Source organism: Sphingomonas sp. (assembly GCF_036388435.1).
Taxonomy (GTDB): Bacteria; Pseudomonadota; Alphaproteobacteria; order Sphingomonadales; family Sphingomonadaceae; genus Sphingomonas.
The window spans coordinates 1-53,507 of sequence record NZ_DASVRV010000045.1 but is presented as its reverse complement, the minus strand read 5'-3'; the positions used below and the strand labels follow the sequence as shown (position 1 = coordinate 53,507).

General features: G+C 69.6%; 51 protein-coding genes and 1 tRNA gene. 19 read left to right on the top strand and 33 right to left on the bottom strand.

Annotated features, from left to right (window positions below):
• The 3 genes from VF592_RS09805 to VF592_RS09795 all read right to left on the bottom strand — a co-directional run.
• The coding region (locus tag VF592_RS09805; RefSeq protein ID WP_331005442.1) for an RNA polymerase sigma factor region1.1 domain-containing protein at positions 1 to 1,375 on the bottom strand (1,375 nt) is incomplete at its 3' end.
• A complete protein-coding gene (gene dnaG, locus VF592_RS09800; protein WP_331005441.1) occupies positions 1,375 to 3,240 on the bottom strand; it encodes a DNA primase in 1,866 nt (621 codons plus the stop codon). The genes VF592_RS09805 and dnaG, both read right to left, overlap by 1 nt.
• Position 3,241: 1 nt before the next feature.
• A complete protein-coding gene (locus VF592_RS09795; RefSeq protein WP_331005440.1) occupies positions 3,242 to 3,694 on the bottom strand; it encodes a GatB/YqeY domain-containing protein in 453 nt (150 codons plus the stop codon).
• A 95-nt stretch (positions 3,695 to 3,789) separates the two neighbouring features.
• Here VF592_RS09795 and carA point away from each other — a divergent pair, with 95 nt between their 5' ends.
• Positions 3,790 to 4,962 (top strand): glutamine-hydrolyzing carbamoyl-phosphate synthase small subunit, encoded by a 1,173-nt coding sequence (carA, locus tag VF592_RS09790; RefSeq protein ID WP_331005439.1) that lies wholly within the window; start codon positions 3,790 to 3,792, stop codon positions 4,960 to 4,962.
• A 423-nt stretch (positions 4,963 to 5,385) separates the two neighbouring features.
• Here carA and VF592_RS09785 read toward each other — a convergent pair whose 3' ends face one another.
• Entirely contained in the window at positions 5,386 to 6,762 is a 1,377-nt protein-coding gene (locus VF592_RS09785) for a calcium-binding protein (RefSeq protein ID WP_331005438.1), read from the bottom strand.
• A gap of 224 nt (positions 6,763 to 6,986) precedes the next feature.
• On the opposite strand from VF592_RS09785, the gene carB reads away from it, so the two are divergent.
• The 3 genes from carB to VF592_RS09770 all read left to right on the top strand — a co-directional run bounded on the left by carB (position 6,987) and on the right by VF592_RS09770 (position 11,542).
• Positions 6,987 to 10,349, top strand: a complete 3,363-nt coding sequence (gene carB, locus VF592_RS09780) for a carbamoyl-phosphate synthase large subunit (protein ID WP_331005437.1) — start codon at positions 6,987 to 6,989, stop codon at positions 10,347 to 10,349.
• Positions 10,350 to 10,419: 70 nt separating this feature from the next.
• Positions 10,420 to 10,896 (top strand): transcription elongation factor GreA, encoded by a 477-nt coding sequence (gene greA / locus VF592_RS09775; RefSeq protein WP_331005436.1) that lies wholly within the window; start codon positions 10,420 to 10,422, stop codon positions 10,894 to 10,896.
• 76 nt (positions 10,897 to 10,972) lie between these two features.
• A complete protein-coding gene (locus VF592_RS09770; RefSeq protein ID WP_331005446.1) occupies positions 10,973 to 11,542 on the top strand; it encodes a rhomboid family intramembrane serine protease in 570 nt (189 codons plus the stop codon).
• Positions 11,543 to 11,590: 48 nt separating this feature from the next.
• Here the strand turns inward: VF592_RS09770 and VF592_RS09765 are convergent, their stop codons facing one another.
• The 5 genes from VF592_RS09765 to VF592_RS09745 form a co-directional block, all read right to left on the bottom strand.
• The gene (locus tag VF592_RS09765; RefSeq protein ID WP_331005435.1) at positions 11,591 to 11,818 is read right to left on the bottom strand and encodes a DUF4170 domain-containing protein; all 228 of its coding nucleotides are present in this window, start codon (positions 11,816 to 11,818) and stop codon (positions 11,591 to 11,593) included.
• An 80-nt stretch (positions 11,819 to 11,898) separates the two neighbouring features.
• Positions 11,899 to 12,423, bottom strand: coding sequence for a hypothetical protein (locus VF592_RS09760; protein ID WP_331005434.1), 525 nt, complete (start codon positions 12,421 to 12,423; stop codon positions 11,899 to 11,901).
• Complete coding sequence (locus VF592_RS09755) at positions 12,420 to 12,965, bottom strand: hypothetical protein (RefSeq protein WP_331005433.1); 546 nt, start codon at positions 12,963 to 12,965, stop codon at positions 12,420 to 12,422. The genes VF592_RS09760 and VF592_RS09755 overlap by 4 nt, the downstream gene beginning before the upstream one ends.
• Entirely contained in the window at positions 12,962 to 13,348 is a 387-nt protein-coding gene (locus tag VF592_RS09750; protein WP_331005432.1) for a phage holin family protein, read from the bottom strand. Before VF592_RS09750 ends, VF592_RS09755 begins: the two co-directional genes overlap by 4 nt.
• On the bottom strand, positions 13,348 to 13,827 hold the full coding sequence (locus tag VF592_RS09745; RefSeq protein ID WP_331005431.1) for a hypothetical protein: 480 nt from the start codon (positions 13,825 to 13,827) through the stop codon (positions 13,348 to 13,350). The genes VF592_RS09750 and VF592_RS09745 overlap by 1 nt, the downstream gene beginning before the upstream one ends.
• Before the next feature lie 129 nt (positions 13,828 to 13,956).
• On the opposite strand from VF592_RS09745, the gene eno reads away from it, so the two are divergent.
• Together eno and VF592_RS09735 are read left to right on the top strand one after the other, a co-directional pair.
• Positions 13,957 to 15,234, top strand: a complete 1,278-nt coding sequence (eno, locus tag VF592_RS09740) for a phosphopyruvate hydratase (protein ID WP_331005430.1) — start codon at positions 13,957 to 13,959, stop codon at positions 15,232 to 15,234.
• Positions 15,235 to 15,328: 94 nt separating this feature from the next.
• Positions 15,329 to 15,586 (top strand): FtsB family cell division protein, encoded by a 258-nt coding sequence (locus VF592_RS09735; protein WP_331005445.1) that lies wholly within the window; start codon positions 15,329 to 15,331, stop codon positions 15,584 to 15,586.
• A gap of 140 nt (positions 15,587 to 15,726) precedes the next feature.
• Here the strand turns inward: VF592_RS09735 and VF592_RS09730 are convergent, their stop codons facing one another.
• The gene (locus tag VF592_RS09730) at positions 15,727 to 16,554 is read right to left on the bottom strand and encodes an alpha/beta hydrolase (RefSeq protein ID WP_331005429.1); all 828 of its coding nucleotides are present in this window, start codon (positions 16,552 to 16,554) and stop codon (positions 15,727 to 15,729) included.
• 144 nt (positions 16,555 to 16,698) lie between these two features.
• Positions 16,699 to 18,810, bottom strand: a complete 2,112-nt coding sequence (locus VF592_RS09725) for a prolyl oligopeptidase family serine peptidase (protein ID WP_331005428.1) — start codon at positions 18,808 to 18,810, stop codon at positions 16,699 to 16,701.
• 178 nt (positions 18,811 to 18,988) lie between these two features.
• On the opposite strand from VF592_RS09725, the gene VF592_RS09720 reads away from it, so the two are divergent.
• Positions 18,989 to 19,330, top strand: a complete 342-nt coding sequence (locus VF592_RS09720; protein ID WP_331005427.1) for a hypothetical protein — start codon at positions 18,989 to 18,991, stop codon at positions 19,328 to 19,330.
• 126 nt (positions 19,331 to 19,456) lie between these two features.
• Here the strand turns inward: VF592_RS09720 and VF592_RS09715 are convergent, their stop codons facing one another.
• Positions 19,457 to 20,005, bottom strand: a complete 549-nt coding sequence (locus tag VF592_RS09715; protein ID WP_331005426.1) for a glycine zipper 2TM domain-containing protein — start codon at positions 20,003 to 20,005, stop codon at positions 19,457 to 19,459.
• Between the two features lie 327 nt (positions 20,006 to 20,332).
• Complete coding sequence (locus tag VF592_RS09710) at positions 20,333 to 22,624, bottom strand: ATP-dependent helicase (RefSeq protein ID WP_331005425.1); 2,292 nt, start codon at positions 22,622 to 22,624, stop codon at positions 20,333 to 20,335.
• 106 nt (positions 22,625 to 22,730) lie between these two features.
• On the opposite strand from VF592_RS09710, the gene VF592_RS09705 reads away from it, so the two are divergent.
• Positions 22,731 to 24,365 (top strand): inorganic phosphate transporter, encoded by a 1,635-nt coding sequence (locus VF592_RS09705; RefSeq protein WP_331005424.1) that lies wholly within the window; start codon positions 22,731 to 22,733, stop codon positions 24,363 to 24,365.
• Here the strand turns inward: VF592_RS09705 and rsmD are convergent.
• Positions 24,362 to 24,901, bottom strand: a complete 540-nt coding sequence (rsmD, locus tag VF592_RS09700) for a 16S rRNA (guanine(966)-N(2))-methyltransferase RsmD (RefSeq protein ID WP_331005423.1) — start codon at positions 24,899 to 24,901, stop codon at positions 24,362 to 24,364. The two genes, VF592_RS09705 and rsmD, sit on opposite strands and share 4 nt — an antisense overlap.
• A 2-nt stretch (positions 24,902 to 24,903) precedes the next feature.
• Complete coding sequence (locus tag VF592_RS09695; RefSeq protein WP_331005422.1) at positions 24,904 to 26,367, bottom strand: pseudouridine synthase; 1,464 nt, start codon at positions 26,365 to 26,367, stop codon at positions 24,904 to 24,906.
• 115 nt (positions 26,368 to 26,482) lie between these two features.
• Between VF592_RS09695 and VF592_RS09690 the strand changes: the two genes are divergently transcribed.
• A complete protein-coding gene (locus tag VF592_RS09690; RefSeq protein WP_331005421.1) occupies positions 26,483 to 26,911 on the top strand; it encodes a response regulator in 429 nt (142 codons plus the stop codon).
• A gap of 27 nt (positions 26,912 to 26,938) precedes the next feature.
• Here VF592_RS09690 and VF592_RS09685 read toward each other — a convergent pair whose 3' ends face one another.
• Entirely contained in the window at positions 26,939 to 28,078 is a 1,140-nt protein-coding gene (locus VF592_RS09685) for an aromatic ring-hydroxylating oxygenase subunit alpha (protein ID WP_331005420.1), read from the bottom strand.
• Positions 28,079 to 28,138: 60 nt separating this feature from the next.
• Between VF592_RS09685 and VF592_RS09680 the strand changes: the two genes are divergently transcribed.
• Positions 28,139 to 29,515 (top strand): AmpG family muropeptide MFS transporter, encoded by a 1,377-nt coding sequence (locus tag VF592_RS09680; protein WP_331005419.1) that lies wholly within the window; start codon positions 28,139 to 28,141, stop codon positions 29,513 to 29,515.
• On the opposite strand, the gene VF592_RS09675 is transcribed toward VF592_RS09680, so the two are convergent.
• From VF592_RS09675 to VF592_RS09615, 13 genes are all read right to left on the bottom strand, one after another.
• Positions 29,467 to 30,780, bottom strand: a complete 1,314-nt coding sequence (locus tag VF592_RS09675) for a bifunctional folylpolyglutamate synthase/dihydrofolate synthase (RefSeq protein ID WP_331005444.1) — start codon at positions 30,778 to 30,780, stop codon at positions 29,467 to 29,469. The two genes, VF592_RS09680 and VF592_RS09675, sit on opposite strands and share 49 nt — an antisense overlap.
• Positions 30,781 to 30,782: 2 nt before the next feature.
• Positions 30,783 to 31,637, bottom strand: a complete 855-nt coding sequence (accD, locus tag VF592_RS09670) for an acetyl-CoA carboxylase, carboxyltransferase subunit beta (protein ID WP_331005418.1) — start codon at positions 31,635 to 31,637, stop codon at positions 30,783 to 30,785.
• Positions 31,634 to 32,431 carry a tryptophan synthase subunit alpha gene (gene trpA / locus VF592_RS09665; RefSeq protein ID WP_331005417.1) on the bottom strand — a complete coding sequence of 266 codons (798 nt, stop codon included), beginning with the start codon at positions 32,429 to 32,431 and terminating at the stop codon, positions 31,634 to 31,636. Before trpA ends, accD begins: the two co-directional genes overlap by 4 nt.
• A complete protein-coding gene (gene trpB, locus VF592_RS09660) occupies positions 32,428 to 33,657 on the bottom strand; it encodes a tryptophan synthase subunit beta (protein ID WP_331005416.1) in 1,230 nt (409 codons plus the stop codon). The genes trpA and trpB overlap by 4 nt, the downstream gene beginning before the upstream one ends.
• Before the next feature lie 68 nt (positions 33,658 to 33,725).
• Positions 33,726 to 34,364, bottom strand: a complete 639-nt coding sequence (locus VF592_RS09655) for a phosphoribosylanthranilate isomerase (protein ID WP_331005415.1) — start codon at positions 34,362 to 34,364, stop codon at positions 33,726 to 33,728.
• A 126-nt stretch (positions 34,365 to 34,490) separates the two neighbouring features.
• Positions 34,491 to 35,165, bottom strand: a complete 675-nt coding sequence (gene pyrF / locus VF592_RS09650; protein WP_331005414.1) for an orotidine-5'-phosphate decarboxylase — start codon at positions 35,163 to 35,165, stop codon at positions 34,491 to 34,493.
• Positions 35,162 to 35,449 (bottom strand): hypothetical protein, encoded by a 288-nt coding sequence (locus VF592_RS09645; RefSeq protein WP_331005413.1) that lies wholly within the window; start codon positions 35,447 to 35,449, stop codon positions 35,162 to 35,164. Before VF592_RS09645 ends, pyrF begins: the two co-directional genes overlap by 4 nt.
• A gap of 63 nt (positions 35,450 to 35,512) precedes the next feature.
• Positions 35,513 to 37,783, bottom strand: a complete 2,271-nt coding sequence (locus tag VF592_RS09640) for a patatin-like protein (protein ID WP_331005412.1) — start codon at positions 37,781 to 37,783, stop codon at positions 35,513 to 35,515.
• Positions 37,783 to 38,493, bottom strand: a complete 711-nt coding sequence (locus VF592_RS09635; RefSeq protein ID WP_331005411.1) for an endonuclease/exonuclease/phosphatase family protein — start codon at positions 38,491 to 38,493, stop codon at positions 37,783 to 37,785. Before VF592_RS09635 ends, VF592_RS09640 begins: the two co-directional genes overlap by 1 nt.
• Before the next feature lie 24 nt (positions 38,494 to 38,517).
• Positions 38,518 to 38,593 (bottom strand) — tRNA-Thr (locus VF592_RS09630).
• Positions 38,594 to 38,610: 17 nt separating this feature from the next.
• Entirely contained in the window at positions 38,611 to 39,453 is an 843-nt protein-coding gene (locus VF592_RS09625; RefSeq protein ID WP_331005410.1) for a hypothetical protein, read from the bottom strand.
• Between the two features lie 8 nt (positions 39,454 to 39,461).
• Positions 39,462 to 40,826: a serine hydrolase gene (locus tag VF592_RS09620; protein ID WP_331005409.1), complete on the bottom strand. Its 1,365-nt coding sequence runs from the start codon at positions 40,824 to 40,826 to the stop codon at positions 39,462 to 39,464.
• Positions 40,810 to 42,120: a replication-associated recombination protein A gene (locus VF592_RS09615; RefSeq protein ID WP_331005408.1), complete on the bottom strand. Its 1,311-nt coding sequence runs from the start codon at positions 42,118 to 42,120 to the stop codon at positions 40,810 to 40,812. The genes VF592_RS09620 and VF592_RS09615 overlap by 17 nt, the downstream gene beginning before the upstream one ends.
• A gap of 120 nt (positions 42,121 to 42,240) precedes the next feature.
• On the opposite strand from VF592_RS09615, the gene VF592_RS09610 reads away from it, so the two are divergent.
• Positions 42,241 to 42,858 (top strand): PadR family transcriptional regulator, encoded by a 618-nt coding sequence (locus VF592_RS09610; RefSeq protein ID WP_331005407.1) that lies wholly within the window; start codon positions 42,241 to 42,243, stop codon positions 42,856 to 42,858.
• 121 nt (positions 42,859 to 42,979) lie between these two features.
• Here the strand turns inward: VF592_RS09610 and VF592_RS09605 are convergent, their stop codons facing one another.
• On the bottom strand, positions 42,980 to 44,125 hold the full coding sequence (locus VF592_RS09605) for a glycosyltransferase family 1 protein (RefSeq protein WP_331005406.1): 1,146 nt from the start codon (positions 44,123 to 44,125) through the stop codon (positions 42,980 to 42,982).
• 109 nt (positions 44,126 to 44,234) lie between these two features.
• Between VF592_RS09605 and radA the strand changes: the two genes are divergently transcribed.
• The 5 genes from radA to VF592_RS09580 all read left to right on the top strand — a co-directional run bounded on the left by radA (position 44,235) and on the right by VF592_RS09580 (position 48,873).
• Complete coding sequence (radA, locus tag VF592_RS09600; RefSeq protein WP_331005405.1) at positions 44,235 to 45,635, top strand: DNA repair protein RadA; 1,401 nt, start codon at positions 44,235 to 44,237, stop codon at positions 45,633 to 45,635.
• Positions 45,636 to 45,798: 163 nt separating this feature from the next.
• Entirely contained in the window at positions 45,799 to 46,365 is a 567-nt protein-coding gene (locus tag VF592_RS09595) for a CvpA family protein (RefSeq protein ID WP_331005404.1), read from the top strand.
• Entirely contained in the window at positions 46,362 to 46,787 is a 426-nt protein-coding gene (locus VF592_RS09590; RefSeq protein WP_331005403.1) for an iron-sulfur cluster assembly scaffold protein, read from the top strand. The genes VF592_RS09595 and VF592_RS09590 overlap by 4 nt, the downstream gene beginning before the upstream one ends.
• On the top strand, positions 46,787 to 48,547 hold the full coding sequence (locus VF592_RS09585; RefSeq protein ID WP_331005402.1) for a cation:proton antiporter: 1,761 nt from the start codon (positions 46,787 to 46,789) through the stop codon (positions 48,545 to 48,547). Before VF592_RS09590 ends, VF592_RS09585 begins: the two co-directional genes overlap by 1 nt.
• Entirely contained in the window at positions 48,547 to 48,873 is a 327-nt protein-coding gene (locus VF592_RS09580; protein WP_331005443.1) for a DUF423 domain-containing protein, read from the top strand. The genes VF592_RS09585 and VF592_RS09580 overlap by 1 nt, the downstream gene beginning before the upstream one ends.
• Here VF592_RS09580 and VF592_RS09575 read toward each other — a convergent pair.
• The 3 genes from VF592_RS09575 to VF592_RS09565 are packed head-to-tail and all read right to left on the bottom strand — an operon-like array spanning position 48,870 to position 50,649.
• The gene (locus VF592_RS09575) at positions 48,870 to 49,010 is read right to left on the bottom strand and encodes a DUF2256 domain-containing protein (protein WP_331005401.1); all 141 of its coding nucleotides are present in this window, start codon (positions 49,008 to 49,010) and stop codon (positions 48,870 to 48,872) included. The genes VF592_RS09580 and VF592_RS09575 overlap by 4 nt on opposite strands.
• Entirely contained in the window at positions 49,010 to 50,104 is a 1,095-nt protein-coding gene (gene aroB / locus VF592_RS09570; protein ID WP_331005400.1) for a 3-dehydroquinate synthase, read from the bottom strand. The genes VF592_RS09575 and aroB overlap by 1 nt, the downstream gene beginning before the upstream one ends.
• Entirely contained in the window at positions 50,101 to 50,649 is a 549-nt protein-coding gene (locus VF592_RS09565; protein ID WP_331005399.1) for a shikimate kinase, read from the bottom strand. Before VF592_RS09565 ends, aroB begins: the two co-directional genes overlap by 4 nt.
• Positions 50,650 to 50,733: 84 nt before the next feature.
• On the opposite strand from VF592_RS09565, the gene VF592_RS09560 reads away from it, so the two are divergent.
• From VF592_RS09560 to VF592_RS09550, 3 genes are all read left to right on the top strand, one after another.
• Entirely contained in the window at positions 50,734 to 50,868 is a 135-nt protein-coding gene (locus tag VF592_RS09560; protein ID WP_331005398.1) for a hypothetical protein, read from the top strand.
• Positions 50,852 to 52,663, top strand: coding sequence for a hypothetical protein (locus VF592_RS09555; RefSeq protein ID WP_331005397.1), 1,812 nt, complete (start codon positions 50,852 to 50,854; stop codon positions 52,661 to 52,663). Before VF592_RS09560 ends, VF592_RS09555 begins: the two co-directional genes overlap by 17 nt.
• Positions 52,664 to 52,736: 73 nt before the next feature.
• The coding region (locus VF592_RS09550) for a tyrosine-type recombinase/integrase (RefSeq protein ID WP_414714201.1) at positions 52,737 to 53,507 on the top strand (771 nt) is incomplete at its 3' end.

Here is a 53,507-nt window from a genome sequence, read left to right as displayed (position 1 = left end):
TGGCGATCGAAATGACGAGGCGCAGATTGGCCTCGACCATCTCCTTCTTGGCGATCCGCGCTTCGCGCTCGCCCTTCTGGACCATGTTGGTGATCCGGCGGAATTCCTGCAGCGACATGCCCGTCTGCTGCGCGATGTCGGCGATCTCGGTGCGGATCCGCGCGACCGCCTCGCCCTCGTTGGTCGCGAACGCGGTCCATTTCTTGTCGAGCTTGCCCAGGCCGGCGATCCACTGCTCGTCCATCTCATGGCCGATATAGCGGTCGAGGAAATCCTTGCGCGGGACCTTGTGACGTTCCGCCAGGCGCAGCATCTGCCCACCCAGCGCGGTCAGGCGCCGGTTATAGGCGTAGAGCTGGTCGACCAGATATTCGATCTTGGCGTTGTGGAACTGGACAGACTCGACCTCGGCGGTCAGCTCCTCGCGCAGCTTCTGATATTTGCGCTCGTCGGCGGCGGACAGCCCGGCGCCGCCGCCCATCGCGTCGAGGCGATTGGCCTGGAGCTTGCCGAACTTCTTGTAGAGCGCGGTGATCTGCGCGAACTTCTCGAGCGCCTGGGGCTTGAGCGTCTCCTCCATCTGCGCGAGGCTGAGGGTATTGTCCTCCTCCTCGTCGTCGGACGGCCGGGGCGCGCGACGTTCCGTGAGGTCATCCTCTTCGTCGGCGACGGGCGCCTCCTCGACCTCGGCTTCCTCCTTAAAGGCGGGGCCGGCGGTCTTGGCGCTGATCTCGCCATCCGCGTCCTCGGCGTCGTCGGCCAGCGCCTCGGGCGCGGGGTCCTTGGACAGCATGGCGTCGAGATCGATGATCTCGCGCAGCTGCATGGTGCCTTCGTTGAGCGCGGTGGACCAGTCGATGATCGCGTTGAAGGTGATCGGGCTCTCGCCCAGCCCCATGATCATTGTGTCGCGGCCGGCCTCGATCCGCTTGGCGATGGCGATCTCGCCCTCGCGGCTCAGCAGCTCGACCGCTCCCATCTCGCGCAGGTACATGCGGACGGGGTCGTCGGTGCGGTCGACGGTTTCCTTCTTCTTGACCTCGGCGACGGGCGCGGTGCCGTCGCCCTCGGCGTCGGCGGGCTCGGGCGTGTCGTCGTCGTCGTCGCCGCGCGCCTCGGGCTCGCCTTCCTCGCCGGCTTCCTCGTTCTCGACGATGTTGATGCCCATCTCGCTGAGCGCGGAGGTCATGTCCTCGATCTGGTCGGACGACATCTCGCCCTGGGGCAGCGCCTCGTTCAGCTGGTCATAGGTGATGTAGCCGCGCTTCTTGGCGCGGGCGATCACCTTCTTGATGCCCGCATCGTTCAGATCGATCAGCGGCGCGTCGCCCCCGTCGCTCGTCTCGGGCGCGTCCGCCATGTTCGCCTTCGCCATTAATCGCCCTCAGTACCAAAGTGCCGGGCGTCTTCGTTGGCTTGACATAGATTTGCAAGCCTCCGTTCCAACGCCGCTTTTTCCTTCACGAGCGCCACTTGTCGTTCGAACGCCTCGTCGGTGAAACGGGCCTGCATCGCGGTGGTCGCCTCGGCGAGCGCGCCGTCGACCTCGGGCTGCGCGACCAGAATCGCGATCGCCTCGTCGAGATCGGCATGAGCGCGCGCCGCGTCTCCTCCGGACTGGGTGAACGAATAGGGCGTCGTGTCGGCTCTCAGCAGGTCGGTGGCGACCGCCTCGAAGCCGGATTTCGCCAATATGGTCACGAGCCGCGCGCTATCAAGCGTCTGGTCTTCGACCGCGAGGTCCACCACCGCCTCGAACAAGCGGCCGAGCGCGCCGTCCGCCATGCGGAGCGATTTCAATATCTCGTAATGATGCGCGATCTCGGCCGGGTGGCGGATCAATCCGGCGAGCACCGCCTTGGCGAGCACGCGGTCGATGCCCGCCGCGTTCACCGCCTTGGCGTCGGCGGACACGGGAAGGATCGGTGCCTTCCACGGGCCCTTGCGGGGCTCGAACGACCGGGTGAACGGCCTGCGCGGGGCGGGGGCGAAATGGGCGTCGAAGCGGCGGCGGAACTCGGCCTGATATTCGCCGCGGACGCCGGGATCGGCGATGCCGGCGGCGAGGTCGCCCAGGCGCCGCTTGAGCCCGGCGCGCTGCTCGGGCGTGTCGAGCGGCTCGGCGGCGAGTTCGGCGGTCCAGAGGCGGTCGACGAGCGGTTCGGCCTCGGCGAGCAACGCTTCCAGCGCGGCCGGGCCCCGCGCGCGGACGAGGTCGTCGGGGTCCTGGCCCTGGGGCAGGGTGACGAAGCGGAGCGACCGCCCGGGGGCGAGCAGCGGCACGGCGCGATGGGCGGCGCGCAGGGCTGCCTTCTGGCCGGCGCCGTCGCCGTCGAAACAGAGCGTCGGCACGGGCACCATGCGCCATAGCCGCTCCAGCTGCGGCTCGGTGAGCGCGGTGCCGAGCGGGGCGACGACCTCCGCGATCCCCGCCTGGGCGAGCGCGATCACGTCCATATAGCCCTCGACCACGATGACGCGGTTGGCCTTGCGCGCGGGCGCGGCCGCGCGGTCGAGATTGTAGAGCGTGCGGCCCTTGTCGAAGAGCGGGGTGTCGGGGGAGTTGAGATATTTGGGCTCGCCCTCGCCGATGATGCGCGCGCCCCAGGCGATCACCCGGCCGCGCGGATCGCGGATCGGAATGGTCAGCCGGCCGCGGAACCGGTCATAGGGCTCCTTGCCCTCGACCTGGATCAGCAGGCCCGTCTCGACGAGCGGGCCGTCGCCGAACGCCTTGAGGGCGGTGCGCAGGCGGTTGCGGGCGTCGGGCGCGAAACCCAGGTCGAAGGTGCGCGCGGTCGCCGCCGCGATGCCGCGTTTGCGGAGCAGCGCCTGCGCCGCCGCGCCGTCGAGCCCGGCGAGCTGCGCCGCGAACCAGTCGTTCGCCGCCTGCGTCACATCGTGCAGGCCCTTGGCGCGTTCCGCCTTCTCCGCCGAGCGGCGGTCCTGCTCGGGCATGTCGAGCCCGGCGGCGGCGGCCAGTTCCTTGACCGCGTCGATGAAGGGCAGGCCGCGTTGATCGCACAGCCACTTGATCGCGTCACCATGCGCCGAGCAGCCGAAGCAGTGGTAGAAGCCCTTGTCGTCGTTGACGTAGAAGCTGGGCGTCTTCTCGTTGTGGAACGGGCAGCAGCCGCGCATCTCGCGGCCCGCGCGGGTTAGCTTCACCGTCTTCGCCACCAGGACGGACAGCGAGGTGCGCGCGCGGAGCTCGTCGAGAAAGGCGGGGGTGAGCGTCACGTCAGGCGAGCGCCGCCTTCACCAGCCCGCTCGCCTTGGCCATGTCGAGCTCGCTCGCGTGGCGGGCCTTCAGCTCGGCCATGATGCGACCCATGTCCTTCATGCCCGTGGCGCCGAGCTCGGACTTGATGCGGTCGATCGCGGCGCGGGTGGTCGCCTCGTCCATCTGGGCCGGCAGGAAGCGTTCGATCACCGCGACCTCGGCGGCCTCGGCCTCCGCGAGTTCGGGGCGGCCGCCTTGTTCGTACATCGCGATCGATTCGCGGCGCTGCTTGACCATCTTCTGGAGCACCTCGACGACGAGCGCGTCGTCCTCGACGGCGGCCGAGCTGGTTCGGGCCTCGATGTCGCGGTTCTTGATCGCGGCCTGGATCAGCGAGATGGCATTCCGGGCGGGTTTGTCGCCGGCCTTCATGGCGGCGAGCTGGGCGGCTTTGATGTCGTCTCGAATCATGGAAAGCGCCTTAACAGATTGACGGGGATGGGGGGTGTCTTTAGCGAGCGCCGCTTAGCGACATCGTTGTCCGACCTCCAGGAGTGCCCGCCTTCATGGCCGACGCCAAGCCCCTTGCCGCGCCCGCCGGAGCCACGGGCTGCCTCGTCCTCGCATCGGGCGACGTGCTATGGGGGCGCGGATTCGGGGCGGAGGGGGAGGCGGTCGGCGAAGTGTGCTTCCACACCGCGATGACCGGTTACCAGGAGGTCATGACCGATCCCAGCTTCGCCGGGGAGATCATCACCTTCACCTTTCCGCATATCGGCAATGTCGGCGCCAATCCCGACGATCTGGAGGCCGACGACCCGCACGCGCTGGGGGTGATCGTGCGCGAGGACGTGACCGCGCCGTCCAATTTCCGCTCGAGCGAGCGGCTGGACGAATGGATGCGGCGCCATGCCCGGATCGGGCTGTCGGGAGTCGACACGCGCGCGCTGACGCGGCGGATCAGGGGCGGAGGGGCGCCCAATGGCGTGATCGCGCACCGGGCGGACGGACGCTTCGACGTCGACGCGCTGATCGCCCGTGCGCGGGGCTGGCCGGGGCTGGAGGGAATGGACTTGGCGCGCGAGGTGTCGACCGCCACCCATTATGGCTGGGAGGGCGGGGTCTGGCGCCTGGGGTTCGGGTATGACGCCGGTGCCGAGGCGAGCCAAGGCCCGAAACCGCACGTCGTCGCGATCGATTATGGCAGCAAACGCAATATTTTCCGAAACCTCGTTCGCGCTGGGGCGAAGGTATCAGTGGTGCCTGCGACCGCAACCGCGGCGCAGGTGATGGCGCTGGAGCCCGACGGAATCTTCCTGTCCAACGGGCCGGGCGATCCGGCCGCGACCGCCGACTATGCCGTGCCGGTGATCCGTGAACTGCTTGACACGGGCCTGCCGCTGTTCGGCATCTGCCTGGGGCATCAGTTGCTGGGCCTCGCCGTCGGGGCGCGGACGACCAAGATGTTCCAGGGGCATCGCGGCGCCAACCACCCGGTCCGGCGGCTGGCGGACGGCGCGGTGGAGATCACCAGCATGAACCATGGCTTTGCCGTCGAGCGCGAGTCACTGCCCGCGAACGTGCGCGAGACGCATGTGTCGCTGTTCGACGGGTCGAACGCGGGGCTGGAGCTGACCGACAAGCCGGCGTTCAGCGTGCAATATCATCCGGAAGCGAGCCCGGGACCGCAGGATAGTTTGTATCTGTTCGAGCGGTTTGTGGGGTCTCTGACCCAATGAGGAGCACGCGATTTCTGCTCGGGATATTGATAAATCTCAGCGCCTCCGCCGGCGCGACGACATACGGATCCAGCTACGACAGTCGCATCTGGTTGTCGAAGAAGTGCGCCGCTGAAACGATGACAGACCTTAGACATGGCAAGGCGACTGTTAAAGCCATCCAGAACGGGCGCGGCTTCGATCTCATCACCATTGCCGACCATGACATTGATCCGGACTGGTTTGTGAAGATTCTGCTCTCTGACCCGTGCGTGATTGCTCGTAGGACCAAGTCTACCCACGAAGCGGATTACCCAGGATGATATGCGGGTATGTCGCTGTTTGAACGTCATCGATCATTGGCGCGGTATTCGCGACTGTGATGCGGAGCCCTCGCCTAGAGCGCGCACCCGCCGGCCCGAAGGCCGGCGGGTGATCCGTCGTTCAGAGCAGGAAGTCGCTTTCCTGCGGGGCGGGTACGCCCACCAGCGTGATGAAGAAGTCGGACCGGCCGTTGCCGCTCGAATCGACGCCGACGACGGTGTCCGTGCCGCGCCGGAAAATCTCCAGGTCCGCGAACTCGATGTCGTAGGAGCGCAGGTCGATACTGTCCGTACCCGACACGAAGTCGAGGATGCGGTCGTTGCCTGGGCGATCCTGGAACAGGAACACGTCGGCACCGCCGCCGCCGATGAACGAGTCGTTGCCCAGCCCACCGTCGATGCGATCATTGCCCGCACCGCCGACCAGGAAGTCGTTGACCGTGGAGCCGGTGATGCGGTCGTTGCCCGCGCCCGCGTTGACATAATAGCTGAGCGACCGATCGCTGAAGTCGAACGTGTCGTTGCCCAAGCCGCCGAGCGTCGCGACCTGGAATTGGTCGCCGCGCTCCACGCCGCTGACGAGATCGCGGACGTCGAAGGTCAGTCCTGCCCCCGCCACGAAGGTGACGATCTCGTCGTCGAACCGGCCGACATTGCCGGTCGCCATGCCGGACGCGTCCTCCGCCTGGACGCGAACCGCGAGGCTGCCGTCCTGACCCCTCAGCGTGCCTGCGTCGAGCGAGCGTCCGTTGCCGACTTCGGCGCTGGTGAAGGTCAGGCGCACCTGGGTCACGCCCGCCGCCGCCGAGACGTTCACCACATCGCGTCCGCCGCCCAGATCGGTCTGGTCGGCGCCGTCGGTCGACACGTTGAAGATCGCCACATCGTTGCCGCCGCCGCCGAAGATGATGTCGGTACCCGCGCCGCCGATGAAGCTGTCCGCGCCGTTGCCGCCGCTCAGGCGATCGTCGCCTGCGCCGCCGACGAGAAAGTCGTCACCCGCGCCGCCGGTGACGATGTCGTTGCCCATGCCGGCGTTGATGTAGGTGTTGCGTACCGACTGGCCTTCATTGAACAGGTCGTTAGCCGACGTGCCGAGACGGACGATTTCGAAATTCTGCCCGCGGCCCACGCCGCTGACGAGATCGCGGACGTCGAAGCGGATATCGCCGGTCGCGATGAAGCTTATACCCTCGTCGTCGAAGCGGTTGACCGGGCCGGTCAGGCTGTCGCTGGAGCCGTTCTCGGCCTGAAGGCGGACGGCGAGCCCGCCATCCTGGTTCGCCATGGTGTTGCTGTCGTTGGCGCTGCCGTTGCCGACCTGCGCGCTGGTGAAGGTAAGCCGGACCTGCGTCACGTCCGCATCGCCGCCGACCTCGACCACGTCGTCGCCGCCGCCCAGATTCACCGAAACCGGTTCATTCTGGGACACGTCGAATCGAAGGAAATCGCCACGACGCTCGCTACCGTCCACGCTCGAATTGAATACCTGGGGCATAAACCACTCCTAAATCGTTGAAAGCACCGCGAAATCGGTCATCCCATTTTCACGAGGTCGAGCGCATCATCCCCGATCCGGTGGAGTTACGGTCGACACCCTACTAAGGATGCACGCACCGCGGCCGATCTTAACGAAATCTCAATACCCGCCGAACCGCGGTTCAACTTGCGACCTGCTTCGACCTGCTCGATCTAACCTTTTTTCCGTTTCAGGAAGTCTCGATGCCCAGACGTACCGACATCCAATCCATCCTCATCATCGGCGCGGGACCGATCGTGATCGGACAGGCGGCCGAATTCGACTATTCGGGAACGCAGGCGGCCAAGGCACTGAAGGCCGAGGGCTATCGCATCGTGCTGGTCAATTCGAATCCCGCGACGATCATGACCGATCCCGAATTGTCGGACGCGACCTATATCGAGCCGATGACGCCCGCGGTGGTCGCCAAGATCATCGAGCGCGAGCGGGCGCTGCATCCGGACGAGGTGATGGCGGTGCTGCCGACCATGGGGGGGCAGACCGCGCTCAATATCGCGCTGGCGCTGTTCGCCGACGGTACGCTGGCGCGGCACGGCGTGGAGATGATCGGCGCGGACGCGGAGGCGATCGACAAGGCGGAGGACCGGCTGAAATTCCGCCAGGCGATGGACCGGATCGGGCTGGAGTCCGCGCGCTCGGCGATCGCGCATTCGGTCGAGGAGGCGCTGGCCGGGCTGGAACGGACGGGGTTGCCCGCGATCATCCGGCCGAGCTTCACCATGGGCGGCACGGGCGGAGGCGTCGCCTATAACCGCGAGGAGTTCATCGCCATCGTGCGGTCCGGGCTCGACGCGTCGCCGACGACCGAGGTGCTGATCGAGGAGTCGCTGCTCGGGTGGAAGGAATATGAGATGGAGGTGGTCCGCGACCGCGCGGACAACGCCATCATCGTATGCTCGATCGAAAATATCGATCCGATGGGGGTGCATACGGGCGATTCGATCACGGTCGCGCCCGCGCTGACGCTGACCGACAAGGAATATCAGATCATGCGCAATGCGAGCATCGCTTGCCTTCGCGAAATCGGTGTCGAAACAGGCGGTTCCAACGTCCAGTTCGCGGTCGATCCCAAGACCGGGCGGCTGATCGTGATCGAAATGAACCCGCGCGTGTCGCGCTCCTCGGCGCTGGCGTCCAAGGCTACGGGCTTTCCGATCGCCAAAGTCGCGGCGCTGCTGGCGGTCGGGTATACGCTCGACGAGATCAGCAACGACATCACCGGCGCGACGCCTGCGTCGTTCGAGCCGACGATCGATTACGTCGTCACCAAGATCCCGCGCTTCGCCTTCGAGAAGTTCAAGGGCGCCGAGGCGGTGCTGTCGACCGCGATGAAGAGCGTCGGCGAGGTGATGGCGATCGGCCGCAACATCCACGAATCGCTGCAAAAGGCGCTCCGTGGACTGGAGACCGGGCTGTCGGGGTTCAACCATGTCGACCGGCTGATCGGCGCCCCGCGCGCGGAGATCGAGGCGGCACTGGCCGTCGCGACGCCCGACCGGCTGCTCATCGCCGCCCAGGCTCTCAGAGAAGGCTTTAGCGTCGCCGAGGTGCACGCCATCGCCAGATATGATCCGTGGTTTCTCGAGCGGATAGCGGAGATCGTAAAGGCCGAGTTCCAAGTGATGGAGAACGGGTTGCCGATCGAGGCGATCGGCCTGCGACGGCTGAAGAGCATGGGGTTCAGTGACAAGCGGCTTGCCTGGTTGGCGCTGCAGTCGGCGCATCTACGTGGCATGGCGCGCGGGATCGCGCGCGGATCGGGGCTGATCCACGACGCGGTGGTGGCGATGACGGGCGGGGTGACCGAGGAGGAGGTGCGCGCGCTGCGCCACCGGCTGGGCGTGCGGCCCGTGTTCAAGCGCATCGATACCTGCGCGGCGGAGTTCGACGCGCCGACACCCTATATGTATTCGACCTATGAAGCGCCGAGCTTCGGCGAGCCCGAGGACGAGAGCGACGTGTCCGACCGGCGCAAGGTCGTGATCCTGGGCGGCGGGCCGAACCGGATCGGGCAGGGGATCGAGTTCGATTATTGCTGCTGCCATGCCAGCTTCGCGCTTAGCGAGGCCGGGTATGAGACGATCATGATCAACTGTAATCCGGAGACGGTGTCGACCGATTACGACACGTCGGACCGGTTGTATTTCGAGCCGCTGACTGCCGAGGACGTGCTGGAGATCCTGCACGTCGAAATGGCGCGCGGGACGCTGCACGGGGTGATCGTCCAGCTGGGCGGGCAGACGCCGCTCAATCTGGCGCGCGCGCTGGAGGCGGCGGGGGTGCCGATCCTGGGCACGAGCCCCGACGCGATCGACCTGGCGGAGGATCGCGAGCGCTTCGCGGCGCTGGTGGGCGAGCTGGGGCTGCTCCAGCCCGCCAATGGCATCGCGCGCAGCCGCGACGAGGCGATCGCGGTGGCGGATCGGATCGGCTATCCGGTGCTGATGCGTCCCAGCTACGTGCTCGGCGGGCGGGCGATGGAGATCGTCGATGGTCCGGCGCAGTTGGACGATTATATTCAGTTCGCGGTGCAAGTATCTGGCGACACGCCGGTCTTGATCGATCAATATCTGCGTGACGCGATCGAGGTCGATGTCGATGCGATCGCCGACGGCACGGATGTCGTGGTCGCAGGGGTGCTCCAGCATATCGAGGAAGCGGGCGTCCATTCGGGCGACAGCGCTTGTTCGATCCCGCCCTACAGCCTGTCGGTCGAGATCGTGGCCGAGATCGAGCGCCAGACCCAGATGCTGGCGCGCGCGCTGAAGGTGCGTGGGCTGATGAACATCCAGTTCGCGGTCAAGGAGGATCGGGTGTACCTGATCGAGGTCAATCCGCGCGCCAGCCGGACGGTCCCCTTCGTCGCCAAGGCGATCGGCATCCCCGTCGCGAAGATCGCGGCGCGTGTGATGGCGGGCGAGATGCTGCGCGACCTGCCGCCGATCGATCGCGCGATCGACTTTTATGCGGTCAAGGAATCGGTGTTCCCCTTCGCGCGTTTCGCCGGGGTCGATCCGGTCCTGTCGCCCGAGATGAAGAGCACGGGCGAAGTGATGGGGCTCGACCGTGATTTCACCATCGCCTTCGCCAAGGCGCAACTCGGCGCAGGAACGGTGCTGCCGACCGGAGGCGCGGTTTTCGTCAGCCTCAAGGACGGTGACAAGGCCGCGATCGTGCCGGCGATGCGGATGCTGGCCGAGGCCGGATTCCGGATCGTCGCGACGCAGGGCACGGCCGCCTATCTGGAGGGGCAAGGCGTTTCGGTCGAGCTGGTCAACAAGGTCGCGCAGGGCCGGCCGCATATCGTCGACCGGATCAAGGACGGCGCGATCACGCTGATCTTCAACACGACCGAGGGCTGGCAGTCGCTGAAGGACTCAAAACCGATCCGCCAAGCGGCGCTGGGGCAGCACATCCCTTATTTCACGACGGCGCCCGCCAGCGTGGAGGCGGCGCGCGCGATCGCGGCGCGCGCGGACAGCCGCCTTGAAGTGCTACCGTTACAGGCTTATCATTCCCGGCGTAACGACCGACCCCTTCCATAAGCACAGTCTGTGGTGCGGGCGGACCGATCCGGTCCGACCCGGGGGCGAACCATTCAGGGACCGCGAAGCCATGGCGACCGTCGAGAAGATGCCGATGCTCCAGGAGGGCTATGACAGGCTCACCGCCGACCTGAAGCGGCTGAAGGTCGAACGTCCGACCATCGTCGACGCGATCGAGGAAGCCCGTGCGCATGGCGACCTGTCGGAAAATGCGGAATATCATGCGGCCAAGGAGCGCCAGGGTCAGGTCGAGGCGACGATCTCCGATATCGAGGACAAGCTGTCCCGCGCGCAGATCATCGATCCCAAGGACCTGTCGGGCGACAAGATCGTGTTCGGCGCGACCGTGACCCTGATGGACGAGGACGATAAGCCGGTCACTTATCAGATCGTCGGCCAGACCGAGGCGGACGCGAAGACGGGGCGGATCAGCTACAACTCGCCGCTCGGGCGCGCGCTGATCGGGCGCAAGGTCGCGGAGGATGTCGAGGTGACGGTGCCGTCGGGCGATCGTTACTATCTCGTCTCTAAAATCGAGTTCATCTGAGTCCGGCAGGGTGAACAAGGCCGCGCGCGCGCCGGCGACCGTGACCATCGCCGCCGCGACGACGGCGGCGTCGGTCATGCTGCTGCTGTCGGGCTGGTTGCCCTATGCGGCGGTGCTGGGCGGGTTCGTTCCCGAACGCTTCACCGGGCTGGTGATCCCGAGCGAACTCGGGACGGCGGTGCCGGCGTGGCTGACGCCGCTCAGCGCTACGTTGATTCATGGCGGGGTGGGGCACCTCGCGCTCAACCTAGCGATGCTGGTCTTTTGCGGATTGCTCGTCGAGCGAGCGATCGGCGCGCGGGGAATGATCCTGTTATATGTCGCGGGCGCCTACGCCGCGGCGCTCGCGCAATGGCTGATCGGTCAGGGCGGCCCCATGATCGGGGCGAGCGGCGCGATCTCGGCGGTCGTCGCGGCCTATGCGCTATTCTACGGAAACAATCGGGCGCGACGACTGGGCCCGGTGCCCGGAAGCCTGGTCCATGTCGCCTGGCTCGCCACCGCATGGATCGGTATTCAGTTGCTGGTCGGCGTAGCCGGCGTCGGGGGTAGCGCGTCGATCGCGGTCGGCGCGCACATCGGCGGATTTCTTGCCGGACTGGCGCTGGCCCGGCCGTTGCTGCTGTGGCGACATCGGGAGGCTTAAGACGCGCCTTGCGATCGGCGGTGATCAGAGGCGGGTCGGCATAGCGCGTTACGCCCCGTCGCTCTCCAGATCGGGTTCGAGCATGCGGTGGAGGTGGACGACGACGAACTTCATCTCCGCATCGTCGACGGTGCGCTGGGCAGCGGCCCGCCACGCCTTTTCGGCGCTGGCGTAATCGGGAAATACGCCGACGACCTCGACCTGTTCGGGGGCGACGAAGTCTAAGCCGCGAGGATCGCGGACGCGGCCGCCGAAGACGAGGTGAAGCTTGCTCATGCGCACTGCCCTAGAGCGATTCGGCCCGGGCTGGAACCGGCTTTGGACGGGGCGGGTCCGAAAACCCGCCCCGATCGGCGTCAGATTCCCGCGTTGAAGCCACTGACATCGCCATCGGCGGCCATCACCTGGCGGTGCGGATCGGCCGGAGCGACATAATCGCCAGTGCCGCCTGTCGAGTCCGGGGTGTCGGAGGTGCCGGTGGCCTCCTGCTTGGCCGTCCTGGCGCCCGCGGTCGCGGCGCCGCTGGCGGCCTTCACGACATTGTCGAAGAGCGACTTGGCCTGCTCGCGCGCCGAGTTGGCCGTCAACCCGCGCTGCTCCATTTCGGTGCGGCCCGCTTCCTTGGCCGCCGCGATCGCGGCGGCGGCGGTGGCGCCCAGCTTGGCGCCGACCGGGCGAAGCAGATCCTTCTCACGGTCGGTGCGGGGCAGCAGCGCACCCGCGATCGCGCCGAGCGCCAGTCCCCCCGCCAGGACGCCCAGCGGGTTGGAGTCGATCGTCTCGGTCGCACGAGCCGCGGCTTCCGTCGCGGTGGCGCGCGCGGTGTCGGTGGCGTCATGAAGCCGGCCGGAGGAGGCGGTCGTCGTATCGGCAGTGGTCATAGCGTCTGTCCTTCGAGCGGGATGCCTTCGTTGCTCGCGGTGACGGGAGCAGCGGGCGCCTTTGGTGCGGTTTGCGGGGTCATGGTCGGATGTGGCGTGGCGAGCGGGCGGATGGACGTCCGGCCAACACCCTGCGTCGGGTGCGGCGTACGCGCGAGCCGGTCGTTCGCGGCCGTCTGCGTCATCGGCTTGGCGGCCTTTTGCGGCTTCAGGCCTGGGCGACGCTTGAACAGCCCTAGGATCGGGCGGCGGAGCAGGAACAGGATGATCCCCGCCGCGGTGCCAGCGACGATGCGTGGATTGTCGCGGGCGTAGACGACGCCCTTGTCGCCAGCCACCTTGGCCTCGCCCACCGCCTGCCTGCCAAGCAGCTTGACCTCGCCGACCGCTTCCTTGGCGAGGAGCTTGGGGTCGAGTTTCGACTGGAGGCGGGCGACCGTGTCGTTGAGCCGGTCGCGCGCGGCGACGGCGTCGACCTCGGCGGCGGCGAGACGGATCACCGGCGGGGTCTGGGCCTGTTCGTTCTTGGCGTCCTGGGTCATCGCGGTGCTCCCGTATTCGGCGGCGCGAGCTTGGACCGACCCATCAGCGCCAGCACGGCCGCGACCGCCAGGACGACGCCGACCACGACGAGCGTCGCGAGCCCGGGGCCGATCAGCGTCGCCAGCGTGACGATCAGCCCGACGAGCAGCGCGATCAGCGCGGCCAGCCCGAGCACGCCCGCGATCGCGAACAGCACGACCGCCGATTTATAGGCGGTGACGCGCTCGGCGACCTTGGACTTGTAAAGCTCGACCTCAGCCGAGACGAGGCCGCGCGTGTCCTCGACGAGGCGGCCGACGAGTTCGGGGACGCTTTCGTCCGACAGCTTGACGGCCACCGGACGCCCGTCTCCGCTCACCCGGGCAGGAGCGGCGGTCGCCATCAGTCGGGCCGCCCGTCGATGCCCGCCTGGACGAGACGGGTGAGCACGAACCCGATCGCCGCGGCCGCGCCGATTGCGATGCCGGGGCTCTGCCGCACGAAGCCGCGCACGTCGTTGGCGAGTTCGTCGACATCGGTCGCGTTGATCCGGTCGGCGAGCGTGGTCACCTGGCCGGCGGCGGAACGCACATATTGCCCATATTGCGGTCCGAGCTTCTCCTCGACCTGCTGGGCCGCGTCCTCGATCGTCCGCGACAGCTGGCCGAGCGCGTCATAGGCCTTGGCTTTGCCCTGTTCGGCATAGTCGCGCGCCCTGTCGCCGGCTTGGGCGGTGAATTTGGACGCGTTCTCGCGAACGGCCTGCTTGGCCTCGTCGACACGGCCGCCGGTCTCGCCCGATCCGGTCGCCCCGGTCGGCTGCGGCCCGGTTCCGATCGGCGGGGTGGTGTCGTTGGCGTATGAGATTCCGGAATCGGACATGGGGGTCCCTTTCATTGGTTTGTCGCAGAACCACGGGGGCGGGATGCTGGTTCCATTACGCCTGCGTATTTGATCCACCCCGGACGGCGCGATACAGGCGGCTCCAAGTCAGAACAGGGAGTGACATACGTGACAGCGATCATCGACATCCACGGCCGCCAGATCCTCGACAGCCGCGGCAACCCGACGGTGGAGGTCGACGTGCTGCTGGAGGACGGATCGTTCGGCCGCGCCGCGGTGCCGTCAGGCGCGTCGACGGGCGCGCACGAGGCGGTCGAGCGGCGCGACGGCGACAAGACGCGCTGGATGGGCAAGGGCGTCGAGGGCGCGATCGACGCGGTCAACGACGAGATCGCCGACGCGGTGGTCGACATGGACGCCGAGGACCAGGTCGACATCGACCGCGCGATGATCGCGCTGGACGGGACGGAGAACAAAAGCCGGCTGGGCGCCAACGCGATCCTGGGCGTCAGCCTGGCGGTCGCCAAGGCGGCGGCGGATGCGCGGGGGCTGCCGCTCTATCGCTATGTCGGCGGCGTGTCGGCGCATCTGCTGCCCGTGCCGATGATGAACATCATCAATGGCGGCGAACATGCCGACAACGCGATCGATTTCCAGGAGTTCATGATCGTGCCGGTCGGCGCGGCGTCCATCTCCGAGGCGGTGCGGTGCGGGGCCGAGATCTTCCACACGTTGAAGAAGGCGCTTCACGATCGCGGGCTGGCGACCGCGGTAGGCGACGAGGGCGGGTTCGCACCGAACCTGGCGAGCACGACCGACGCGCTGGATTTCATCATGCGCTCGGTCGAGGCGGCGGGTTATCGGCCGGGCGACGAGGTGATGCTGGCGCTCGACTGCGCGGCGACGGAATTCTACCGCGACGGGCGCTACGACATATCGGGCGAGGGCCGGGTCCTGTCGAGCGGGGAGATGTCCGACTATCTGGCCGATCTCGTCGCGCGTTATCCGATCTTCTCGATCGAGGACGGAATGGCCGAGGATGATTTCGAGGGCTGGAAGCTGCTGACGGAGGCGGTGGGCGATAAGGTGCAGCTGGTCGGCGACGACCTGTTCGTGACCAACCCCAAGCGGCTGCGCCAGGGCATCGCCGACGGGCTGGCCAATTCGCTGCTGGTCAAGGTCAACCAGATCGGCACGCTGACCGAGACGCTGGAGGCGGTGTCGACGGCGCAGCGCGCGGGCTATACTGCGGTCATGTCGCACCGGTCGGGCGAGACCGAGGACGCGACCATCGCCGACCTGGCGGTCGCGACCAATTGCGGACAGATCAAGACCGGCTCGCTGGCCCGGTCGGACCGGTTGGCCAAGTACAACCAGCTCATCCGCATCGAGGAGGAACTGGGGAGCGCCGCACGGTTCGCCGGACGCGACGTGCTGCGTCGATAGGGACTTGATATGGCAGGGTTAACGGGGGATTAGTGAGGGCGTGAACCCGCGCCCCGCTCTCCTGAAGACGCTTCGCCGCGCCGCCCTGCCGGCCATGGCGCTGACCATCATCAGCTTTTTCGGCGGCTATGCCGTGTTCGGGCCGAACGGCGCGATGGCTTATGGCGAATATCAGCGCCAGCTTGCGAAGCGCGACGCCGATTTCCGCGAGCTCGACCGCAAGCGCGCGGTGCTCCAGAACCGGGTGGCGCTGCTCGACCCGCGCCACGCGAATCCGGACATGGTGGACGAGATGGTCCGCCGCGAGCTGAACGTGGCGCATCCCGACGAGATGATCGTTCCACTGAAATAGGGGCTTGCTCCCCTCCTTGGAGCGGGAGGGATAGACGGGATGCGATCCAGAACAAGGCGCGCATCGGCGCTAACCTTGCCAGGCGTTTTCACGTCCACCCACCCCCGACCCCTCCCTGTTTCAAGGAGGGGAGGAAGTGCCTAACCGCCCAGGAAGGTCAGCAGGTCCTTGGTAAGGCGGTCGCCATGGGTGACGTTGAGGCCGTGGGGCGCTCCGTCATATTCCACCAGCTGCGCCTTAGCGATGCCCATGGCCGCCGCGCGGGCGCTGGTGTCGATCGGCACCGTCTGGTCGCCGGTGCCGTGGATGATCAGCGTGGGAACGGTGATCGCGGGCAGGTCGGGGCGGAAATCGGTGTGGCCGAAGGCCTTGACGCAGGCGATGGTGGATTTCAGCCCCGCCATCAGCGCCATGGACGTCGACCAGTCGAGCACGTCGTCGCTGACCGGGTGCTTGAGATAGCCCTGGCCGTAGAATTGCGGCGTAAACTTCTGGCGGAAGAAAGCCGGGCGGTCGGCCTTGATGCCTTCGATCATCTGCTGGAACGTCGATTCCGGGGCGCCGTTCGGATTGTCCTTGGTTTTCAGCATGTACGGCACGACCGAGGCGATCAGCCCGGCGGCGATCACGCCCTTGCCGCCGTGCCGGCTCATGTAGCGCGCGACTTCGCCGCCGCCCATCGAGAAACCGACGATCGTCGCGTCGGACGTGGCGCCGGTCGCCGCGATGACGTCGGCGAGGTCGTCGGCGAGCGTGTCATAATCATAGCCGGTCCAGGGCTGGCCCGACCGCCCGAAGCCGCGCCGGTCATAGGCGATCGCGCGAAAGCCCGCATTTGCCAGCGCCATCGCCTGCGCATCCCAGCTGTCGGCGTTGAGCGGCCAGCCATGCATCAGGATCACCGGGCGGCCCTGACCCCAATCCTTGACGTAGATGTCGGTGCCGTCGCGGGTCTTGATATAGGGCATGGGTAGGAGCTCCTGGGAGATGTCGACGCGGGTAACGAGCCGGTGCGACGCGCGTTCCCCCGAGGCTCCCTTCCGAACGTCACCGCCGCGGCGAAGCCGCATCGTCGGTCTTAGCCGGAGCCAAGCCGGCCGGGCTTGGCCGAGTCAGTCGGACGCGGCCGACTGCCGGTTTGCGTCGCCGATGAGTTTTTGCGTGAAGTAGGTCATCTGGAGCGCCTGCAGCCGCGCGCCCTGTTCGATGTCGGCATCGCCCGAATGGCCGCCGGCGGTGTCCTCGTAGAACAGATAGGGGAGGCCGTATTCCTTCATCCGCGCGGCGAATTTGCGGGCGTGCTGGGGGCCGACGCGGTCGTCCTTGGTCGTGGTCCAGATATAAGGTTCGGGATAAGCGACGCCGCGCTTGATGTTGTGATAAGGCGATATCTTCGCGAGAAAGGCGCGTTCTTCGGGGTTCTTGACCGAGCCATATTCGTCGACCCAGCTCGCGCCCGCCGCGATGCCTTCATAGCGCAGCATGTCGAGCAGCGGGACCTGGATGGTGACCGCGCCCCAGAGCTCGGGATGCTGGTTGAATTCGACGCCCATCAACAGCCCGCCGTTCGAGCCGCCATAGATGCCGAGCCTGGCGGGGCTGGTGAGCTTGCGCGCGATCAGGTCGCGGCCGATCGCGGCGAAATCGTCATAGATGAGCTGGCGCTTGGTCTTGCGGCCGGCATCGTGCCAGGCGGGGCCGAACTCGCCGCCGCCCCGAATGTTGGCGAGGACGAAGCTGCCCCCGCGCTCCAGCCACAATTTGCCGTTGACCCCCGAATAGCCGGGCGTGTTCGAGATGTTGAACCCGCCATAGGCGGTCATGATCGTCGGGGTGGACCCGTCGAGCGCCACGTCGCGGCGATGGACGACGAAATAGGGAATATTCGTACCGTCCGAGGATGCGGCCTCGAACTGCTCGACGACATGGTTCGACGCGTCGAACTTGGCGGGGAGCGCCTTGATCGCGGCGGGCGCGGTCCGGCCGGTCGCGTCCACGCGCCACAAGGTGGTGGGATCGAGGAAGCCGGTAACCGTCACGAAAGCGGTGTCGCTCGCCTCGGTCGCGCTGGCGAGGTCGACCGCGAGATTGTCGGGGAGCGCCAGGCGGCTCTGGGTCCAGCCCGACGCGCCCGGCGTGAAGAACAACGCGCGCCCGCGGACATTGTCGTACACATTGGCGAGGACGCCCGAGCGGGTGACGGTGGCGCCGTCGACCGACTGGCGCGCGGTCGGGGCGAAGACGACGGTCGGGGTAAACCGGCCGGTCTCGACCTGGGCAAGCGGCGCGGCGGCGATCGCACCGGCGGGGAGGGCGCCCCAGGCTTCCTGCGTGGTGAAGACGAGCCGGCCCTTGACGAGCCCGGTCGGATCGACGCGCGCCGGCACGTCGAGCTTCACCAGCTTGCCGGATCTGGTCAGCAGATGCTTGTCGCCGCCGAAAAAGGCCTGGCGACGCTCGATGATGACGGCGCGGTTGCCGTCCGCGTCGTGATAGCCGCGCGCATAGGTGCCGAGCTGATCGGATGCGTCACCGCGGAAGATCTCGCGCGCGTTCGCCAAGGGTGCGCCGCGCTTCACCTCCTTGACGACGAACGGATAGCTTGAGTCGGTCAGCGTTCCGGTCCCCCAGTCGCGCGAGACGAGCAGCGTATCGCGGTCGATCCAGGTCGCTCCCTGCTTGGATTTGGGCAGGCGAAAGCCGTTCGGGACGAAATTGCCGGCCTGAAGATCGAATTCGCGGTACTCGATCGCGTCCTCGCCACCTTCCGACAGCGCGACCAGGCAGTAGCGTTCGTCGGGCTGGAGGCAGGTCGCGCCTTTCCATACCCATTTCCTGCCCTCGGCGGCGCTCAGCGCGTCGAGGTCGAGGAGCGTCGTCCATTGCGGCGCGGCGGTCGCGTAGCTCGCCTCGGTCGTCGCGCGCCAATAGCCCTGGGGGTGGTCGGCGTCGCGCCAGAAATTGAGGATGCGGCCGCCCCGCTGGTCGGGCATCGGGATGCGGTCCTTGGCCGACGCGATGGCGAGGGCCTCGCGGTAGAAGGTGGCGTAGCGCGGATCGGCCTGGAGCCGGGCCAGGGTGCGCCTGTTCTCCGCCTCCACCCAGGCGAGCGGGCGGGCGCCGTCCTTGTCTTCGAGCCAGATATGCGGATCGTCCTGGGTCATGGGGGCCTGTGCGGTTAGGGGAGCGGCGAGAAGCGAGGTGGCGAGAAGGAAGGCGCGCATCTTGTGCTCCGATCGGGGACGGGATGCGGACGTTTAAGCGCAGATGGCGTCAGGACGCCAGCGCGTCCGGGAACCGGTCGCGCCATCCCGCACGAACCATCGAGAAATGCCGGTGTCGCCGGAACGTGCGGGCGCAGCGCTCGTTTGGGGCGCTGATGGCGGCCGAGGGGTGGAGTTGATGACCGAGACAGTGGATGCGCGGACGCCCGCGCCCGTGGACCCCGGCGCCACCCCCGTGGTACTGGAGGCGATCGTCAAGCAGCTCTGCCTAGCGGCGACCTATAACCGGCAGGCGATGACGCTGGCGCCGCACATCCTCTATACCAGGCACGGCGAGCTCTTCGTCGACGCGGTCACGCTGGAACGCGAGGGCCGCGCGCCCAAGGAGCTGAAGCTGGGGACGTTCAAGCTCGCCGGGCTTCACCCGCTGCGGGTGACGGCGCGGCGGTTCGAGCGGAGCGCGTTGTTCAGCCCGGGCGAGCCGCGGTACAAGGGCGAGACGCTGATGGCGATCGCGTAGGGACGGAGACGGGGCGGCGGAGCCGGCACGCACCGTGCCAAGCGCGGCTGGCGGGGCGAGCCGCGCCACAGGGCGCGGATTCGCCGTGACCGATGGCGCGGATGGAAGCGGCCGATCGCTACGATCTCATCTGCACCGCACCGAATTCTGCTCGATGGCGCGGCCGCCCAGCGCCCCCGCCGCGCCGCCCAGCAGCGTGCCCACGGTGCGCGAGCGCCCGCCGTCGATGATGTTGCCCAGGATGCCGCCCGCACCCGCGCCCAGGATCAAGCCGGTGGTGCCGTCGGGGCGGCGGCAGTAATAGCGGCCGTCCTGCCCGGCATAGACGCGCTCGTCGCTGCCGAGCACCCGGTCGCGGTAATTGGGGCCGGCGCGATAGTAGCGCGCGGCGTCATATTCGCCCTCGTCGCGCTCGTCGGCGTAGGGGCTGCGATCGTCATAGGGCACCGCCGGCGCGGTACGATAACCGCCGCCGGTCGCCGGGCCGCGATAGCCCGCGCCGCGTAGCGACTGGTAGCGGTCGAGCTCCTGGCGGAAATTCTGGTACTCCCGGTCGAACCGGTCCTGCGCCTGCCGCATCCGCGCCTCGTCGGCGGCGGATTGGGCGATGGCGGGCGGGGTCAGGACGGGGGCGGCGAGCAGGGCGGCCGCGACGAGGGTTTGGGACAGCTTCATGGATGCGCGCTCCGGCCCGGAACGGGCTTGGGCGGACTACGCTTTCCGGGCCGGAACGGTTCCTGTCGGACGCGATATGGCTGTAGCTAAGCGTACGACTTTGGTCCCGACCAGATTAGGCGCGGTTCGTTCTCTCCAGGATGTCTGGGAGATAGGCCGTCGCAGTGGCAGATATGTTCAGCGGATCATAAGGGGGGACGGGACGACTACCGCATGGCGGAAGTTCAGGTGATGCTCCGCTTCGCGTTGGTGCGCGCCATGGCCGCGATCGGTCGTCGCCCGCCTTGGGTCCGACAAGTTCAAGGGGAAGGGAGCTTTCGGTCGGTCTCATCCCGGCGTCACGAAGCTGTCCATCACCCGCTTCCTGCCCGCATGGTCGAAATCGATCTCCAGTTTGTTGCCTTCGATCGCCGCGATCGCGCCGTACCCGAATTTCTGGTGGAAGACGCGCTGGCCGATGCCCAGATCGTCGCGGCCCTTCTGGCCCAGGCCGATGGCGGGGCCGCGCGATTCGACGATGCGGGTAGGGGTGGTGGTGAAGCTCGACGCGGTGCCCGCCGCGCGTTGCCAGCCGGGGCCACGGCCGGCGGCGCGACCCACATCGGCGAAGGGGTCGGCATGTTCGGACCAATTGGCCCGCCACAGGCTCTCGCCGCCGCTCATGCTGGTCTCGGTGTCGATATGCTGGGGCGGAAGCTCGCCGACGAAGCGGCTGGGGAGGCTGCTGGTCCACTGGCCGTAGATGCGGCGATTGGCGGCATGAAGGATGGTCGCCTGCCGCCGGGCGCGGGTGATGGCGACATAGGCCAGGCGCCGTTCCTCCTCGAGGCTGGCCGTCCCGCCCTCGTCCATCGCGCGTTGCGAGGGGAAGAGTCCTTCCTCCCAGCCGGCGAGGAAGACGGTGTCGAATTCCAGCCCCTTGGCGGCGTGGATGGTCATGATGGTGACCTTGGGCGCCTCCTTCGACGCGTCGTTGTCCATGACCAGCGAGACATGTTCGAGGAAGGCGCCGAGCGACTCATATTCCTCCATCGCGCGGACGAGCTCGGTCAGATTCTCCAGGCGACCGGCCGCCTCGGCGGACTTTTCGGCCTGGAGCATCGCGGTATAGCCGCATTCGTCGAGCAGCTGGCGGGCGAGTTCGGGATGGGGCAGCTCGTTTGCCATGTCGCGCCAGCGGGCGATGTCGCCCACCAGCCTTCCCAGGGACTTGCGGGCCGCGCCCGTCAGCTCGTCGGTGTCGAGGATGCGCGCCGCGGCGGTGGTGAGCGGCATGGCGCCGGCACGAGCGAGCTGGTGGATGCGCGCCACCGCCTTGTCGCCCAGCCCGCGCTTGGGGACGTTGACGATGCGTTCGAACGCCAGGTCGTCCGCGGGCTGGTTGACGACGCGTAGATAGGCGAGCGCGTCGCGGATCTCGGCGCGTTCGTAGAAGCGGAAGCCGCCGACGATCTTGTAGGACAGGCCGATCGCGATGAACCGGTCCTCGAACTCGCGCGTCTGGTGCGAGGCGCGCACCAGGATGGCGATGTCGTCGAGCGAGGTGCCCGCGCGCTGGCGCGATTCGATCTCCTCCCCGACGCGCCGCGCCTCTTCCGGGCCATCCCAGACGCCGAGCACGCGCACCTTCTCGCCCGCGTCGAGCTCGGTCCACAGCTCCTTGCCGAGGCGGCCGCCATTATGGGCGATGACCCCCGACGCAGCGCCGAGGATATGCGGGGTGGAGCGGTAATTCTGTTCGAGGCGGATGACCTTGGCGCCGGGGAAATCGCGCTCGAACCGCAGGATGTTCTCTACCTGCGCACCGCGCCAGGAATAAATGGACTGATCGTCGTCGCCGACACAGGCGATGTTCTTGCGCTCCTGGGCGAGCAGGCGGAGCCAGAGATATTGGACCGAGTTGGTGTCCTGATATTCGTCGACCATGATGTAGCGGAAGCGCTGCTGGTATAGTTCGAGCACCTCGCGGTGGGTACGCAGGACGACGAGCATGTGGAGCAGCAGGTCGCCGAAATCGCAGGCGTTCACCGCCCTCAACCGCGCCTGATATTGTGCGTAGAGTTCCTGGCCGCGGCCATTGGCGTAGCGTTCGCTTTCCCCCGCGTCGATGTCGGCGGGGACGAGCCCCTTGTTCTTCCACTGGTCGATCAGCCCCGCCAGGCTGCGCGCGGGAAAGCGCTTTTCGTCGATGTCGGCGGCGACGATGAGCTGTTTCAGGAGCCGGAGCTGGTCGTCGGTGTCCAAGATGGTGAAGTTGGACTGGAGCCCGACCAGCTCGGCATGGCGGCGCAGCATCTTCGCGCCGATGGCGTGGAAGGTGCCGAGCCAGGGCATCCCCTCCACCGCGTCCCCGACCAGCCGTCCGACGCGCTCGCGCATCTCGCGCGCGGCCTTGTTGGTGAAAGTGACGGAGAGGATCTCGGACGGGTACGCCTTGCGCGTGAAGAGGAGATGGGCGAGCCGCGCGGTGAGCGCGGCCGTCTTGCCGGTGCCCGCGCCCGCGATGATGAGCACGGGGCCGTCGGTGGTCAGCACCGCATCGCGCTGCGGATCGTTGAGGCCGCGCAGATAGGGCGGATCGGTGGGGACGGCGGCGATGGGGGCGGAAGTCTGCGTCACCCGCGAACAGCTAGGGAACAGAGCGCATGGAGGCAACCATGCGAGTTGCGGCCGGACTGATCCATGTCATCAGATCGTCATAGTCCGGCGGCAGGGCGGAGCCACCATGGCGACAACAGCTTTCACCGGCGGGGAGTCGGTCTCGCGCCTGCGCGGACCGCGGCTCGACGACGGGTTCGGTTTGCCGGGGCGGGTCGCGTTCGCGACCGCGCTTCTGGGTGGCTTGATCTACGCGGGGCTGAGCATCGCCGCCGACACCGCGTCGGTCGGCGAGAGCGTCGCGACGGGGACGCTGATCTTTCTGGGGCTCGCGCTGCTGATCGCGCTGGGGTTCGAATTCGTCAACGGCTTCCACGACACCGCCAATGCGGTGGCCACCGTCATCTATACCCGGTCTATGTCGGCGCCCGTCGCGGTGGTGTGGTCGGGTGTGTTCAATTTTCTGGGGGTGATGTTCTCGACGGGGGCGGTGGCCTATTCGATCATCGCGCTGCTTCCGGTAGACCTGCTGCTGAACATCGGGTCGGGCGCGGGGTTCGCGATGATCTTCGCGCTGCTGCTCGCCGCGATCGGGTGGAATCTCGCGACCTGGTATGTGGGGCTGCCCAATTCGTCGAGTCATGCGCTGATCGGGTCGATCCTGGGCGTCGGGCTGATGAACCAGCTCCTCACGGGCGGGCTTAGCGGCACCGCCGGGGTCGATTGGGGCCAGGCGCGCAAGGTGCTGACCGGGCTGCTGGTCGCGCCGGTGATCGGGTTCGTGGGGGCGTTCGTGCTGCTCCAGGTGATGAAGCGCATCGCGCGCAATCCCAAGCTGTACCGGGAGCCCCAGGGCGACAAGCCGCCCCCAGCCGGCATCCGCGCGCTGCTGATCGGGACGTGCACCGCCGTGTCCTTCGCGCATGGCGGCAATGACGGGCAGAAGGGGATGGGGCTGATCATGCTCATCCTGATCGGCTGCGCGCCTACCGCCTATGCGCTCAACCGCACCGCGAGCCCGAGCGAGACGCCGGCCTTCCTCCAGGCGTCGGCGGCGGCGGAGAGCGTGTTCGAGCGGCGCGCGGGCGGGTCGGCGATGCCGATGCCGCAGGCGCGCGAGACGCTGGCGGCGGCGCTGCGCGCGCGGCGGATCGAGGGCGCGCGCACCTATGCGGCGCTCGACAGCGTGGCGGGCGGCGTGCGCGAGCAGATCGCGGCGCGGGGATCGCTGGCGGATATCCCGGCGTCCGAGACTCCCGGATTGCGCAACGACCTGTACCTGCTGACCGACACGGCCAAGCTGGCCACCGCCGACCAGGCTGCCTTCGCCGCGCCCGAACTGGCGGCGATCGACGCCTATTCGAAGCAGTTGCAGGGCGGCACGCGGTTCATCCCCGACTGGGTCAAGCTGGCCGTCGCGCTGGCGCTGGGGCTGGGAACGATGGTCGGGTGGAAGCGCATCGTCGTGACGGTGGGCGAGAAGATCGGCAAGACGCATATGACCTATGGCATGGGCGCGTCGGCTGAGCTGATGGCGGCGGCGACGATCCTGCTTGCCGAGCGGTTCGGGCTGCCGGTGTCGACGACGCATATCCTGTCGTCGGGCGTGGCGGGGGCGAGCGTCGCCAACGGCGCCGGGCTGCAGGCGCGCACGATCCGCAACATGGCCTTGGCCTGGGTGCTGACGCTACCGGCGGTGATGACGCTGGCGGGCGGGCTCTACTGGCTGTTCCTCCAGGGCGTGCGGGCGTTCGGCGGCTAGGGCAGCGGCCGGAGCAGCGTTATCTTGGCCTTGCCGTGGACGCGTTCGGCGTCGATCTCGAAACCGTCGACCGCGACCGTCTCCGCCTTGCCGGTCTCGATGCTGATCCAGGTGGCCGGGCCGGTCCAACCGAGGCGCGACAATTTGTCGAGTGCGACGACGCCCGCGCCGGTGCCATAGGGCGGGTCCATCAGGATCAGGTCGGGCACCGCGCGCGCCGGGCCGAGCGCGAGCACGGAGGCGGCGCGCACGTCTCCGGTTGCGCCCAGCTTGGCGAGGTTGGCGCGGAGCGCGTCGAGGGCCGCGCCGTCCTGTTCGACGAACAGACAGGACTTGGCACCGCGCGACAGCGCCTCGATGCCGAGCGCGCCCGAGCCCGCGAACAGATCGGCGACCGCGAGATCCTCGAAGCTGCCGAGCCGGGCGGTGAGCATCGAGAACAGCGCCTCGCGCGTGCGGTCGGCGGTGGGACGGGTGGCCTCCCCCTTGGGCGCGACGAGGGGACGGCCGCGCCACTGGCCGGCGATGACGCGCATCGTCAGCGCTTGCCCGGACCGCGCCCACCGCCGGGACGCGGCGAGGCGGGCGGCTTGCCGGGCGCGCGCGCCGGGCGCGCGCCGGGCGCGCGGGCGGGGCCGGCCTGGTCGCGATTACGCTCGAGCCGGTCGGGGCGCGCGCCGTTGGGACGGGGTGGCCAGCGGTCGGGCGTGTCGGCGCCGGGGCGATGCTGCTCGCGATCGTTCGCGCGTCCGCCCGTCGCCGGCGCGAATTGCGCCCGGTCGGTGCGGCCGCCGGTCGGACGCGGAGTCCGGCGGTCGGTGGACTCGGCATTGGGTCGACGTTGCTCGCGATCGTTCGCGCGTCCGCCCGTTCCTGGCGCGGACCGGGCGCGCTCGGGACGGGCACCGGCGCGGTCGGGTCGGGGTCGCTGTCCCGGAGCGGCGCTCGACGCCCCGGAGCGGGACGGACGTTGCGGCCGATCATCGGCGCGGGCCGGGCGCACCGCGTCGCGCGCGGGCCGGGGGCGCTGTTCGTTCATGCTCGCGCCCGGAGCGGCGCCGGGGCGGAAGCTGCGCGGCGGCCGATCGCCGGTGGGGCGCGGCGACGGAGCGGGCGAGCCGTCGCGCGGTCGGGCGGGTCGGTCGCGGGCGGGCGCGTCGGCGGATCGCGCGGCCGGTACGGCGCGGGAGCGGCCCCCGGCGATACGGGCGTCGACCTTGATCGGCTCGCCGCGCTCGCCCGGTTTGTCGAGCGTGCGGCGGAAGGCGACCAGATCGTGCTGGCGGACCTCGCCCACCTCGCCGGGCTTGAGGTCGCCGAGCAGGAACGGACCGTAACGCGTTCGGATCAGGCGGCTTACCTGGAGACCCAGATGTTCGAGAACGCGGCGGACCTCGCGGTTCTTGCCCTCGGTCAGGATCATTTCGATCCAGACATTGGCGCCGGTGCGGCGTTCGAGATTGGCGTCGATCGGGCCGTAGCGGATGCCCTCGATCTCGATGCCCTCGATCAGCTCCTCCAGCCGCGTCTGGCTGATCTCGCCATAGGTGCGCGCGCGATAGGCGCGCTCGACGCCGGTGGCGGGTAGTTCGAGCTGGCGCTTCAACCCGCCATCGGTGGTCAGGAGGAGGAGCCCCTCCGTCGCGAGATCGAGGCGGCCGACGGGGACGAGGCGGGGCAGGTCGGCGGGCAGCTGGTCGTAGATGGTGGGGCGGCCGCCGGGATCATATTCGGTGACGAGCAGGCCGGGGGGCTTGTGGTAGAGGAAGAGCTGCGCCGGCGGGGGCGCGGCCACGGGCTGGCCGTCGACCGCGACACCGTGAAGCGAGCGGAGCAGGGTCGCGGGGGTGTCGATCACGTTACCGTCGACCGCGATGCGGCCATCGGCGATCATGCGCTCGATCTCGCGGCGCGAGGCGATGCCGGCGCGGGCCAGGAGCTTGGCGATACGCTGTTCAGTCCTGGGTTCGGTCTTGGGTGCTTTGTCGGGAGTTTCGGCCATGCCCGCCGCGATACAGGGGATTGCCCGCGCACGCATTTTAATTTGCGACCGAACGCGCGCAATTACGTTATCCGAGACATGCGCGGCGCTCGTCGCGCGAAAGGGACCAGCCGCGATGTTCTTCGGGAAGAAGAAGCGCAAGATCGAGAGGTTGCTCGTCGTCGAGGACGAGCCGCTGGTCGCGTTCGACAACGAACATGTGCTGACCGAGGCCGGCTATATCATCGTCGCCACCACCGACCGCGTGTCGGCCGCGGTCGAATGCATCGCCAGCGGCAAAGCGATCGACCTGGTGCTGGTCGACATCAACCTGACCGACGGCACCGGGCTGGACGTCGCGCGCGCCGCCTTTGCGCGGGCCATCCCGGCTTTGTTCGTGACGGGCAATTGCCCGCCCGACGCGCAGGCCTTCGCCGCCGGCTGCCTGGACAAGCCCTATCGCCAGCGCGACCTGCTCGCCGCGATCGAAGCGGTGGAGGCGTCGGGCGACGGACGGGCGCCCAAGCGGATCCCCGCCGGGCTCAGGCTGTTCGAGCGGGTCTGACGGTCGACGCACGCCGGCGAGCGCGGGTCAAGCCAGCCGCGCCTCGACCTCGTCGTGGAAGCGCCGGATGCCGGTTTCCAGCGTGCCCAATGTGACACGGTCGAGCGCCCCCGATTCGAGTCCCTGCTGGCCGAGTTCGGCCGCGCGGAAATCCTCCGACGCGAAGACGCCGCCGTCGAGCAGCGCCCAGCTCTTTTCCCAATGGACGCGCGCCTTGTCGGTGGCGGGTGGTTCCGGGATGAGCATGAAATCCTCCACCAGGACGCGGCCCGCACCTTGCGGCATCAGCGTCATGAGGTTGATATAGTCGGGGCTGACGATCAGCACCGTGCCGGGGAACATCTGGTAGGTGAAGGTGATCGCGCGGCGCAGCGTCGGCCAGTCGCCCGCCGCCAGCGCCGCCCGATCGATCTCGCGCCCGACGGCCGAGCGCGCATGGGGGCCGATCGCGTCGCCGCTGGTCACCCCGTCCTTGAAGAAGGGGCCGATCGTCGCGGCGTGGAGCCGGGCGACGTGATAGCTTTCGAGGAAGGCGTCCATGATCAGTTTCCAGTTCGCCGCCACGTCATGGGTGCGGCGGCGAAACAGATGGTGCGATCCCAGCCCGAAGGCGTCGAAATCCCGGCCGAGCCGGTCAACGAAGGCGAAGTCGGCCGCTTCGTCGAACGAGAACCAGATCAGCCCGCCCGCCTCGCGCGTGGGTAGGCGTTTCAGGCCGTAATCCGCCTTGTCGAGGCCGGGGAAGCTTTCGGCGCGCGGCAAGCCGGCCAGGCGACCGTCGAGCGCGTAGCTCCAGGCGTGATAGGGGCAGACCAGGCGCGGCGCGCGGACGGGCTCCGTGCCCTCCACCAGGCGCGTGCCGCGGTGGCGGCAGACGTTGAGGAAGACATGGGCCGCACCCGCCTCGTCGCGGGTGACGAGCAGCGGCTTGCCGAACCCGTCATGCGGGATCGCCATGCCGGCCTCCGGGAGCAGCGCCGATGGGGCGATGACGAGCGGCTGGCGGGCGAAGAGCCGTTCCTGTTCGAGCCGGTGACGGTCGGGGCTGGTATAGGCGGCGGCATCGACATGGGTGATCGCGCCCCCGAGCTGCACCGCGCCGTCCGCCATGACGCGCGCCAAAGCGAGCTGGCCCGCGGTCGGCGCGATCGGCGCCTGGATGTTCATGGCTGGTCTCTCCGGCTATTTTGGCGCTAGTGTCGACGCTTGTCGGGTGGGGAGCAAGGGATGGCGGCGACGATGGCGGAGAAGCGGAGCTGGGTCGCGACCATGGCACCCTATGTCCGCGCGCGCCCGCTCGCCGCGTTGCTGCTCGGCATATCGAGCGGGTTCCCGCTGGCGCTGCTGCTCGGCACCATGACGTTCTGGTTGTCGAAGGTGGGCATCGACAAGAAGGTGATCGGCTTCGCGGTGGGGCTGACCACGCCGTATACGCTGAAATTCCTGTGGGCGCCGCTGGTCGACCGCTTGCGGCTGCCGGTGCTGACCCGGTTGTTCGGCCAGCGACGGTCGTGGCTCTTCCTGGTCCAATCATTGTTGTTCGTGTCGGTGTGGATGCTGGGTGCGAGCCGACCGGAGCTGGGGCTGGGCGCGTTCGCGTTCTGGGCGATCGTGACCGCCTTTCTGGGGGCGACGCAGGACATCGTCATCGACGCCTATCGCATCGAGATCCTGTCGGAGGAGGAGCTTCCGCACGGCACCGCCAACAACCAGTTCGGATATCGGCTGGGCGCGTTCGTCGCAGGGGTTGGGACGATCGCGATGGCGTCGTCGGATGGCTTCGGGCTCGGCTGGGCGACCGCATATGGGCTGACGGCGTTCTGCATTCTGCCGGGGATCGTCGCCGCTTTGTGGGCGGGGCCGGGTCTGCACGAGCGCGTGCTGGCCGACGAGCCGTCACAGCCGGCGGGACGATGGCTCGAGACGACGCTGATCGGCCCGTTCCGCGAATTCTTTCAACGGCGCGGGGCGGTGCTGATCCTGCTCTTCGTGCTGATCTATAAGCTGGGCGACGCGATGGGGCAGGTGATGCTCAACCCGATGATCGTCGAGCTGGGGTTCAACGACACCGAGTTCCTGGTGATCAACAAGGGCGTGGGTTTCTGGGGATTGATCGTCGGCATCGCGCTGGCGGCGCCGTTCATGGCCTGGCTGGGCATGGGGCGGGCACTGTTCGTGTCGGGCGTGCTGATGATGCTCAGCAACCTGATGTTCGCGATCCTGGCGGCGCAGGGCCATTCCACCCTGTGGCTCACCATCGCGGTCGCGACCGAGCAGGTGACGAGCGGGATCGGGCTGACGGTGTTCGTCACCTACCTGTCGGGCCTGTCGAACCTAGCTTATACCGCCACCCAGTTCGCCTTGCTGTCGTCGTTCGCGGCGATGGGGCGGACCTGGCTGTCCTCGCCCGCGGGTATCGCGGCGGAGGCGTTGGGCTGGCCGGCCTTCTGGCTGCTGACGATGGTCGTGGCGCTGCCGGGGCTGGTGCTGCTGTGGCTGCTTTGGCGGCGCGGATTCGTCGTGGAAAGCGTGCGCCAGCCGGGCGCGGAAGTCGATCAGTCGGGCAGCTCGTCATTGGCGGCGAGCACCGCCCCCGCCAGGTAGAGCGAGCCGCCGACAAGGACGACCGGCGGCTCGCCGCTCGTCCTCGGGACGGATCTCAGGGCGGAGGCGACGTCCGGGGCGATGGCGGCCGAGCCGGCGCCTAGCACGCCCGCCGCCTGGGCGAGGTCGGCGGGATCGTGGTGGGCGTGATCGGGCACGGGAACGGCGGTGAGCGATGTCGCGCCTGGCGTCAGGTGGCGCAGGACCCCGGCCATGTCCTTGTTGGCGAGCAGGCCGATGACGAGGTGTACCGGACGGCCCCGCGCGATCCGCGCAAGGACCGGTGCGACGGCGGCGGCGGCGTCCTCGTTGTGACCGCCGTCGAGCCATAGGTCGGCCCCGGGCGGCAGGAGCGACAGGAGCGGGCCGGGGCGCAGGCGCTGCATCCGGGCGGGCCAGCGGGCGGTCGTCGCGGCGGCCTGGAGCGCGGCGTCGGGGACGGCGAGGCGGTCCTGATGGCGGAGCATGGCGACCGCGAGCGCGAGGTTGGCGTGCTGATGCGCGCCGGGGAGTTGCGGGAGCGGGGTGTCGAGCCGGTATCCAGACCCGCTATGGACGAGGCGATCGTCCCTGACCTCGAAGCGCCAGTCGCGCCCGGCGGCGAGGACGGGCACCCTCGCCGTTTCGGCGACGGCCGCGGCGATCTCGGGCGGGTAGGCGAGGGTTACGAGCGGGCGGCCGGGCTTGGCGATGCCGGCCTTTTCGCGGGCGATCGCGACCGCGGTGTCGCCGAGAAAGGCCTGATGATCGATGCCGAGCGCGGCGATGCCGGTCGCGGCGGGATCGGCGAGGACGTTGGTGGCGTCGAGGCGGCCGCCCAGCCCGACCTCGACCACGCAGGCGGCAGCGGGGGTGCGCGCGAAGGCCAGAAAGGCGGCGGCGGTGGTGATCTCGAAGAAGCTGGCGTCGAGACCGTCGGCGCGGTCGAGCACTTCCGAGAGCAGGGCAGCGAGGGCCGCGTCCTCGATCAGCCGGCCGGTAATCCGGATGCGCTCGTTGAAGCGGACTAGATGCGGGCTGCTATAGACATGGACGTCGTGCCCCGCCGCCTCGATCGCGGCGCGCAGAAAGGCGCAGGTCGAGCCCTTGCCGTTGGTGCCCGCGACGTGGAGCACGGGCGGCAGATGGCGGTGCGGGTCGCCCAGCCGCCCGAGCAGGCGGGTGATGCGGTCCAGCCCGAGCACGTCCGCGCCGGGCGACAGCATCGTCAGGCGGTCGAGCTGCGCCTGGACGGCGGGGTTCGTCGAACGGGCGCCGTCGGCCAGGATCAGGCCGCCTTGCGCGCGTGGGTCAGATAGCCGATCACGGTCGCGAGCCGTTTCTTTAGGTCGCGGCGATGGACGACCATGTCGATCAGGCCGTGCTCCAGATAATATTCACTGGTCTGGAAATCCTCGGGCAGCTTTTCGCGGATGGTGCTTTCGATCACGCGGCGACCGGTAAAGGCCAGCGTCGCCTTGGGCTCGGCGATCTGGACGTCGCCGAGCATGGCGTATGCGGCCATCACGCCGCCCGAGGTGGGATCGGTGAGGACGACGATATAGGGCAGCCCGGCGTCGTGGAGCATCTGGATCGCGACGGTGGTGCGGGGCATCTGCATCAGCGACAGGATGCCTTCCTGCATCCGCGCGCCACCCGACGCGGTGAAGATGATATAGGGGCAATGGTCGCGGATCGCGTTCTCGACCCCGCGCACAAAGGCCTCACCGACGGCCAGGCCCATCGATCCGCCCATAAAGGCGAAGTCCTGAACGCCGAGGATAACGGGGTGGCCGTCGATCGTGCCCTTGGCGTTGACGAGCGCGTCAACCTCGCTGTTCTCGCTGCGGGCCGCCTTCAGGCGGTCGCTATAGCGTTTCGAGTCGCGAAAGCGGAGCGGGTCCTCGGCGACCTTGGGGGCGGGGAGGATGTGGCAGGAGCCCTCGTCGAGGAGCATCGCGAAGCGTTCGGGCGGGCCGATGCGCTCGTGATGGTCGCAGCGCGGGCAGACATGGCCGTTCTCGGCCAGCTCCTTGGTGAACACCATCTGCCCGCAGCCCTTGCACTTGTGCCAGAGCGTGTCGGTGGTCTCGCGCTTGGCGACGAAGGGGAGCGCGTTGCGGACGGAGTTGAGCCAGTTCATGCGGGGACTTTCACGGAGGCGATCGCGGCTTTGAGCGACCGGAGATAGGCGGTGACCGGGCCCGGCGCGGCGACGCCGTGTTCTGCTACGAGATCGACGATGGCCGAGCCGACGACGACGCCGTCGGCGACGCGCGCGACGGCGGCGACCTGGTCGGGGGTGCGGATACCGAAGCCGACCGCGACGGGGAGGTCGGTCGCGGCTTTGAGGCGGGCGACGGCGTTCTCGATCGAGCCCTGCGCGGCCTGTTGCAGACCTGTGATGCCGGCGACCGAGACATAGTAGAGGAAGCCGCTCGCGCCTTCGAGCACAGCGGGCAGACGCGCAACGTCCGTGGTGGGCGTGGCGAGGCGGACGGGGGCGATGCTGTGGGCGCGGAGCGCGGGGCCGAGCTGGTCGTCCTCTTCGGGCGGGATATCGACGCAGATCACGCCGTCGACCCCGGCCTCGGCGGCGGCGCGCGCGAACCAGTCGGGGCCGCGGCGGAGCATCGGGTTGGCATAGCCCATCAGCACGAGCGGTACGTCGGGGTGGCGCTCGCGAAAGCCGCGCGCGAGGTCGAGTATGTGCGCGGCGGTGGTGCCCGCGGCGAGGCTGCGCAGGTTCGCCGCCTGGATGGCGGGGCCGTCCGCCATCGGATCGGTGAAGGGCATCCCCAGCTCGACCACGTCCGCCCCGCCCGCGACCAGCGCGTCGAGGATGGCGGGGGTGGCGGCGGGCGAAGGGTCCCCGGCGGTGACGAAGGCGACAAGCGCGGGGTGCTCGCGCGCGAAGGCGGCGGAGAGGCGGGTCACATCACGACGCCCAGCGCCTCGGCCACGGTGAAGATGTCCTTGTCGCCGCGGCCGCAGAGATTGGCGAGGATCACCTGGTCGCGGCGCATCTCGCGCGCGCGCTTGGTGACGGCGGCGATGGCGTGGGCGGGCTCGAGCGCGGGGATGATGCCCTCGGTGCGGCAGAGCAATTGGAACGCGTCGAGCGCCTCGGTGTCGGTGGCGGAGACATATTCGACACGGCCGATGTCGCGGAGCCAGGCATGTTCGGGTCCGATGCCGGGATAGTCGAGCCCGGCGGAGATCGAATGCGCCTCGTCGATCTGGCCGTCCGCGTCCTGGAGAAGGTAGGTGCGGTTGCCGTGGAGGACGCCGGGGGAGCCGCCCGCCAGCGAGGCCGCGTGCTGGGCATGGAGGCCGTGGCCCGCCGCCTCGACGCCGAGCATCGCCACGTCGGGGTCGTCGAGAAAGGGGTGGAACAGCCCGATCGCGTTCGACCCGCCGCCGATCGCGGCGACGAGCAGGTCGGGGAGCCGGCCGGTGCGCGTCAGCATCTGTTCGCGCGCCTCGCGGCCGATCACCGACTGGAAATCGCGGACGAGTTCGGGGTAGGGGTGCGGGCCAGCGGCGGTGCCGATAAGGTAGAAGGTGTCGTGGACATTGGCGACCCAGTCGCGCAGCGCCTCGTTCATCGCGTCCTTGAGCGTGCGTGCGCCCGAGGTCACCGCGCGGACCTCGGCCCCGAGCAGCTTCATGCGGAAGACATTGGGCTGCTGACGCTCGATATCGCGCGCGCCCATGAAGATGGTGCAGGGCAGGCCGAAACGCGCGCACACGGTCGCGGTCGCGACGCCGTGCTGGCCCGCGCCCGTTTCCGCGATGATCCGGGTCTTGCCCATGCGCCGCGCGAGCAGGATCTGGCCGACGCAATTGTTGATCTTGTGCGCGCCGGTATGGTTGAGCTCGTCGCGCTTGAACCAGACCTGGGCTCCCATCCCCTCTGGGGCGCTTTCGCGGAGCAGGTCGGTCAGGCGCTCGGCGTAATAAAGCGGGCTGGGGCGGCCGACATAATGTTCGAGCAGGTCGTCGAACTCGGCGGCGAAGGCCGGGTCGGTCTTGGCGGCGCGATATTCGCGGTCGAGATCGAGGACGAGCGGCATCAGCGTCTCGGCCACGAAGCGCCCGCCGAACGCGCCGAAATGGCCGCGTTCGTCGGGCTGGGCGCGGAAGCTATTGGATGCGTTCATGACGCCGCGTTTAGCATGGGGCCGGGGCAAGTCGAGACCTGCTCCCCTGCCTGGAGAGGGACAGGAAATCAGTTCCTCGCCACTGCCTCGAGAAAGGCGGCGATGCGGTCGCGCTCCTTGACCCCAGGCGCGCTCTCGACCCCGGACGACACGTCGACCAGCGTCGCCCCCGTGCGGCGGATCGCGTCGGCGACATTGGCGGGGTCGAGCCCGCCCGACAGCGCCCAGGGAAGCGGATGGCGGAAGCCGTCGAGCAGGGCCCAGTCGAACCGCACGCCCATGCCGCCCGGCAGGGCCGATCCCGGCGGGGTTTTGGCGTCGTACAGGAGACGGTCGGCGGCGCCCGCGAAGCGGTCCGCCGCGTCCAGATCGGCGCGGGTGCGCACGGGGATCGCGGCCCAGACCTCGCGGCAGGTGCGGGCGCGGATCGCGGCGGCGCGGTCGGGCGCGGTGTCGTGGAGCTGGACCGCGTCGAGCCGGCCCGCGGCGACGGCATGGTCGAGCAGTTCGTCGGTCGGATCAACGAACACGCCTACGCGCCGGACGTGCGGCGGCGTGCGCGCGGCGAGCCCGGCCGCCTGCGCGAAGCCGAGATCGCGTGGCGAGGGGGCGAAGAAGACGAAGCCGACATGGCTGGCGCCGCCCGCGACGGCGGCGTCGAGCGTGGCGGGCGTGGACAGGCCGCAGATCTTGGCGGTGGTGGGCATGAGCGGGGCCGTACACGGGTGGTGGGACACGGGCAAAGCCCGTGTCGTCGGACGCGGCTCGTAGTCGCGCCGACCGGGTGCGCCTTCGGGCTCGCTATAGCTGCACTATGACGTTGGCCGGCGCACCTACAATGTCCCCGCGATCGCGCGTGCGGCGGCGTCGGGGTCGTCGGCCTGGGTGATCGGGCGGCCGATGACGAGCACCGACGCGCCCGCATCGGCGGCTTGGCGGGGGGTGACCACGCGCTTCTGGTCGCCGAGCGCGCCGTCCGTGGGCCGGACGCCGGGAACGACGAAGAAGCCCCTGGGCCAAATCGCCTTGGCCGCCGCGACTTCCGCGCCCGAACACACGATGCCGTCGATCCCGGCTTCGCGCGCCAGTCCGGTGAGGCGCACGACATGGTCGTGGGCCGAGCCGGCGACGCCGGTATCGGCGAGGTCGCGCGCGTCGAGGCTGGTCAGCATCGTCACCGCGATCACCCTGGTGCCGGTCGGGGCGGCGGCCTTGGCATCCTCCAGCATCGCGCGGCCGCCGCTGGCATGGACGGTCAGGATCGAGGGCGCGAGATGGCCCAGCGCCTGGACCGCCTTGGCGACGGTGTTGGGGATGTCGTGGAGTTTCAGGTCGAGGAAGATCGGCAGGCCGAGCTCCGCCATCGCGTGAACGCCCGCATGTCCGTTGGCGCAGAAGAATTCGAGGCCGAGCTTCACGCCGCCGACATGGTGGCGGACGCGGGCGGCGATGCGTTTCGCCTCGTCGAGCTTGGGCGTGTCGAGCGCGACGAAGATGCGGTTGCTCATGCCGCGGCTTCGTCGGCCGGCAGGGCCGGACGGGAGGGAAGCGGCGCATAGGCAGCGCGCTCGGCCTGGGTCAGGCGCTGGCGCATCCGCCAGCGCACGGCCTGACCCCAGAGTAGCGCGGGCACCAGCCCGGCGAGAAAGGCCAGGAGCATCAGGAAGGGCAGGTTCACGTCTGCGATCATGTTGCTCCACAGCCGGATCGGCACGCTGAACCAATTGCCATAGGTGAAGAGCGCCGCGACGAAAGCGAGCAGGCACCAGAACAGGGTCTTCAGGAACTGCATGAACAGGGGTTAGCGCGGGCGGGCGCCCCTGTCACCTCGCCTCGGCCGCCTCGCCTTCGCCGGCTAGCCGATCTCGCGACGGAGCGTCGCGAACAATGCGGGGATCGCGGTGAGCCGTTCCTCCTCCTCGCCCAATATCGCCAGAAACGCCGAGCGCTTGATCACGGATATCCGCCCTGGTTTGAGCCGCACGCCTTCGGGCAGCGCGGAGACGGTGATATCGATCATCCGCTCGGCCCCGTGGAGGCGACCCCAGAGATAGTCGTTCTCGCGAAACGCGCGCGAAAAGAAGGCGCCGAAATTGTTGAACTGGATGCCCTTGAGCGTCGCCGCCGCGCCGCCTTCGCGGATCGACCGGGCGTCGTCGGGGGCGATGCGGTCGACCTTGATCGGGTCGAACTCGTCCAGTCCCTCGCCCTGGAGGAGGGGCAGCGTCGCCGTGTCGAAATAGGGAAAGCCGAGATAGGCGAGGAGAAGCTGGCGACGCGGCTCGCGGGGGAGCGCGGCGAGCGCTTCGGCGAGGTGCGCGTCGGTTTCCGAGTCGAGCCGGGTCAGGTCGAGTGAGGCGGCGAGCGCGTCGAGGAGCGGCGCCACCTCGCCGCGCGCGCGGCGCAGGAGCGGACGGAGCGCGACATGCCCGAGCGGGCGCTTGCCGTCGAGATAGCCGGCGAGCGACTGATAGATGGCGCGGCGCATCGCCGGCAGGGCGGGGTCGCCATGATCCGTCTCCACCTCGGCGAGGCGGCGGGCGAGCAGGCGCAGGCGGCGGATGCGGAACCCGGCGTCGAAGGTCCGCAGGAAGTCGATGGCGGGGGCGCCGGCGGGATCGGCGAGCGTGCCGAGCCGGGTGAGATGCGCGGTGATCGCGGTGCGGATCAGGTCGCGGCGTTGGGGGCGCGGGTCCCGCGAAACCTGGGCGAGCAGCGCGGCGAGCTGGTCGACGAGCGCGACGATCTTGAGCTGTCCATAGGCGGCATGGGCATAGCCCGCGGCCTCCATGCTGCCGGTCTGCGCACGGCGGCGCCACCCGACGAGGCGCGTGGCCGTGGGGCGATCGAGAAAAAAGGTGCGGCCGAACAGCCGGCTCACCTCCGCCTCGACGCGCGGGCGGAGCGCGTCGACGATGCCGCGCAGCCGCTCGATCCGGCCGGAGCGGTCGGCGATCGCCTCCAGATTGTCGCGGATGGGCTGGGCACGGGGCAGGTCGCTGATCGCGCCCAGGATCGTCTTGAAGAAGCCCGGCGGACCGTCGCCGCGCGCGACGCGCAGATCGATGCCGGGGGTCGGGTCGATGAACACGAAGCGGCGGTCGACCTCGCGCCGCGCGGGGCGGTCCTTGAGCGCGGCGACCGCGGGGCCGAAGGGTGCGTTTGCGAGCACCGACCCGTCGATCAGCGCCACCCGGTCGAGCGCGTCGGCGGCGGTCTGGCGCGGAAGGACGCGGCGCAGAAAGGCGAGCCGGCCGGGCCAGTCGGCGCCGCGCCCCTCCAGCACCCGGTCGAGCTCGGCGACGGTGAAGGGCGGGAAGGCGCCGGGAAAGCTGGAGGTCGCGCGCGCTGCGAAGGCGAGTTCGGCCGGGTCGGCGAGCGTGTCGGCCGGCTCGCCGCCATCGGAGAAGTCGAGCACCAAGCGATGCTCGGTCTCGACCACCTCGGGCGGGGAATTGAGGCGCAGGCGTTCGGGGTGGCCGGTGAAGTCGGTGACGGTCACGAACAGGTCGAGCGGCTGGCCGTCGGGGAGGAGACGCGGGCCGACGGCGCCCGCCTTCATCGCGGCGAGCGCGTCGAGGATCAGCGCCGTCAGCGTCGCCCCCCCGAAGGGCGGCTCGAACCAGCGCGAGCGGATGAAGTGCGAGATCTTGGCGCGGACCTCGTCGCGCGTGGTCGCGTCGGCGGGATCGGCGCCCTCGGTCCCGCGCCGTCCCGCCAGCCAGGCGAAGGGCAGCGCCCAGGCGCGCGAGAAGCGCCCGGCCGGAGCGGCGGCGGGGTCGATCAGCGCCTCGACATCGGCCGAGGCGAGCCACAGGTCGGTGAGCGGGTCGAGCGACTGGCCCGTCGCGATCGCCTGCGCCAGGAAGACGCCGTTGATCCCACCCGCGCTGGCGCCGGCGACGATGTCCGCCAGAACGCGCAGGCGGATGCCCGCACCCTCCTCGATCTCGGCGAGCAGGTCCTGATAGACGCCGCCCACGCCCGTGGCGCGCTCGCCGCGTTGGGCATGAGCGTGGCTGGCGGCGGCGAGGCGCCACACCTCCTTGGTAATGCCATGCATGTACACGGCCAGACTGATTCCGCCATAGCAGACGAGCGCGAGGCGGAGCTCCTTTTCGCGCATCAGGGGATAGCGGGCCCGTCCCGGTCCACGGTGGCCCAGATCGGCAGATGGTCGCTCGCCTTGCGCGCGGCGGCGCTGGCATGGACGCCACACTCGGTGACGCGGAGTTCACGGGAGACCATGATGCGATCGAGCCGGGCGACCGCGCGGCGCGCATGGAAGCTGGGGCCGGTCTGCGCGAAGGCGTAATGGCGGCCGAAATCGCGCAGGACGCCCGACGCTGCGCTCCAGTCGTTGAGGTCGCCCATCATGATGGTGGGGGGGCGGTCGGGCTCGGCATCGAGATGGGCCAGGATGGCGTGGGCCTGTTTGCGGCGCCACAGGCCCGACAGGTCGAGATGCATGCCAACGACGCGCACCAGCTCCGTCCCGATCCGCACATCGGCGACGACGGCACCGCGCGGTTCCAGCGCGGGAAGGTGGATCGCCCCGCAGCCGACGATCTCGGCGGACTTGCGGACCAGCAGCGCGTTGCCGTGCCAGCCCATCGATCGCTCGCGCATGTTGAAGGGCACCGCCTTCCAGTCGCTATGCTCCTCCAACAGGCGCGCGCCGATCACCATCTCGCGCCCGCCGAAGCGACGATCGGCTTCCTGAAGGGCGATCACGTCGGCGTCGATCTCGCGAAGGACCTCCAGCGTGCGTTCGGGATTGCGGCGGCGATCGGTCCCGATGCCTTTGCGCATGTTGTAGCTGGCGAGCTTGATCATTCCGGGTGCGCAACGCGGGGGAGGTGGTGCCGGTTGCAGGAATCGAACCCGCGACATCCAGTTTACAAAACTGGCGCTCTACCAACTGAGCTAAACCGGCGCGTTCGCGTAAATGCGTCAGGGGACGCCGAAGGTCCAGCCTTCGGTGCGCGCGATTTCGGAGGTGAGTGTGGGTGGCGACCACAATTCGGGGCGGTCGGCGACCGCGCGCAGCCAGGCGGCGGTCAGGATCGCGTCGGTGACGTGGTCGGTATAGCGGTCGAGCGGAGCATGGTCGTCGGAGCCCAACTCCTGCAGCGCGGTGGTCAGCCCGGCCTGGTCGCGTAGCTTGCGGCCGCCGGGGACGCGGGCGGCGATGGCGGCGAGTTTCGGGTAGACCTCAACGATCACCGGACCGGCGGGCGGGAGCGGGTCGATCGGCCAGACGGGGATGGCGCCGCCGAGCCGGTGGAGGACGCGCATGCCCGTCAGGCTCGACTTGCCCACCTGCGCTGCGCCGACGAGGTTGAAGCAGCTCGACGGGTTGGCGAGACGCAACTCGCGCATCCGCCGCTCAACGGCGCGCAGCCGGCCGGTGCCGAACCGGTCACCGAGCGCGCGGTGCTGGCGGAAGTGGCGCGCGATCTCGGGGTGGCGGAGCGGGGTGGCGGCGGCGAGATGCGGGTCGCGCGCGGCGAGTTCGTCGACCAGCGCCCAGAGCGCATGTGGGTCGCGCGGGCTTTCCGGCCAGCCCGGGAAGTAACCGCCCGCCTCGTCGAACGGGAACGCCGGCGACAGGTCCAGGCCGATCAGGACGGGCTCGTTCGACGCGGCGATGTCGCCTAGCCAGGCCAGCGCGTCCTCGCGCGACCAGCGACGATCGATCAGGCGGGGCGGGCCGGCGAGCTCGGCGACCGCGAGCGCCAGCCCCGGCGGGTTCGCCACCGCCGCGCCCGACCAGTCCCAGCAGGCGAAGCGCATGAAGCGGATCAGCGCGCCGCGATCACATCGGCGGCGAAGCGGGCGATGTCGAAGCGGGCGCGGCCAGGGTCCTCCCCCCGGCGGACGATCACAAGGCGTTCGGAGGGGATCACCATGACATATTGGCCGCGATTGCCCTGGGCGGCGTAGCTGCCGGCGGGAAGCCCCTGGGCGGGGCCGAACAGCCAGAGGGTCGCGCCATAGCCGGGTCCGCTCGCCGGCTGCGGGCCGGACGGCGTGGTCATGTACCGCATCCACCCCTCGGGCAGGATACGCTTGCCCTGCCACACCCCATCATGAAGCCAGAACTGACCCAGCCGCGCGAGGTCGCGCGCGGTGCTCCAGACCTGGGAGGAAAGGATGTAGTCGCCGCGCCAATCGGTTTCGGCGACGCTATGCGCCATTCCCAGCGGGGCGAACAGGCGACTCGGGAGGCCAGCGCGGAGGACGACCCCGAGCGGGCCGGGCTTGCGGAGCGACAGGACCGCGAGGAGGATATCGTTATTGGCGTAGCGGAAGCGAGTGCCCGGAACCGCTTCGAGCGAGAGTGCCGTCACGCTTTCCTCGATCGCGGTGCCGCCGAAATAAACGGCGTCGGTCCGGTTGCCGGCGGTGTCGCCGTGCAGCCCGCTCGCCATTCGCAGCAGGTGATCGAGCTTGATCGCCGAGCGAGGGTCGCCTGCGTCCCGGTTCCATTGCTCGATCGCCACAGGTTTCGTCACGTCCGCTCGCTCAATGCCGACCAGCGTGCCCGCGATGCTCTTGGCGACGGACCAGGTCCGATTCGCGGTGAACGGGCCGAACCCGTCGCGGTACCGTTCGCCGACCACCTTGCCGTCCCGCAGCACGATCACGCCGACCGTCTCCGAACCCACGCCGTAGGTCTGATGGTCGAAGGCGCTCGCCACCGCGCGGAACATCGCCGCCGAGGGGCGGGGCGCGATGCCGGCATCGCCCATCGGCCAAGGGCGCGGATCCGCGGCGAAGGGGCGAAACTCGGGCGGCCCGTGATTCCACATGATCCCACGATCGTCGGCACCGATCGGCTGAAGTACGCAGCCCTTGCTGGGTCCCCAGTTCGCGCGACGAGCAGGCAAGGCCGCGTCGAAACCGACCGACACACCCGTGGTACCATGGTCCACAAAGGCGTCGAGCGTACGAACGGTCGCTTCGTACTCGGGGTAAATGCCGCGCAGCTCGTCGGCCTCGATCTGCTTTTCCGTCCGCCTCGCGGTGAAGATTCCCGAACACAACGTCAGCGCCTTGTACCCCGCCGCGATCGCGCGCTGGTAGCTCGTGGGCTCGGTGGGAGCGACCTGCTGCGCCGCCGCCGGGACGGCCAGCAGCAGAGCCAGACTAGCTGCGCTTCTCATTCCTTCTTTCCTCCCACCAGGCCATGCGTTCGGCGATGCGCTTCTCGTGACCGCGATCGGTGGGTTCGTAGAAGCGTTGCGGGGCCATGTCGTCGGGCCAGTAATGCGCGCCGGAAAAGCCGTCCTCCGCGTCGTGGTCGTACTCGTAACCCTTCCCGTAGCCGGCGTCGCGCATGAGCTTGGTCGGGGCACCGAGGATGTGCAGCGGGGGCTGGAGCGAGCCGGTCTCGCGCGCGGCGGTCCAGGCGGCCTTTTGCGCGGAGTAGACCGCGTTCGATTTGGGGGCGGTGGCGAGGTAGAGGCAGGCCTGGGCAATGGCGAGTTCGCCTTCCGGGCTGCCGAGAAAATCATAGGCGTCCTTGGCGGCCAGGCATTGCTGCAAGGCTTGCGGATCGGCGAGGCCGACATCCTCGACGGCGGCGCGGACGAGGCGGCGGAGGAGGAAGAGCGGCTCCTCGCCGGCGGTCAGCATCCGCGCGAGATAATAGAGCGCCGCCTGGGGGTCGGAGCCGCGGATCGATTTGTGGAGCGCGGAGATGAGGTCGTAATGGCCCTCGCGATCCTTATCGTACACCGCCACGCGGCGCTGGAGGAAGTTGCCCAGCCCGGCCGGGTCGAGCCGGGCGGGGAGGTCGACCGAGTACAGGGTCTCCGCCTGATTGAGCAGGAAGCGGCCATCGCCATCGGCGCTGGCGATGAGGGCGTCCCGTGCTGCCGCGTCGAGCGGGAGCGGTCGCGCGACCGCCGCCTCGGCGCGCTCCAGCAGCTTTTCCAGCGCGGCGCGGTCCAGGCGGTGGAGGATGAGCACCTGCGCCCGGCTGAGCAGGGCGGCGTTGAGTTCAAAGCTGGGATTCTCGGTGGTGGCGCCGACCAGCGTCACGGTGCCGTCCTCGACCGCGGGGAGGAAACCGTCCTGCTGGGCGCGGTTGAAGCGGTGGATCTCGTCCACGAACAACATGGTCCGCATTCCCTTGCGGGCGGCGTCGCGGGCTTCGGCGAAGACCTTTTTCAGGTCCGCGACGCCCGAGAAGACGGCGGAGATGGCGACGAAGCGCAACCCCACCGCATCGGCGAGCAGGCGCGCGATCGTCGTCTTGCCGGTGCCGGGCGGTCCCCAGAGGATGATCGAGGACAGCCGCCCCGCCGCGACCATGCGGCCGATCGCGCCGTCGGGGCCGGTCAGATGCTCCTGCCCGACGACATCGCCGAGCGCGCGCGGGCGCAGGCGATCGGCGAGCGGCGCGTCGGGGGCGGGCGGCGGGGGCGGTTCGAGAGCGGCGAAGAGATCGGCCATCGCCTGACGCTAGGCGAGTTGGCGCACACGCGAAAGAAATGTCGAGTCGAAGTACGAATCTCTTGCATGTGATCTACCAAGATGTATCTTAGACGCATCGAGATACACAGGAGACTGTCGATGTGGATTGGAATGCATGGTGGTCGCGACCGCCAAGATCGTGGGCAGGATCGTGGGCGTGGCTGCGGGCCGCGCGGGGGTGGGCAATGGTCGCGCGGGCCGTTCACCTTCACCTGGGACGCGGGCGAGCGGGGCCGGGGTGGCGGTGGACGCGGACGGCGGATGTTCGACGGGGGCGAGCTGCGGCTGGTGCTGTTGAAGCTGATCGGGGACGAGCCCCGCCACGGCTATGATCTGATCCGCGCGATCGAGGAGCTGACGGGCGGGGCCTATGCGCCGAGCCCGGGCGTCGTCTATCCGACGCTGACCCTGCTCGACGAGATGGGGTTGATCGCCGAACAGGCGTCGGAAGGCGCCAAGAAGCGCTTCGCGATCACCGCCGAGGGACGCGTGCATCTGGACCAGAACGCCGAACAGGTCGAGATGTTGATCGCGCGGTTGACCCAGCTGGGCGCCGAGCGTCAGCGCACCGACGGCGCCCCGATCCGCCGCGCGATGAACAATCTGCGCACGGCGCTCCACGACCGCCTCACGCGGGGGGCGTTCTCGGACGAGACGCTGCACGACGTGGCGGCCCTGATCGACGAGGTGGCGCAGAAGATCGAGCGGCTGCGGTAGGGTCTGTTCCACTGACGTGGAACCGGCACCGGCCCGCTCCCCCACCCGGCCACCCATCCAGTATGATTCTGTGGGTGGCCGGGTGGGGGAGCGGGCCGGTGCCGCCTCGCCAAAACCGTCGCTAACGCCCGCGCATGATGTCGAGATAGGCGTCGAGCACCGCCGCGTTGGCGGTGTCCCAGCGATAGCCGGCCGCGCCTGCGTGGCCGGCGTCGCCCATCGACCGGCGCAGCGCCGGGTCGGCGACGATCCGCGCGATCGCGTCGGCATAGGCGTTCACGTCGCGCGGAGGCACGAGGAAACCGTTCACCCCGTCCTCGATCAGGTCGACCGCGCCGGTCGCGCGCGCGGCGACGACGGGCACGGCCGCCGCCATCGCCTCGGTCGTGACGTTGCCGAACGTCTCGGTGATGCTGGGATTGAAGAACACGTCGAGCGAGGCGATCGCCCGGCCGAGATCGTCGCCCGTCAGAAATCCGGTGAACACCGCGTCCGGCACCTGCGCCGCGAACCAGTCGCGCGCGGGACCGTCGCCGATGACCAGCACCCTGTGCTTGACGCCCCGGCGTTCGAGTTCGCGCACGACGCGCGCGAAGATGCCCAGGCCCTTTTCCTTGACCAGCCGCCCCAGGAACCCGACGGCCGCGTCGCCGTCGGCGATGCCGAGCGCGCGCCGCCACGCCAGGTCGCGGCGGGCGGGGTCGAAGCGGTGGTGGTCGATCCCGCGCGACCAGATCGAGATGGGCGCGACGACGCCCCATTCACGCAGCAGCACCGCCATGCTGGGGCTGGGCACCAGCACCCGGTCGAAGCGGTCGTAGAAGCGCCTCATCAGACGCTCGATCACCGGCGCGACGAAGCCGAGCCTGTAGTAGCGGAAATAGGTCTCGAACCGCGTGTGGAACGAGGCAAAGGCCGGGATGCGGTTCGCCCGCGCCCAGGCGACGGCACGGTGCCCCAGCAGGTCGGGCGCGGAGACATGGACGAGATTGGGCGCGAACGCCTCCAGGTCGCGTCGCACCCGGCGCGGGAGCCCGCGCGCCACCCGGTATTCGCCCCGCCCCCCCGGCATGGGAAGTGCGGGCACATCGACCAGGTCGCCGGTCGGCGGAAAGGCGGGCGTGCGCGTGGTCGGCGAATAGACGCGCACGGTCACGCCGCGCTCCAGCAGATAGCCGACGAGGAGGTTCAGCGCCTGGTTCGCACCGTCGCGGACATAATTGTAATTGCCGCTGAAGAGCGCGACGCGAAGGTCGGTGGGCTGCATCGGGTGGGCGCATAGCGGGCGCGGGCGGCATCGCCAAATATCGCGGGCAAGGACCGGTCGAGCCACGATCCGAGTTCCCTTTTCGTTCGCCCGGTCCTACATCCGGCGCATGGCGAAACCGCATAAACGCTTCGTGTGCCAGGCCTGCGGGTCGGTCTCCTCGCGCTGGCAGGGACAGTGCGCCGATTGCGCGGAATGGAACACGATCGTCGAGGAGGTGCCCGTCAACGCGACGCCGTTCCAGGCCAAGCACAATCTGCAGGGCGGCGGGCGGGCGATCGAGATGATCGGGCTCGATTCGGAGGTCACGCTTCCCGACCGGATGGAGACGGGGATCGCGGAGCTCGACCGGGCGCTGGGCGGGGGATTCGTCGAGGGGTCGGCGACCTTGTTCGCGGGCGATCCGGGGATCGGCAAGTCGACCCTGCTGCTCCAGGCCGCGGCCAAGCTGGCGAGTTCGGGACGGCCGGTCGCCTATGTGTCGGGCGAGGAGGCGGCGGACCAGGTGCGCTTACGCGCGCGGCGGCTGGGACTGGGTCAGGCGCCGGTGCAACTGGCGGCGGCGACCTCGACGCGCGACATCCTGACCACCATGTCGATGGGGCGCCCGCCCGCGCTGCTCGTGATCGATTCGATCCAGACGATGCATTCGGACCTGATCGAGGGGGCGCCGGGGACGGTAAGCCAGGTGCGCGCCTCCGCGCAGGAGCTGATCCGCTTCGCCAAGGAGCGCGGCACCGCGGTGGTGCTGGTCGGCCACGTCACCAAGGACGGATCGATCGCGGGGCCGCGCGTGCTGGAGCATATGGTCGACACCGTGCTCAGCTTCGAGGGCGAGCGGTCGCATCAATATCGCATCCTGCGCGCGATCAAGAACCGCTTCGGCGGCACCGACGAGATCGGCGTCTTCGCGATGGACGAGGAGGGGCTGAGCGAGGTCGCCAACCCATCGGCGCTGTTCCTGACGCACCGCGGCACCGACGAACTTGGGGGCGTGACCGGCGCGACCGTCTTCCCCGCGCTGGAGGGGACGCGGCCGGTCCTGGTCGAGATCCAGGCGCTGGTCGTGCGGCTCGCCAGCGGCGCAACGCCGCGGCGGTCGGTGGTGGGCTGGGATGCGGGGCGGCTCGCCATGGTGCTCGCGGTGCTGGAAGCGCGGTGCGGGCTCTCCTTCTCGTCGGCGGAGGTGTATCTGAACGTCGCGGGCGGATACCGGGTGCAGGACCCGGCGGCCGACCTGGCCGTGGCGGCGGCCCTGGTGTCGGCGCTGTCGGAGCGGCCCGTGCCCGCCGACGCGGTGGCGTTCGGCGAGATCGCGCTGTCGGGCGAGGTCCGGCCCGTCGCCCATGCCGCGCTCAGGATGAAGGAAGCGGCGAAGCTGGGGTTCGAGCGGGCGCTGGCGCCGGCCACGGTCGGCAAGGAGGCTGGGGGGAAGGAGCCGGGCGGGATGCGGGTGTCGGGGTTCCGGACGCTGGGGGCGCTCGTTGACCATCTGCTGGGGCGGGGCTAGTCCCGGCGCGACGGCTTCCCACCTTCCGTTGGTCCTGAGTGGGACTGAGCCTGGCGAAGGCCCGTATCGAAGGACGGGTTCCGCCCGGCGGTCCTTCGATACGCCGCTTCGATGAACTCAGCGGCTACTCAGGACGAACGGTGTATAACGCGATAGGATCATCGTGGCGCTGACTTCGCTCGACATCTTCGTCCTGTTGGCGGTGTTCGGCTCGGCGCTGCTCGGGCTGAAGCGCGGTTTCGTCTACGAGGTGCTGGCGCTGGGCGCGTGGGTGGCGGTGGTGTTCGCGATCAAGATCTTCCACCTTCCGCTTTCGCGCGTGCTGGCCGACGCGGTGGGCACGGCGAGCGGCGGCGCGACGCTGGCCTTCGCCATATTGGCGGGAGGTACGTGGCTGCTGGGGCGGATCGTCGCCAACGCGATCGGCGCGCGGACGCGGACCTCGGTGCTGGGACCGGTCGACCGGGCGCTGGGCTTCGGCTTCGGGGCGCTGAAGGGACTGATCGTCGCGTCGCTGCTGTTCCTGCTGGCGACCCTGTTGTTCGATTTCATGGGCGGGGGGCCGAAGGGCCGGCCGGAATGGATGCGCAGCTCGCGTACCTATCCGCTGCTGAACGCGACGAGCGCGGGGATCGCCGATTTCGTCGATCGTCGCCGCAAGGGCGAGCCGGTCTTCGGCGCGCGCACGAAGCCCGCGATCGCGAACGAGACCGACGAGGGCGGCGAATGAACGCGCCCCTCTACAATGCCGAGATATTGCGGCTCGCGGCGGAAATCCCCCATGCCGAGCGGCTGCCCGACCCGATGGGGTCGTCGGAGAAGCGTTCGGCGATCTGCGGGAGCCGGGTGACGGTCGACGTCGATCTCGACGAGGCGGGGCGCGTGGGTGCGGTCGGGATGCTCGTGCGCGCCTGCGCGCTGGGCCAGGCCTCGTCGTCGCTGCTCGCGGGCGCGGCGGTGGGGCGGACGCCGGGCGAGCTGGCGGAGGCGCGCGACGCGCTGGCGGCCTGGCTCGCGGGAAGCGGCGACGCGCCCGACTGGCCGGGGCTGGGCGTGTTCGAGCCCGCGCGGGCGCATAGCGCCCGCCACCCCTCGATCCGGCTCGCCTTCGAGGCGGCGGCCGAGGCGGCGGCCAAGGCGCGCGATCGCTGATGGAACACGGATCGACCCTGCTGCGCGACGGGGCGATCCTGCTCGGTTTCGGGCTGGCCTGCGTGCTGCTGTTCCGACGGCTCGGGCTGGGCGCGACTTTGGGCTATCTGGTCGCCGGCGCGGTCGTCGGGCCGCATGTACTGGGGCTGGTCGGCGGGGCGGAGCCGATGCTCGCCTTTGCCGAATTCGGGATCACGCTGCTGCTGTTCCTGGTCGGCTTGGAGCTAAACCCGCAGCGATTGTGGCGGTTGAAGCATGACATCTTCGGCCTGGGGCTGCTCCAGGTGGTGCTGTGCGGGCTCGGGCTGGCGGGGGTGCTGATGCTCGCGCGCTTCTCGCCGCAGGCGGCGCTCGCGCTGGGGCTGCCGCTCGCCTTGTCCTCGACCGCGCAGGTGCTGCCGATGCTGCAATCGGCGGGGCGGCTGCGCACGCCCTTCGGGGAGCGCGCCTTTTCGGTGCTGCTGTTCCAGGACCTGTCGATCGTGCCGCTGATCGCGATCGTCGCGGCGATGAGCCGCAGTCCCGAGGTCGCCGACGCCACGCCGGGATGGATCGTGGGCCTGGAGACGCTGGGCGCGGTGGCCGGGCTGGTGCTGGCGGGGCGCTTCGTGCTGCGGCCGTTGTTCCGGCTGATCGGGGGCTTGGGCGAGCGCGAGATGTTCGTCTTCGCCGGGTTGTTCACCGTGGTGGCGAGCGCGGCGGTGATGGCGTGGCTGGGTCTGTCGACCGCGTTGGGCGCGTTCATCGCGGGGGTAATGCTGGCCGACAGCCCGTATCGGCACGAGCTGGAGGCCGATGTCGAGCCGTTCCGGTCGGTGCTGCTGGGGCTGTTCTTCCTGGCGGTGGGCATGATGCTCGACCTCCCCGCGATCGCCGACCGGCCGCTGTTCGTGGCGACCATGGCGCTGGCGGTGATCGCGACCAAGGCGGGGGTGATCTTCGGGCTGGTGCTGATGTTCCGCATGGGGTGGCGCGAGGCGCTGGCGCTGGGACTGCTGCTGAGCCAGGGGGGCGAGTTCGGTTTCGTGCTGTTCGCGCAGGCGCAAGGAGGGCTGCTGATCGATCCGGCGGCGGCGTCGCTGTTCGGGGCGGTGGTGACGGTGTCGATGGCGTTCACGCCATTCCTGATGCGCTTTACCCGTCGGATCCGCGCCGAGCCCAAGCCGGACGAGGGCGAGATGCCCGAAGGTCCGTCGAGCGACGGCGCCAGCGCGCTGGTGATCGGCTATGGGCGCTTCGGCCAGACGGTCGCGCAGATGCTGCTGCTCCAGCGGATCAAGGTGACGCTGATCGACCGCGATCCCGAGATGATCGAGGCGGCGGGGACGTTCGGCGCCAAGGTCTATTATGGCGATGGGACGCGGATGGACCTGCTCCGCCAGGCGGGCGCGGCCGACGCGCAGCTGTTGATGTTCTGCCCCGATGGCGACGCGATCGACGCCGAGTTCCTCCACGCGGTCGCGGCGGCGTTCCCGAAAGCATCGGTGTTCGTCCGCGCCTATGACCGGCGCAGCATGATCCGCATCGCGGGCGGGCCGGTGGCCGGGGCGGTGCGCGAGGTGATCGAATCGGCGGTGTGCATGGCCCGCATGGCGATGGCGGCGCTCCATATCGACGACGACGAGATCGACCGGGTCGAGGACCAGTACCGGGTCCGCGACGCGGGGCGGCTGAAGAGCCAGAGCGAGGCGGGCGACGTGCGCGCGGGGCTGGCGGAGTTCATCCGCGACAATCGGCTGGACGTGGAGGGCGCGCGATGATGCTGGTGATGGGGGCGGCGCTGTCGGGCGCCATCGCGGTGGCGGCGGGGGCGTTCGGCGCGCACGGCGCCGAGGGCAAGGCCGCCGAATGGCTGCGCACCGGCGGCGAGTACCAGCTGATCCACGCGGTCGCGGCCCTGGTCGCGGCGCGGATGGGGGCGACAGGGCCGGGATGGCTGTTCGTCGCGGGCGGGGCGGTGTTCGCGGGCTCGCTCTACCTGATGGCGATCGGCGCCCCGCGCTGGCTGGGCGCGGTGACGCCGATCGGGGGGACTTTGCTGATCGCGGGATGGCTGTGGCTGGCCTGGGTCGGGATGCGGACCTAGCGCTTCTTCCGGCAGCTGTCCGAGCAATAGATCACCTGGTCCCAGTCGCGGGCCCATTTTCTGCGCCAGGCGAAGGGGCGGTCGCAGGCGGGGCAGGTCTTGGTCGGCAGGTCCTGCTTGCGGACGCCGTTAGGCATCAGCGCGGCTCCGCGTCGAGGAACGCGGCGACATCGCCCAGGTCGACGCCGCGGTCGAGAAAGGTCCCGCCGATCCCGCGCGCGAGCAGGAAGGGCAGGACGCCGCCGCTCGCCTTTTTGTCGTGGCGCATATGGTCGACCAGCCGGGCGCCGGTCGCGGTCACGCCGGCGAGCCCGTCGGGGAGCCCGACCGCGCGGAGATGCGCGGCGACCCGCTCCGCGTCGATCGCGGCGCAGAGGCCGCGCCGCACCGAGTAGCGAAAGGCGAGCGCGCAGCCTGCGGCGACGGCCTCGCCGTGGAGTAGCGTGCCGTCGAACCCGGCCTCGGCCTCCAGCGCATGGCCGAAGGTGTGGCCTAGGTTGAGGAGCGCGCGCAGGCCGGTCGTCTCATGCTCGTCGGCGGCGACGATCCGCGCCTTGGCCGCGACCGATCGGGCGATGGCGTGGGCGCGCGCGTCGGCGTCGCCCGCCAGCAGCGCCGGGCCGTTCGCCTCGCACCAGCCGAAAAAATCCGAGTCGTCGATCAGCCCGTATTTCACCACCTCGGCATAGCCCGCGCGCAGTTCACGCGGGGGGAGGGTGTCCAGCACCTGCGGGTCGATGAGGACGAGGCGCGGCTGGTGGAACGCGCCGATCAGGTTCTTGCCCGCGCCCGCATTGATCCCGGTCTTGCCGCCCACCGACGAATCGACCTGGGCCAGCAACGTGGTCGGGATCTGGACGAAGCTGCAGCCGCGTTTCAGGATCGAAGCCGCGAAGCCGACCAGGTCGCCGGTCACCCCGCCGCCCAGCGCGACCAGGTGGTCGCCGCGCTCCACGCCCAGGTCGAGCAGCCGGTCGCAGAGCCGCTCCAGCGACGCCCAGCTCTTGGCGCCCTCGCCGGCCGGGACGGTCACCGCCGCGCTCGGCACCCCGGCGGCGCGGAGCGACGCTTCGAGCGTGGCGAGGTGGGGGCGGACATTGGCGTCGGCGACGATCACGACCGGCCGGCCGCGCGCCAGCGGGGCGAGGTGATCGCCGGCGCGGGCGAGCAGGCCGGGCTCGATCAGGATCGGGTAGGCCCGGTCGCCCAGCGCTACGCCGATCGTGGTCATCGCCCGATCGCCCGGAGGATCGCGGACACGGTCGCCTCGTGCGGGGCCTGCTGGCTGGAGACGCGCAGATGGGCCTCGGCGTAGATCGGGTTGCGGACGCGCGCGAGTTCCTCGAGCACCTGGCGCGGATCGCGACCGCGAAGCAGCGGGCGGGTGTCGCGGCGCCTGACCCGGCCGACGAGCACCGCGGGGTCGGCGTCGAGCCAGACCACCAGGGCGTCGCGTAGCATCAGCGCGCGCGTCTCCGCGTTGACGAAGGCCCCACCGCCCGTGGCGATGACCTTGGGGGCGCCGTCCATCAGCCGGGCGATGACGCGCCGCTCGCCGTCGCGGAAATAGGGTTCGCCATAACGCTCGAACATCTCGCCGACCGACATGGCGGCGGCGCGCTCGATCTCCGCATCGGCATCGACGAAGGGCAGTTTCAGCCGGTTCGCCAGGCGTCGCCCGACCGTCGTCTTGCCCACGCCCATGAGCCCGACGAGCGCAATGGGCTGGTCGGCCCAGACGGGGGCGGGGGATGGCGGGACGGCGCTTTGCAACATGATCGGGCCCGCTATACAGGCCCGGGCGCGGGCGGCAAAAGTCGTAGCGCGCCCGGGCTCCACCGCGTCAACAAGGTTTTCGACATGTCCCGTCCCGTCGTCCTGCTCATCCTGGTCCTGCTGGTCCTGGTGGGGGGCATGTTCCTGCTCGCGGGCCGCGCGACCGAGCGGCCGCAGACCCAGGTCGAGAAGAGCGTGTCGCTTGCCAATCTTTCCTGAGCGCCGCGCAGCCGCGTTCGCGCCGTTGCCCAAGCGGCGGGTCGCCGCGTTCGCGCTGATGATCGCGGGCGCGGCATTCGCGCAGGATCGGCCCGAATCGATCCTGCCCCCCGGCTTCGGCGACCCCGCTCCCGCGCCGAGCGCGACACCGACGGCGAGCGCGACACCGGGGCCGGGCGGGGGTCTGGTCCAGCCCGTTCCGGCCGAGGACGGCGCCGTGCCGCGCCCGACACCAACTCCCACGCCGACCGGAACGCCGAGCGCCACGCCGTCGCCGATCGATCCCGCGATCCTCGCCGAATATGAGATGCCCGCTTTTGCGCGCCGATCGCTGGCGCTGGTCGGTCCCGCGGGGCCGCGCGAAGGCGGATTGGGCCCGGAGGCATGGGCGGGCGCGGACGGGATCTTCGTGGAAGGGCTGATGCGGCGCCTCGACGCGCCGCTGCCGTCGCGCTGGGCGTCGATCCTGCTCAGGCGGGCATTGGCGACGCGGGCGACCACGCCGCGCCATGTCAACGGCGCGGACTTCGCGGCCGAGCGCGCCTGGCTGCTGCTGCGCATGGGCGAGGCGCAGGCCGCGCGCGCGGTGGTGCAGGGCGTCGATCCGGGCGATTACACCCCCAAGCTCTATCAGGTGGCGCTCAACGCGATGCTGGCGGCGAGCGATCCCGCCGGCTTGTGTCCGCTCGCCGATGCGGCGGCGGCCGTCACGCGCGAACGCGGCTGGACCCTGGCACAGGGCATGTGCGCCGCGCTGGCGGGCGAGCCGGGGCGCGGGGCCGCGTTGCTGACGGCGGCACGGCGGCGGGGCACGGCCAGGGGCGTCGATCTCCTGCTGGCGCAAAAGGTCGTGGGCGCGGCCGGGGGTCGGCAGGCGATCACGATCGAATGGGACGGCGTCGACCGGCTGACCGCCTGGCGATGGGGCCTGGCGAGCGCCACGGGGGTCGCGGTGCCGCCCGAGCTGATGGCCGGGACGGGACGGCAGGTCGGTTACTGGCACGCGACCTCGCCCGCGACCCCGCTCGCGGACCGCATCGAAGCGGCGGAGGCGGCGGCCGGGGCCGGGATCGTGTCGAGCCGGGCCCTGGTCGACCTGTACGGCGCGGTGGCGGCGGACGACGACGCGCCGGCCGCGGCGAGCGCGGTGGCCGAGGATCTGCGCACGGCCTATATCGATCGCGACCCCGAGGCGCGGGAAGCGGCGTTGCGCGCGCTCTGGGGCCGGGGGCGGCCCAGCTATGGCCGGTTGCTGCTGACCGCGCGCGCGGCGGCGCGGGTGCCCGCCCGCGCGGATCATCCCGATGCCGACCGGCTGATCGCGGCGATGCTGGGCGCCGGGATGGACCGGACCGCCGCCCGGTGGCGGGACATGGTGACCGAGGGATCGGACGGCTGGGCGATGCTGGTGCTGGCCGATCCGGATGCGCGCGCGCCGCTGGGCTATGGCGATTTCGGCTCCTATGCCGGATCGGGCGACGCGGCGGCGAAACAGCGACTATTCTTTGCCGGGCTCGCGGGGCTGGGACGCCTGTCGGTCGCGGATATCGAGCGCGGGGCGGAGGCGCTGGGCGTGCGCATCGGACGCGAGAATAGCTGGACGCGCGCGATCGACCGTGCCGCGGCCGCGGGGCAGCAGGGCAATGTCGCGCTGCTCGCGGGTATCGGCATGCAGGCGACGTCATGGCGGGGCGTTCCGCCCGAGGCGCTTTACCGCATCGTCGGCGCGCTCAGGGCGGTGGGGCTGGGCGGCGAGGCACGGATGATCGCCGCCGAGGCGATCGCGCGCGCGTGACGGCCGCACGCGCGTGACGGCACCCGCCGACGAGCGGCTGGACGATGGCGGGCTGATCGACCGGTTCCTGGAGATGATGGCGGCGGAAGCGGGTGCGGCGCGCAACACGCTGGCCGCCTATCGCAGCGACCTCCGGCTCGCCTCGGCGGCACTGGAGGGCGGATTGGCGCGCGCGGACCGGCCCGCGCTGGAGCGGTTGGCCGATGGGTGGCGCGACCTCGCCCATGGAACGGTGGCGCGCAAGGCGGCGGCGCTGCGGCGGTTCTTCGCCTTCCTGGCCGAGGAAGGGCACCGCGCCGATGATGCGGGCGCCGCGCTGCCCCGGCCGGGCGCGCGGCGGGCCCTGCCCAGGATCCTCGACCATCCCGACATCGGCCGGCTGTTCGCCGCGATCGCGGCGCGGGTCGCGCGCGATCCGGTCGACCCGCGCGACCTCCGGCTCTCCGCGCTCGTGGAACTGCTCTACGGGTCGGGCCTGCGCGCGAGCGAGCTGGTGAGCCTGCCGCGCGGCGCGATCGCGCCCGACCGTCCTTATCTGATCCTGAAGGGCAAGGGCGGGCGCGAACGGATGGTCCCCCTGTCCGACCGGGCGCGGGCGGCGGTCGAGGCCTGGCGCGCGCATGTCGCCGCGGACCGCGCCTTTCTCTTCCCGTCGGGCCGGTCGCATCTGTCGCGGGTGCGGCTGCACCAGATGATCAAGGCGCTGGCGGCGGAGGCGGGCGTGCCGCCCGACCGGGTGAGTCCCCATGTCCTGCGCCACGCCTTCGCGACGCATCTTCTGGAGGGCGGAGCGGACCTGCGCGCGCTCCAGACGATGCTGGGCCATGCCGACATCGCCACCACC

Excerpts from the sequence above, each read along its gene's own strand:
- VF592_RS09795 (WP_331005440.1), bottom strand. The coding sequence starts at position 3,694 with ATGATTCGAGACGACATCAAAGCCGCCCAGCTCGCCGCCATGAAGGCC.
- carA (WP_331005439.1), top strand. The coding sequence starts at position 3,790 with ATGGCCGACGCCAAGCCCCTTGCCGCGCCCGCCGGAGCCACGGGCTGC.
- VF592_RS09785 (WP_331005438.1), bottom strand. The coding sequence starts at position 6,762 with ATGCCCCAGGTATTCAATTCGAGCGTGGACGGTAGCGAGCGTCGTGGC.
- carB (WP_331005437.1), top strand. The coding sequence starts at position 6,987 with ATGCCCAGACGTACCGACATCCAATCCATCCTCATCATCGGCGCGGGA.
- greA (WP_331005436.1), top strand. The coding sequence starts at position 10,420 with ATGGCGACCGTCGAGAAGATGCCGATGCTCCAGGAGGGCTATGACAGG.
- VF592_RS09770 (WP_331005446.1), top strand. The coding sequence starts at position 10,973 with ATGCTGCTGCTGTCGGGCTGGTTGCCCTATGCGGCGGTGCTGGGCGGG.
- VF592_RS09765 (WP_331005435.1), bottom strand. The coding sequence starts at position 11,818 with ATGAGCAAGCTTCACCTCGTCTTCGGCGGCCGCGTCCGCGATCCTCGC.
- VF592_RS09760 (WP_331005434.1), bottom strand. The coding sequence starts at position 12,423 with ATGACCACTGCCGATACGACGACCGCCTCCTCCGGCCGGCTTCATGAC.
- VF592_RS09755 (WP_331005433.1), bottom strand. The coding sequence starts at position 12,965 with ATGACCCAGGACGCCAAGAACGAACAGGCCCAGACCCCGCCGGTGATC.
- VF592_RS09750 (WP_331005432.1), bottom strand. The coding sequence starts at position 13,348 with ATGGCGACCGCCGCTCCTGCCCGGGTGAGCGGAGACGGGCGTCCGGTG.
- VF592_RS09745 (WP_331005431.1), bottom strand. The coding sequence starts at position 13,827 with ATGTCCGATTCCGGAATCTCATACGCCAACGACACCACCCCGCCGATC.
- VF592_RS09735 (WP_331005445.1), top strand. The coding sequence starts at position 15,329 with ATGGCGCTGACCATCATCAGCTTTTTCGGCGGCTATGCCGTGTTCGGG.
- VF592_RS09730 (WP_331005429.1), bottom strand. The coding sequence starts at position 16,554 with ATGCCCTATATCAAGACCCGCGACGGCACCGACATCTACGTCAAGGAT.
- VF592_RS09725 (WP_331005428.1), bottom strand. The coding sequence starts at position 18,810 with ATGCGCGCCTTCCTTCTCGCCACCTCGCTTCTCGCCGCTCCCCTAACC.
- VF592_RS09720 (WP_331005427.1), top strand. The coding sequence starts at position 18,989 with ATGACCGAGACAGTGGATGCGCGGACGCCCGCGCCCGTGGACCCCGGC.
- VF592_RS09715 (WP_331005426.1), bottom strand. The coding sequence starts at position 20,005 with ATGAAGCTGTCCCAAACCCTCGTCGCGGCCGCCCTGCTCGCCGCCCCC.
- VF592_RS09705 (WP_331005424.1), top strand. The coding sequence starts at position 22,731 with ATGGCGACAACAGCTTTCACCGGCGGGGAGTCGGTCTCGCGCCTGCGC.
- rsmD (WP_331005423.1), bottom strand. The coding sequence starts at position 24,901 with ATGCGCGTCATCGCCGGCCAGTGGCGCGGCCGTCCCCTCGTCGCGCCC.
- VF592_RS09695 (WP_331005422.1), bottom strand. The coding sequence starts at position 26,367 with ATGGCCGAAACTCCCGACAAAGCACCCAAGACCGAACCCAGGACTGAA.
- VF592_RS09690 (WP_331005421.1), top strand. The coding sequence starts at position 26,483 with ATGTTCTTCGGGAAGAAGAAGCGCAAGATCGAGAGGTTGCTCGTCGTC.
- VF592_RS09685 (WP_331005420.1), bottom strand. The coding sequence starts at position 28,078 with ATGAACATCCAGGCGCCGATCGCGCCGACCGCGGGCCAGCTCGCTTTG.
- VF592_RS09680 (WP_331005419.1), top strand. The coding sequence starts at position 28,139 with ATGGCGGCGACGATGGCGGAGAAGCGGAGCTGGGTCGCGACCATGGCA.
- accD (WP_331005418.1), bottom strand. The coding sequence starts at position 31,637 with ATGAACTGGCTCAACTCCGTCCGCAACGCGCTCCCCTTCGTCGCCAAG.
- trpB (WP_331005416.1), bottom strand. The coding sequence starts at position 33,657 with ATGAACGCATCCAATAGCTTCCGCGCCCAGCCCGACGAACGCGGCCAT.
- VF592_RS09655 (WP_331005415.1), bottom strand. The coding sequence starts at position 34,364 with ATGCCCACCACCGCCAAGATCTGCGGCCTGTCCACGCCCGCCACGCTC.
- pyrF (WP_331005414.1), bottom strand. The coding sequence starts at position 35,165 with ATGAGCAACCGCATCTTCGTCGCGCTCGACACGCCCAAGCTCGACGAG.
- VF592_RS09645 (WP_331005413.1), bottom strand. The coding sequence starts at position 35,449 with ATGCAGTTCCTGAAGACCCTGTTCTGGTGCCTGCTCGCTTTCGTCGCG.
- VF592_RS09640 (WP_331005412.1), bottom strand. The coding sequence starts at position 37,783 with ATGCGCGAAAAGGAGCTCCGCCTCGCGCTCGTCTGCTATGGCGGAATC.
- VF592_RS09635 (WP_331005411.1), bottom strand. The coding sequence starts at position 38,493 with ATGATCAAGCTCGCCAGCTACAACATGCGCAAAGGCATCGGGACCGAT.
- VF592_RS09625 (WP_331005410.1), bottom strand. The coding sequence starts at position 39,453 with ATGCGCTTCGCCTGCTGGGACTGGTCGGGCGCGGCGGTGGCGAACCCG.
- VF592_RS09620 (WP_331005409.1), bottom strand. The coding sequence starts at position 40,826 with ATGAGAAGCGCAGCTAGTCTGGCTCTGCTGCTGGCCGTCCCGGCGGCG.
- VF592_RS09615 (WP_331005408.1), bottom strand. The coding sequence starts at position 42,120 with ATGGCCGATCTCTTCGCCGCTCTCGAACCGCCCCCGCCGCCCGCCCCC.
- VF592_RS09610 (WP_331005407.1), top strand. The coding sequence starts at position 42,241 with ATGTGGATTGGAATGCATGGTGGTCGCGACCGCCAAGATCGTGGGCAG.
- VF592_RS09605 (WP_331005406.1), bottom strand. The coding sequence starts at position 44,125 with ATGCAGCCCACCGACCTTCGCGTCGCGCTCTTCAGCGGCAATTACAAT.
- radA (WP_331005405.1), top strand. The coding sequence starts at position 44,235 with ATGGCGAAACCGCATAAACGCTTCGTGTGCCAGGCCTGCGGGTCGGTC.
- VF592_RS09590 (WP_331005403.1), top strand. The coding sequence starts at position 46,362 with ATGAACGCGCCCCTCTACAATGCCGAGATATTGCGGCTCGCGGCGGAA.
- VF592_RS09585 (WP_331005402.1), top strand. The coding sequence starts at position 46,787 with ATGGAACACGGATCGACCCTGCTGCGCGACGGGGCGATCCTGCTCGGT.
- VF592_RS09580 (WP_331005443.1), top strand. The coding sequence starts at position 48,547 with ATGCTGGTGATGGGGGCGGCGCTGTCGGGCGCCATCGCGGTGGCGGCG.
- VF592_RS09575 (WP_331005401.1), bottom strand. The coding sequence starts at position 49,010 with ATGCCTAACGGCGTCCGCAAGCAGGACCTGCCGACCAAGACCTGCCCC.
- aroB (WP_331005400.1), bottom strand. The coding sequence starts at position 50,104 with ATGACCACGATCGGCGTAGCGCTGGGCGACCGGGCCTACCCGATCCTG.
- VF592_RS09565 (WP_331005399.1), bottom strand. The coding sequence starts at position 50,649 with ATGTTGCAAAGCGCCGTCCCGCCATCCCCCGCCCCCGTCTGGGCCGAC.
- VF592_RS09560 (WP_331005398.1), top strand. The coding sequence starts at position 50,734 with ATGTCCCGTCCCGTCGTCCTGCTCATCCTGGTCCTGCTGGTCCTGGTG.